Below are 57,671 nucleotides of genomic sequence, written 5' to 3' on the forward strand. Positions count from 1 at the left end.
GGTGCAAGTGAATGGACATGGTCTCAAGCTGAGACTGGCGGACAAGCCGATCTTTTAGCTCTGCGACAACGCCTCGAGCTCACATCTTTGGCCATTCAAACTGGTGCTCCACTGAGCACAGCTGAGGTGTCAAAACTTCTTGGCGCTAGACCCGGCTCAAAGGAAGTCAGACGAGGAGGGCTGATCGCAAGGCGAGTCAGCAGAAACGTTTGGAAGCTCAGCAGTTCCGACAAAACTCCAGAGCGCAATGTTGATGGATTCAGCGGCGATGGATTCCGTCGCCGCCTTTGAATCCCTTGAAAATTAATCATCAAACTGATCAATCTCCAGAAGAGATTATCTTTAATCATTCATCTTCTGACTCGTCTTCATCGTCTGACTCTCCTTTAGCCGACTGTTCAACATCGATGCAGATCGTGGTTGCCATCAATTGTTCTCTGGCCGCAATCACAGGAGCCACTTTGCCCTTTTGCTGATCAGCAGCTTCAGCAAGAGTCAGATCCTTCTACTCACGTATCTCCTCGACAGCGTCGCAGAAGATCTTCACCTGGTCACGATACTCACTGAATTCAGCCTGGGCAATCGTGGGTTCAGAAGTCAGCGCATTGACCACCGCTACAGCCTGATCAACTTGATTTCGAGCAGAGCACACCAGCTCAGCATAATCAGCCACTTGGATTTCATCATTGGTTGCTTTCTGGCTAGATGACTCACAAGAAGCAAAAGTGTTAGATCAAGCCAGAACAGCCGGTAAAAAGCGAACTGCAGCCATCAATCCAAAAAATCGATTCTCGTAAATTTAGTCATGTTTCGTCTGCAATTAAAAAGATCTAAGTGCAGACACATTGCATTGTGATAGAAAAACCTACAATTGAAGGTCAGCTCCTACCTAACCAGGACGGAGCTCCGCCAAACCATTCGCCAAGGTCGTCATCCTCCGAGCAGTAGTGATCATCTGGTTCGGACGAGCCAAGTTGAAGAGCATCGAGCAACTGATCAATACCATCTTGAGGTTGCAATTTCTGTTGTTCTCTTCTCGCTCTATGCAACCAGGTTGCAACAGTCTGGTTTCGGTCAGCAAACTTATGAATATAAATCCGTTCACTTAAGCTAACGGGCTGATCGCTTGCGACTCGAGCAAGAATCTCTTGCAAACGCAGGCGAGTATCTCTTGACAACATCCAGATAACACCGCTAATACTGTTCTAATGGCAGGAAGGGGAGAAGTCATTGAAAAAACCACTTTATTTTAGAAGCTTATATTTAGATTCATATGCGATATTTTAATTATTTCTTTCCTTGCCAGTTGGAGTCATTGCATTCAGCTATGACTTGGTTGCCAAAAAGAGAATAGTGCTCTCAAATCAATCAGGCTAACTTCAAAGAAAAAACTTATCTCTCTAGTGTGAGGCTAAAACTTAAACCTTTAAGGCGGCATCAATTGCGGCTACTAATAAGCAGCACAAAACCCATATCGTTATTATTTATCTTTTCAAAAGATTGTCAGAGTGGTGAGGCCTCTGCAGCATAAGCGACACCACCATAATAATTAAGTATAGGGTTTATCGATACACGCAATTTCTCAAGAACTTCTATCTCGCAAAAGACAATCACATGAGCATTTGTACCAAGACCACTAAAATCCATGCCCTCTGTCACATACGTATCAGGACCTCTACCTGTTACAGGCCTAATGACTGAATAGCCAGGTGCCCCAGCTTTATCAAGAGCTTCAATCACTAACTCAAGCTCTCTCTCACTTACGATCAAATCCAGGCGCTTCATGATTTTAAATTGATGCAGGGATTAATTTGTAAACCAAACCCATATATAGCGGAATTCCAATCGTATGATTAAAAGGGAAAGTTAATCCCAAGGCGCTAGAAATGTAATATCTTGGATTAGCCTCTGGAACTGTCATTCTCATTGCCGTAGGTACGGCAATATAAGAGGCACTAGAGCACAAAATAATAAACAAGAGTGCATTACCATACCCTAAACCAAGGGCCCTAGCAACAAGGCCTCCAATTAACGCATTGAACATTGGCATCAGTATCGCAAAGAAGACAAGAAAAGCGCCTGCTTTTTTGAGGTCTTTAAAACGCTGCGCCGCAACCATCCCCATTTCCAGCAAGAAGAAGCACAAGACTCCATAGAAAAACTTGTAAACAAATGGTTCCATCTTCTCTACACCAGCAGGGCTATAGATAGAAGCAATGAAACCAATTACAAGGCTACCTGCAATCAAATACACATAGCCATTCAGCATCGATTCATGCAGAACCTTGCGCCAGTTCATTCCATCAGAACCAGGACGTGCCTGACGGGAACCAAGCCGAACTAAGATCAAACCAACGATGATTGCCGGTGATTCCATTAACGCCAGTGGGGCCACCATAAATCCGTCATAAGAAATATTTTGAGCTTGAAGAAAACTCTCAGCAGCGATAAAGGTCACTGCGCTAATTGAGCCGTATGTCGCTGATATTGCTGCTGCATTAAAGACATCAAACCTCAATCGCAAAATACAGAAGCAAATCAGCGGGATGACCGCCGCCATTAACACAGAAACAGTAATGGTTGGGATAACTTGGCCACCGAGACCATCTTTCGCCAAAGCCATGCCACCCCTAAAGCCAACGGCCATCAACAAATAAAGCGAAAATAATTTCGGCAGCGGCGCAGGAATCTCAAGGTCAGCATTCAAGAAAACCGCAATCGCACCCAAGAAAAAAAATAAAACCTTTGGTGATAAAACATTTGCCAGTATTAGCCCTGCATCAAGTGCTGTTGCGGTTGCTGTGATCATATAAAAGGTTGCAGGGAGATAAGGGCTGTTTTAGATAATGACTGGGAAAGAGGAACTTAAAAGAAGCGTAGACAATTTTTCAAACCATTCAAAAGCTGTAGATTTTACAAGATAGATTATATCATTGTTTTTATCAAAGATCCCAACCCAATGAAGGTGGTCTCCTGAAGCTGAGATCTCTAATAAGTTGTCACTTGCTCTTATAAGTCAGCCAGGGCAGCTTCAAGAGCTTGAGTTCGATTAGCCATCAAACCTTGCACATCAAACTTCTCAAGTCTGTTGCGGACCCTCTCGTTTGCAGCCACAACATAAGCTTTCCTTGAATGGTTTTTTGCCTCTTGAACCATCTGTTCAATGGCCAAAGTTGCAGTAATGCCAAGCCGAGGAACTTCAGTAATGTCAAGGATCAAGACCTTGTAATTACGTACCAGAGCCATTCGTTCTGTGATCCCCGAAGCAGCCCCAAAGCTCAATGGCCCGCGCAGGCGAAATAACATCACCTGCCCGCCACAACGATCAAGCAATGCTTGTTCTGAAGGGGGCAAAGATGGCTCTTCAGTATTAGCAGCAGCACCAGTTGATTTGTTGTCAAAATCACCATCCATCAAACGATTATCAGCATCCATTCCTTCCAATTGCGCTTGTGTCAACGAATCAATGGTTAATAGGTTTGCAACAAACACACCAACCAAAACTGCTGAGATTAAATCCCAGAAAACTGTCATCAGCAAGACGCCATACATGACAACAGCTGTCTTAATCGAGAGGCGATGAGCTCTAAGCAAGAAGCCCCAATCAATGATATCGAGACCTACCTTGACCAATATTCCTGCAAGCAAAGCAGTTGGAATTAAAGCCGCGAACTGACCTGCTCCATACAAAACAATCAACAGCACAATGGAATGCACCATTCCAGAGAGTGGCGTGCTGCCTCCAGATTTGACATTGATCACCGTCCGCATCGTTGCACCGGCGCCAGGCAATCCGTTAAACAGCCCAGCAAGAGAGTTGCCAATTCCTTGGCCAATCAGCTCTCGGTCAGAGTTATGACGAGTCTGGGTAATGTTGTCTGCAACAAGGGATGTCAACAGCGAGTCGATTGCTCCCAACACTGCAAGCACTAAGCCTGATTTGATAATCAAAGGAAGAAATGCTGGGTCCCAGCTGGGCAAAGAAAAGCTCAGGCCACCTTCAGGGATCGTGCCGATACGCGGCAGCTCATCGATGCCTCGGGCTGAAAGGTTCGCGTCATTGAAAAGCACAACCGAGAGAGGCGTAACAATCAACAAAGCCAACAACGGTGAAGGCACCCACTCGGTGAGTCGCCGAGGTGCCAAAAAGACAATGGCCAAGGTCATCACCGCCACTGCTACGGCGCCCCAGTTGGGTTGAAAGTTTGCCGATAACTGCGTAAGGCAAGCAATCACACCGCCCTTGGTTGAGATGCCAAAGAGAGGTCCAATCTGAAGAATGAGGATGATCACCCCAATCCCAGACATGAAGCCAGACACCACTGAATAGGGCACAAGCGTGATGTAACGACCCAGTCGTAAGACCCCAAACAGAATTTGGAAGAGACCTCCAACAACAACTGCGGCCATCACCAGGGGCAAAAGCTCGCCTGGGCCATCAACCGTTGGCAACGCTGTGGAGATACCAACAGCAGCAAGGGCGGCGACCACTCCTGCCACGGTGACGCTCATCGGTCCAGTCGGGCCGCTGACCTGAGATGGAGTACCGCCAAACAGCGCTGCGAAGAAGCCAACAATCACCGCTCCGTAGAGGCCGTAGATCGCGCCTCCATCGCCAAGGGCAGCATTGCCAAATGCGAGGGCTAAAGGCAGCGCCACCACCGCAGCGGTCAATCCGCCTAATAGATCTCCGCGAACATTGCGCAGATGAAATCCATGGATCAATGCCAAAACGTAGTGCTCCTTCCCACTTGAGTTGAACTAAACAATATCTGGCTGTGGGCCCCTCCTCTATGGCAAGAGAAGCAATTTGTCCGGCCTCTATAACAAAAAGCTTTTCTCGATCCCGAAGAGTTTATTAACTCCCGCAGATTTGTTCATTCATCAAGCAAATTGTTATAGCGATTTTGGAGCAGCCCATGGGCAGCACGACGCTGCTAAAGGAAAGCGGACCTCGGGAGGTTTTCTGTGGCTTGACGTCAATTGTTTGGCTGCATCGACGCATGCCCGATGCCTTCTTCCTCGTGGTGGGCTCACGCACCTGTGCACATCTGATCCAAAGCGCCGCAGGCGTGATGATCTTTGCCGAGCCGCGTTTTGGCACCGCAATCTTGGGGGAGAAAGACCTCGCTGGACTTGCAGACGCCCATGAAGAGCTCGATCGGGTGATAAACGACTTGTTGGCGAGACGTCCTGAAATTCGCACCCTCTTTCTGGTGGGTTCCTGCCCCAGCGAAGTGATCAAGTTAGATCTAGCAAGAGTTGCCGAGCGACTCAATGGACAGCTTCAAGGCGGCGTTCGCGTGCTGAATTACTCAGGCAGCGGCATTGAAACCACCTTTACCCAAGGTGAGGACGGTGCGCTCAAAGCCATGGTGCCGTTGATGCCTAATAGCAACGAAGCCCAGCTTCTGCTTGTTGGCACCATGGCCAACGCAGTTGAAGATCGTCTCAAACATCTCTTCGAGCGCCTCGGCATCCCCTCAGTGTCCAGCTTGCCGCCAAGGCAGTCGACTGATCTGCCATCCGTAGGGCCTGGCACCCGTGTTTTGCTAACCCAGCCCTACTTAACTGACACGGCTAGGGAACTCAAAGACAGAGGCGCCGAGATCCTTCAAGCGCCTTTCCCTCTGGGAGCTGAGGGAAGCCGACTCTGGATGGAAGCGGCAGCCCACGCTTTTGATATCAATGGCAGTCACGTTGCAACCATCCTTGAACCTTTGATGGTGCGCGCCCAAAAGGCTTTATCGCCCTACAAAGAGCAACTGGCTGGAAAGCGAATTTTCCTGATGCCTGAATCCCAGTTGGAAATTCCACTAGCACGTTTCCTTCACAGAGAATGTGGAATGGAACTTGTAGAAGTTGGAGTTCCTTATCTCAATCGAGAGATGATGCAGTCTGAATTGGAACTGCTGCCGCACAACACGCAAGTCATGGAGGGCCAACATGTGGAGAAGCAGCTCGACAGGGTTAGGGAGCAGCGTCCTGATCTAGTTGTCTGCGGTATGGGTTTGGCAAATCCCCTTGAAGCGGAAGAGATTGCAACGAAATGGTCAATCGAATTGATCTTTAGCCCCATCCACGGCATTGATCAAGCCGCAGACCTCGCCGAACTGTTTGCAAGGCCACTGCATCGGCGCAACCTTCTCAACAACCAACTCCTCGTAAGCGTCTAAAAAAGCCAATGGAACTCACTCTCTGGACCTATGAAGGGCCTCCTCACGTAGGAGCCATGCGCATCGCCTCCTCGATGGAAGGAGTTCATTATGTGTTGCATGCCCCGCAAGGAGACACATACGCTGATCTGCTGTTCACGATGATCGAGCGGCGCGGGCGCAGACCGCCCGTGACCTACACCACCTTTCAAGCCAGGGATCTAGGAGGAGATACGGCGGAATTGGTCAAAGGTCATCTGCGTGAAGCCGTGGAGCGTTTTAACCCCGAAGCACTCTTGGTGGGTGAAAGTTGCACCGCTGAACTCATTCAAGACCAACCCGGCTCACTTGCTTCAGGCATGGGTTTCAACATGCCTGTTGTGGGTATAGAACTGCCGGCCTACAGCAAGAAAGAAAATTGGGGAGCCTCAGAAACGTTCTATCAACTCGTGCGAGGCATCCTCAGCAAGCAGCCTTCTGAGCAATCTGGCGTCAGTCATAGCCCTGCTGCATGGAAAAACGAAGGACGCCGGCCCAGAGTGAATCTCTTGGGGCCAACCCTGCTCGGCTTCCGCTGTAGAGACGACATTCTCGAATTGGAAAAACTGCTCAATCAACACGGCATTGATGTACATGTTGTGGCTCCACTTGAAGCAAGGCCAGCTGATCTAATGCGGCTGCCCAATGCTGATCTGAATGTCTGTCTTTACCCTGAAATCGCAGAAGCAACTTGTCTCTGGCTTGAGCGCAATTACGGCATGCCGTTCTCCAAAACAGTGCCGATCGGAGTGGGTGCTACCAAAGACTTTTTAGAGGAACTCCATCAATTGTTAGAGATGCCTGCACCTAATCCAGGCGAAGGTACAGAGCAATCGAGACTGCCTTGGTATTCACAGTCTGTGGATTCCAACTACCTCACCGGCAAGCGCGTGTTCATTTTTGGCGATGGCACCCATGCCCTTGCCGCAGCAAGGATTGCTGATCAAGAGCTCGGTTTCAAAGTGGTGGGTCTTGGCACCTACAGCCGCGAAATGGCCAGACCGGTACGAGCTGCAGCCAAAGAACTAGGACTTGAAGCACTCATCAGCGATGACTACCTTGCCGTGGAAGCTGCCATGGCAGAGGCAGCTCCCGAACTTGTGCTTGGCACACAGATGGAGCGGCACAGTGCAAAACGACTGGGTATTCCCTGTGCAGTCATCAGCACACCGATGCACGTGCAAGACGTGCCTGCCAGATACAGCCCACAAATGGGATGGGAAGGTGCAAACGTCATTTTCGATAGCTGGGTGCATCCATTGATGATGGGCCTTGAGGAGCATCTAATCGGTATGTTCCGCCATGACTTTGAATTTGTGGATGGTCATCAAAGCCACCTAGGACACCTAGGCGGACATCAGAGCCAAACGGAACAACAACAAAGCCAAGCAGCAACCAATCCATCAACGCGATCAAATGCAGATTCCTCATCTGAGGAATCACCTCTCTGGACCCCAGAGGGAGAAGCAGAGCTCGCAAAGATCCCCTTCTTTGTACGCGGAAAGGTTCGTCGCAATACGGAAAAGTATGCGCGCCAGGCTGGTTGTAGACGTATCGACAGCGAAACCGTTTACGACGCAAAAGTCCACTTTCGGGCTTGACTATCAGAAAAAAATAGAGAAGCTTCTAGTCATTACAAGGAGAAAAGAGGATGAGTGTTTACACTCATCTTTCTCTAATGGTCAATCCCTTTGTCTCGAAAAGCAAGCAAACCTTGAAAAAAGTTGTATCGAATTTGTTAGGAACCAGCAGAGATAGATCCCTTGGCCTTGAATAACAATAAGAACTTGAGCAAGATCACTCAATGACCACGACCCTGACACGACCAGCCGATGGTGAAGGCAGTGTGCAAGTTCAACAGGATGCTTCTGTTCGCATTCAGGAAGGGGCCCTGGTAATCGCGGTTTATGGGAAAGGCGGAATTGGTAAATCCACCACCTCCTCCAACCTTTCAGCCGCATTCTCCAAACTCGGCAAGCGAGTACTGCAAATTGGTTGTGATCCCAAGCACGACAGTACTTTCACGCTTACGCATCGCATGGTGCCTACGGTGATCGACATCCTTGAAGAGGTTGATTTCCATAGCGAAGAGTTACGACCAGATGACTTCATGTTTGAAGGCTTCAATGGAGTCAAGTGTGTCGAGAGTGGTGGGCCTCCAGCCGGCACCGGTTGCGGTGGTTACGTGACTGGACAGACCGTAAAGCTGCTTAAAGAGCATCACCTGCTGGAAGACACCGATGTGGTGATCTTCGATGTCCTTGGAGACGTGGTCTGTGGCGGCTTCGCTGCACCCTTGCAACATGCCAACTACTGCCTCATCGTCACCGCCAACGACTTTGATTCGATTTTTGCGATGAATCGCATTGTCGCTGCAATTAACGCTAAAGCTAAGAACTACAAAGTTCGCCTTGGCGGAGTTATTGCGAATCGTTCTGCCGAATTAGATCAAATAGAAAAATTCAATCAACAGACAGGGCTGAAAACTATGGCTCATTTTAAAAACGTTGATGCAATACGTAGATCAAGACTTAAGAAATGCACAATTTTCGAGATGGACTCATCAGACGAGGGGGTAATGGAATGTCAAAATGAATATCTTGCACTCGCACAAAAAATGATCGATAAGGTTGAGCCTCTTGAAGCGGAACCTCTCAAAGATCGTGAAATTTTTGACCTACTTGGCTTTGACTAACCTCTAAAAGGAGCAAAGCCCTTGATCATTTAAGTCAAGCCAACCAATTTCATCGACAATTCCCAGACCCGTTTTGCGGTGATTGGATCTGTTGCCCTTTCCGATAGTTCCTGTCGGAAACTTTCGCGGTTCTTCTTCTGACGATTGCCCCAACTCCAATGCACACCTGATACACCAAACTCTGGATTAGTTACAACCTGTGCAACCCGTTGGCCAGCCTTGGCCTGGGTGACATATCCACCAGTAATCAGCCTCTGGAATATAGGAAACAAAAACCGGAAGATTTTTGGTGTGTAGCGAAATAACGGTGTATCAGCCACACAACCAGGATAAAGAGAGGTAAATAAAATCCCTGATTGTTCATGTAGACGCCGGTGAAGCTCCTGCGTGGTGATCATGTTGCAGAGCTTGCTGTCTTTATAGGCCTTGCCAGGCTTGAAGCTTTTGCCACTCGCCATACTGATAGGCGCATGAAATCCTTGTTCAAAACCTGAAAGATTACCCAGATCAGCCGGTGCAGGAATCGGAATCTTGCCGCCAAGCTCCTTATAATTAGCTGTAACTGTGCCAAGAATGACCACTCGGGCAGCAGACAAATACGAGCCACGCGCTGATTGAAATACTTGTGCTTTGCTGAGGTTCTCAAGCAAAAGTTGAATCAGCAAGAAATGGCCGAAATGATTGGTTGCCATCGAAAGCTCATAGCCCTGAGCTGAGCGTTTCGGCTTGCGCAGCCTGGGCTGATAGACCGCGGCATTACAAACAAGTGCATCCAGCGGTTGTTCGAGCGAGCCGAGCAGGGTCTCGACTCCATCGCGAACGCTCTGGAGATCACTCAAATCCATCCTTAGATGAGTAAGTTGAGCGGCTGGGATACCCACCCTCTCGGCAGCGGCAACAGCTCGCAATGGATGTCGATTTGCAGTGATCACCTGCCAGCCTCGATAGACAAGTGCCTTGCAGGCATACAACCCGACGCCAGAGGTCGTGCCCGTGATTAAGACGGTGCCTGGAGAAGCTTGAGAAGAAGCCATCGACGCAGCCTTGAGAGCAGCAGGTTGGTATAGATATAAAACTAAGCGCTGAGCTTCACTCTCGACGCAAGCAAAACAAAACTCAGCGCCAGATGACCCTCAAGCGATTCGGGGCGATCCACTGATCATGCTCGTCCATCAGACGAATGCCTCCTCCAAGGGTGAACAAGCGATCAAAACGTTGCTGAAGGGTATTCAGCTGAGCAGATTCAAGGTTCAACACAGCGACAAGTTCACCATGACGATCAAGACGTTCCTGATAAGCGATTGAGAGCTTGACCAGAGTCACAACACAAAGGGAAACCAGTCCCAGCTTCATGGTCAATGCCAAAAGGCTGAAATTAATCTCTCTGCGCTGCTGTTGCAGCTGCAAAGTAGACGCGATAGTGACTGCATCAATCACCTCTTGATGCATCTGCTTACGGCGTCGCCGAGCTGTGCTTTTCTGTTTTGACCTGGGTCTAGCCAGGGAGGAGCCCAAGTTTATTCAACGGTTGACCGCTTGTAGCGCAGCAAACCTAAACTGCCAAGGGGCTAGACCCAATTAGATCAAGGCCTCAATCAAGCCTCATGAAGGGTTACGCCAAGGCGAAGAGCTAGCACACCGCAATGAAAAACAACCACGAGGCACAAACCGGCCAAGTCGACATTTGCAATATCAGTGATGCCCATGATGAAAGGGGAACGCTAGAAGCATCCATATTCTCCTCGCAAAACGGCACCTAAGACCAGTCTTCGCAAAGGCCTGTCACACCTATCAATGGCAACTCCTCCGTCGAATGGCATTGATCGATCAATCTCCCCACCATCCAATGACCAAAAAGACGCCTCTCAAAGCCCCTTGAGAGCAAGCTCTCGCAGCGACTTTCTCGGAGGAAAAGGGTTCCTGAGATCAACTCATCAATAACGCCTTGCAGCAAAAAACATGGGCTCTTGAAACTCGAGGCTTAGCACTGAAACTTGCACGAGGAATAGTTAATGCCCCATCGCAAGGGTCAGGGCCTGACGGCCAGTGCCAAAGGCAAGCAACAGCACAAGTGTTCGCAACATCCATGCCAGACGATTGCCAGAAACCCGTTGAAGTCGAGACGCTGACCAATGAGCGGCCAGAGCCGCCACGCCACCGAGCAACAGCCCAATCCCTACAGAGCCCCGACCCTCGCTAAGAAACTGTAAAGATGCCGCAGTCGCTGAACATGTCACAGCCAGGGTGCTTAAACGGATCGCCAAGTGAATAGGAACAGCCAAACCATTCACCATCAAAGGCACCATCAACAAACCACCCCCCAAACCAAGCAAGCCTGCGGAAAATCCTGCTACACCGCCAACGACTGCAAGACCCGGCAGAAAAAGAGTGGATTTGAGCTGCTGAACTGCTTGCTGAGGCTCTGAACGAATCGTGGCAGCCACCAAGAGATAGAGCCCCACCTGAAGGGTCAGCAAAAGCCAGCCAGAAACATCTAAACCAATCTTGCTGAACAGCAGTGAAGACAAAAATGCGGCCACTGCGATGCTCAATCCAGTCCGAAGCTGAAATCCTCCAGCGAAGAGGTGGGTCAGCGAGCCACTCAACGCAGTAGGAACAATGGCAAAAGTACTGGTTGCTAAAGCCTGATGAGGGCTAAGCCCCATCCACAGCAGGAGGGGCGCAAAGATCAGACCGCCGCCAATGCCCAGCAGACCAGCCAGACCACCAGCCAACAGCCCCAAAGGCACAAACACCAGCCAATCCCACAACACCATCACTGCTCTATGCCGACAGCCGCATCCTGCCTACCCATCTCGCCAGGTCGCGGCCGCTTGATCTCCCCTTTGCAATTGTCCGGCCCAGAACAGATGGCCCTCGATGAGGTGCTGCTCGAGGCTTACCAAGCAGATGCGAAACCACTACCAACACTGCGCTTCTATCAATGGAACGGTCCATGGCTTTCCCTTGGTCGCAACCAACGCCACTGGCCCGAGCACTGGAATGCCCTGGCCAAACGAGGAGATCTAAAGCTGGTTCGGCGACCCAGTGGCGGTAGTGCAGTCCTTCATGCAGGAGGGCTCACTTATGCACTGATCTGGCCCTCTCCTCCCCGCCAGAGACAACAAGCCTATAAACAAGCTTGTCAATGGCTCATACGGGGCTTTAAAGAGCTCGAATTACCTTTGCAATTTGGCGATCACCCAGCCAGGGGGGCCAACGAGAGTAACTGCTTCGCCACAGCCACAACCGCTGATCTTGTGGATTCTCAGGGTCACAAACGCATCGGCAGTGCACAATTCTGGCGTCAGGGTCATCTCCTTCAACATGGCGAAATCATCCTGAATCCCCCTCAAAGACTCTGGCGAGAGGTCTTCGATTGCGAACCACCTAGCGACGCACCAGCATCAATCCCCAGGCAAGAGCTGAGCGATCTCCTGCAAATAACGTTTTGCTCGTGTTGGCCAGAGGTGAACTGGCAAGAGAGCCCTATCACTAACGATGAATGGAGCTCAGTTGCCAACAAAGCACCGAACTATGAAGTACTGCTGGATGCCTCAGGCTGCTCAACCAATCCGCCAGAAACCATCGACTCCACAACTTTAGGCAGTGCCATTCCCAGGGGATAGGTGTTCTGACGGCGAGCAGCTTCGAGAAACTGAGCAGGAAGCCTTACCCCAAGACGCTTAAGCACAGCTTCGGAGAGGTCAATTCGATCTAATGTTCCACAAGGAAGACCAGCAACATTAAAAACAAGAAGCCTGCCCTCCTCAGCCTGTTCTAGTGCCATCACCGCCTGCCATAACGGGGCTTTCTCGCCAATGAAAGGCAACTCAGATATCGGCTTCATGTGATCCGCCAGGCATTGCCTATCCCATTGCTGCACAGGCAATTCTTTTAAGGGTTGGTCCGTCATGTAACCAACCCATCGACCAGAGCGACAAACCAAAACCCACTCCTGAGGAGACTGCTCCTCGCTGCCAGACAAACGCAACTGACTAAGCCTGCGCAGCGACTGGTCATCTTCAAGCACACGGAAGTTGCGCCCAGCCGCCAGGCCTACGTTGAGCTCACGCAAGACCTTCTGCAAGGCAAGTAGCTGGGTTTGAGAGCGAGATGCACCGAGACCAAACCAACCGAGCATCAACAGCCAAAGTCCACCAATCCCACCACCTTTAAAGAAGAGCAACCACCCCCCCAACACCATTGCCGAGAGAGATAGGGCACGGCCAGTTGCGGTGGCGACCTGGACACCCTTCCTCTGACTGCCAGTCCACTGCCAGACCAAAGCCTTAAGGATCAAGCCTCCATCAAGAGGCAACCCAGGCAGCAAATTAAAAAGGGCTAGCAACAAATTGAGCCCACCCAACTGACCAACGAGATTGGCAAGCAGCGGATTGACGTGATCAGCTGCATACACCCCTCCAGTCAGCAAGGCAACAGCCAAGACCAAGCTCACCAATGGTCCCGCTGCAGCAACCCTTAAAGAGGCCATCGGTGTCGAGCACTCCCTCTCAACGCTGGCAACACCTCCCAGGAAAAAAAGCGTGATGCTGCGAACCTTGACCCCCTCACGCAGTGCAACCAAAGAGTGGCCTAGCTCATGCAGGAGAACAGACAAAAACAACAGCAGGGCCGTTATCAACCCCAGACCCCAGCTAATCCAAGCTGGAAGCAAAGATTCAGCTGCAGCGGACACCTGGTTTTGTGAAATCCAAGTAAAAAGCAACAGGATCACAAACCAGCTGGGATGAACCCTTAAAGGGATTCCCCGAATCTTCATCAGCTCCCAGCCTTCGCCCACCCTTTCATCTCCATCGAGCCGGATCAGCGGCCAGTAGCAAACCAATCTTAGAAAAGTCTCGAGCCAATGGTCTTGCCTATGGGATCTCCCACATCCACCGCAGTGAAGATCTGTGGTCTTACCAACATTGACCAAGCCAAATCGATTGCAGCGCTAGGTGTCGAAGCAATTGGCGTAATCGGCGTAGCAAACTCACCCCGCTTTGTTGCAGAACAGCAACGACGAGACCTTTTCGCTCAACTCAACAGCTTCAAGCCAGAACTCCAACGAGTCTGGGTGGTCGCTGATCCAGATGACACCGACCTATCCGAAGCCCTGCAAGGAGAAGGTGCACCTTCGGCAATCCAGCTTCACGGCCAAGAAACGCCAGAACACTGCGCAAACCTGCGCATCCAACACCCGAACACGCAGTGGTGGAAAGCCCTGCGCATCCGTAGCCATGAGGATCTCTCCCTTGCCCATACCTATGCAGGCCAGGTCGACGCACTCCTTCTCGATACATGGAGGCCTGGACAACTTGGTGGCACAGGCCATCGACTTCCCCTGAACTGGCTACATCAAGCCTCTTTTGAACTGCCCTGGTGGTTAGCGGGTGGTGTCTCCGCAGAGTGGATTCCAGAACTTTTGAGCCAGGTGAATCCATGGGGCTTGGACGCCTCAAGCCGTCTCGAGATTTCGCCAGGGATCAAGGATCTAAAACTGGTTGAGGCCCTGGTTGAAGCGGTAAGTCAGCAGCAAAAATAGATTCAATGATGCAATCAAAGCTCTTAAACAATTTGAGCTGCAGCAGATTTTTTTATGGGTTGAGATTGAATTTCAATAATAAAGAGCGAATAGAGAATAAGAATTTCAATCAAATCAATAAAATATGCCTGGCTAAAACTTTGTTCGATAAGACGAGCAAGACCCCATCTGAAGATTGCTGCTAATTATTTTTTTGCTTGATCGTTAAGCTGTTCCTGTCTTTGTTGAATTCCAAAAAAGACATTCGCGCCTAACACCAAGACAGTTGCAACTACAATCACTCCAATCGCTAATGGGCTCAGATTAAGAGCCATTGCAAGCAAAGGTGAAGGCATTGACCTCTAAATTGTAAATACAAGAATTAGCTTGGCAGAGCTTCATCGACTTGGCTAGTAACAAGCGAAGTCGATACACACATGTTAATCAGACATGACCATCATCAAGCCTTATACCTCTAAAAGACCTTGAAAGAACTTTTAAGTTACTAGCGTGGACTCCTGCTGGCGAACAAGCTCGAAAAATTCCTGCTTAAGGCTAGGATCATGACGAAAAACGCCTCTAACAACAGAATTGACCATGCTGGTACTTGGCTCTTTAACTCCTCGCCATTTCATACAATAATGTTGTGCTTTTACTATTATCCCTAAACCCTTAGGCTCACATAAACGCTCTATTTCATCAGCAAGAATCATCACAGCCTCTTCCTGAATATGAGGTCTTGAAAATACCCAATCGGCAACTCTTGCGAACTTTGAGAGCCCAATTACACGGCTGCCAGGCTTAATGCCAATCCAACAGTTGCCAAGAATAGGAACCAAATGATGAGAGCAGGCCGAGCGAACAGTTATGGGGCCAACAGTATAAATTTCATCTAAATCTTTTGTATTTGGAAAGCTAGTAACATCTGGCTGCTTATAGAATCGGCCTTTAAATACTTCATTTAAATACATGCGAGCAACCCGCTCGGCAGTCTCTTGTGTGTTGTGGTCATTATCAATATCAATCACTAAGCTTTGGAGCAGTTCTCGAACCCGATCGGCAACTTCTACTTCAAGTTCCTTCAACTCTCCAGGTTGAATATGTTCTGCAATATTGTCGTTAGCGAGGAAGGAAACATCTTCTGCAACTAGGCGGGAACGTATACGTTCAGAGATCTTGTTTTCATTTTTTGGCTGACCATTCCCAGGCAAGCCATTGCGATGCTGACCTAGGTCTTTAGATGATGCTGGGATGATGGAAGTCATTAAAGGCTTGTTCAAAAGGCGCCAGTGGCTGGCATCAGAGTTAGATCTTCAATCACCTGTGATGGTGGCTGCTGAGCCAAGTGTAGAAGGGCGGCGGCTGCCTGCTCAACAGAAAGCATGGCATCACGGTCGAAGCTGCTTTGCACGGTTTCAGTATCCCAAAGAGGGGTATTGACCGCTCCAAGAGTGAGGGTGCAAGCACGTATCCCATGATTGCGCTCCTCCGCCGCCAAGCAACTAGTAAAAGTAGCCAATGCTGCTTTGGTAGTGCAGTACGAACCCCACTGTGGGAAAGCATTGCGAGAGGCATGACTGCTCACATTGATCACCAATCCACCGCTGGTACGCATCGCAGGCACCACAACAGAACACAACTGGAAGACGCTAGTGAGATTCATCTGAAGCAACCATTGCCAACGCTTCAAAGGCATGGATAGAAGATCCCCTGTCCAAGCCGCCCCAGCATTGTTGATCAACACCGATGGGCAATGGCCCCGTCCAAGCAAATCCTCGATACCAGGAGCAATGGCTCCTGGATCAGCCAAATCGATTGATTTAAAAAGAACATTCTGGCCTGTACTTTTTAGCTCTTGGGAAAGTGCCTGAAGTGCATCTTGGCTGCGGGCTACCAACATCAAATCCCAACCGGAATTTGCAAACAACCGCGCAGCTGCTTCCCCAATACCGCGAGATGCTCCAGTAATCAGGGCAGTAGGCAAGGAGCGAATGCAACCCCAATAACCCTAGGCAGGCAAGCCGGTTTCCGACGAGCTTGGATCGAGAACACGACCCATCGCCCGGAATTTTCGATACCGCGCTTCGCGAAGCTGATTAACCTTTAAACCAAGAAGCTCATCGAGGTGCCGCTCGATAGCCTCTCTGAGCACCTCTCCCGCCTGAAGAGGGGCCCAGTTGTTGCCTCCAGCTGGTTCTGGAAGCACTTCATCCACCACTCCTAAGTTAAGGAGGTCTGGACCAGTGATCTTCAAAGCAGCAGCTGCCTCAGGAGCTTTGGCGGCATCTCTCCAAAGAATCGAAGCACAGGCTTCCGGACTGGCCACGGTGTAGACGCTGTGCTCAAACATGAGCAAACGATCAGCTACGCCAATTCCAAGAGCGCCACCCGAGCCTCCTTCACCAATCACCGTGGCAATCACAGGCACGCGCAAACGGAACATTTCACGCAAGTTGACTGCAATGGCTTCACCTTGCCCCTGCTCCTCGGCAAGCAGGCCTGCATATGCACCCGGCGTATCGATGAAAGTGAGGATGGGTAAACGAAAACGATCGGCATGATCCATCAGACGAAGAGCCTTGCGGTAACCACCAGGCGTAGCCATCCCAAAGTTTCTAGCCACATTTTCTTTTGTATCCCTGCCCTTTTGATGTCCGATCAGCAGCACAGAGCGCTTACCAATACGGCCCACACCACCAACCAACGCCTGGTCGTCGCTACCACGACGGTCACCATGCAACTCAACCCAGTCGTCGCAAAACATTTGGATAAAATCCAAAGTGCTCGGCCGGTGAGGATGTCGCGCGACTTGTATTTTTTCGGCCGGTGTAAGAGCTTGAAAAATTTCCTCCCGTCTACGAGCCGCCAAAGTTTCTAACTGGAGCAACTGCTGACTGACATCGACTTCGGAATCGCGTGCAAGCTCTCGGATCTGCTCAATCTGCTGCTCTAGTTCTACCAATGGCTTTTCGAACTCAAACAGATAACGACGAGCCATAACAAGAGAAGATCCGGAAACAAGGTTCAGGCTGCAGCAGCCTGAAGTTGGTGATTGAGATTGAGGCTTGAAAAACCATGACGCAAAGACGCCATGCCGATAAAATCCATTTTCTCAAGGGTGATCTGGTTACGCCCCCAACTGAAGTTTGTGTGGCAATTCTCAAACTCCAACAGCATTGCTTCTGCAAAACAGGCAAACATTTGCCTCGCAGGCTTATCCATCTCTGCAATCCAGCCAACATCCCAGCTGATGTCATTGCAGAACTCAACGATTCCTCCTTTGAGAACATGCACCCCACTACCAGCAAACTTTGCATCTAGGTTCTTCGGATAGCCCCCATCAATCATCAAGCAAGGCTTGCGCAAACTCTCCATATCGATTTCCAGGGTTCTAGGCATGCTGGCAACCCAAACCACAACATCAGCTTCAGGCAAGGCCTCTTCAAGACTCAATATTCTGCCGCCAGCCAATTCAGTTTGAAGATCTATAAGAGGTTGTTGCTGTCTAGCCACCAAAAGAAGTTCGGCGACACCAGTTCGAGAGGAGAGCCAACGGCAAACAGCACTACCTATATCGCCAGTGGCACCAACTACCGCTACACGCGCCTTGCTTAAATCAATGCCCAAAAGTGGGGCATTGTTCTCAAGCTGACGGCAAATAACCCAAGCCGTATGAGTGTTGCCGGTTGTGAATCGCTCCCATTCAAGCGTGGTGTTTCGTACATGTTGATGCTTAAGAAGATTGAAGTTCTCAAAAATAATTGAGGTAAATCCGCCTAGGGCACTGATATGAATGCCTCTCTTCTGGGCCATTTCCATGGCATTGAGAACTTTGCGACGGGCAGTTTTGAACCGACTCAACATTTCTGGCACAAAACATGAATCGATATAAGCGCCTTCTATTTTCTTTCCTGTAAGGCTTTCTACCTCAATCTGTTCCAAAAACTGCGGAGGAGCACTGCACCAAACATCCAGGTCTCCATCTAGATGGTCATAGCCAATCTGAAGTGCCGTCTTCCTGGCATCTTCAAAACTGGTGGAATGACCGATCAGACCAAACATGTAGTGCTGACATACGAAAAAACTGAGCCCACCCTATAAGCCCTGAAGAAGTCCAAGTCAACCATAATCCCATGAATGGTGGCCTTTAGGGTCCATTGTTTGACCTTCGACCAAGCTGCTCACAAATGGATATAAGGGGAAAGGAAGGCCCATAAGCAGCAGTTCAGCTCACAAGGGCGGCCGCTGCCATACGGGTAATTTCACGAGTGTTAAAGCCAATCTCAGTGAGAGATTCCTGGTAGGCGATTAAGAAATCCTCAATCAGATCTTCCTTATCCATCTGCAGCACGGCAGCATCCCCTGCTACCTGATCAAGCATCCGGCGAATCAGAGGCAGGTTCTCGCGATTGGCCTCAAGCAACTCCTCACGGCAACTCTCCAAATTGGCCTTGAGCCAAGCCTCGCCATAATTGAGGTGTGTGTACTCGTCCTTCACGACACCTTCAGTAATCTTGCGAGCAAAGGGGTCAGAAACAGGGATATAGGTGTGATAAGCCGAAATAGCAAAGGCTTCAATCAAGAGCGCCTGGATCAGCAAGCAGGTAGGTGTTTTCCCTTGCTCTAAAGCTGTCTGGAAGTTGTCACGCAAAGGAGCAAAAAACTCCCTTGCGAAGTCCATGTCAGCCTCAACGCCAAGGTTCTTGCCGCAAGCTGTAAAGCCCTTCTTGTGCCTCATCTCCATCTTGGCAAGCCGATTGAGCTCTTCGACATGATCGGGAAGCAGCGTGCCAATCGCGATGTAATTGTCATGGGCTTCCTGTTCGCCCTCAATGACTATTGCGTTGATTCGACTGTAGGCATCCTTATATGCATCTGAAGTGAAGTCTGGCAGGGCTTCTGAAGATCCAACAGTGCTGTCAAGAACAGCAGCCTCAGGCATCTGTAGCGTAGGCATGGATCTTTTTAGGAGTCGTCAGTCGAGAGACTTTAACCTTCTCTTTGAGAAAATCGACACAAGCTTCCCTTTAACATCACAAGCATTCTGGTTTTCTCACCGGAGGCCATTGGCTTCCCATCAGGCTGATCAGCAAATTAACCCAGTGATCGGCTAAAGCCTGTTCCAATGATTTCCCTAGCGCAGCATTAGCCTCTCGGCTATCACCGATCACCCCGGACTCACTGAAATCGTCCGTAAGCCAAGCACATGGAGCATGCCCCTCAAGGCTCCAACCCATCGGCGGAGTGGTGGATAGGCCAGGGGTGTAGTGGTCACCATCGATAGGGCGATCAATCCCTACCAACTCAGGCGCCATGGACAGCATCAGGCTGGTTTCAGCCAGACCAGCATGCAGGCCTACCTCACGCTCACTTTCAGGGAGCAAATCCTTTAATGCCCCGACACCGCTCCAGAGAAAACAGGGCAATACAGCCATCGCAGGGCATTGAGCACGAAGCTGCCGAGCCGCCACATGCAATAAGCCAATCTGGCCTCCATGTGCATTGAAAAGCAGCAAACGACGAACTCCCATGGCCTCCAATTGCTGACCAACTTCGATGACCAGCTGAAACATCAGGTTCGCTGAAAGGGAAAGAGTTCCTGGGAATGCCTCATGTTCCGGAGAAAATCCCAATGACTGGGCTGGCAGCATCCAGATGGGCAGGTCAGCAGGCAAGCGTTCGAGGACCTCTACCAAGATCCGCTCTGCGAAAAAAGCGTCCGTTATCAGAGGCAAATGCGGACCATGCTGTTCACAGGCCCCGAATGGCCAAACCAAGGTGGATCCCTCCAGACCAACCGCCTCTGCAGCCTCTGGCCAGCTGAGATGGTCAAAACGCCTGCAAGAAATAGACATCAGCCCCAATCTGCGAACAGAACCCCACCCTGCCTGTCAGAATGCTTGATCGACGACCCCAAGGCCCCCATGGCCGGATCAGGCAGTCCGCAGCCCAATAGACCAAAGCCCCCTAAACCCGCAGCGGAAGCCCCTCGCAAGCCCCTGCAGGTCATGCACATCAGCAGGCGTGGGGAACAAGAAAAGCTAGTGCGTGAAGCCGCCGAAACAACTTCACCTAGCAGCGAAACAACTGCAGCATCAGGCCAGCTCAGCAACGCCCCCAATCGATCCGTCTCAGCTGATGCAGCCTCAGATGAGAGTCGTTTTGATCTCGGCGAGCTGCAAAACATGACGATGGCCGATCTACTTGGTCCGGCCGATCAGTCACACCGAAGCGCTTCGGCCCCAAAGGGCATTGATCATCGCAACGAAGAAGGGCAATCCAAGCCAGCACGCAGTGTCGACGATTTCGACTTCGATGAAGACGCCTTCTTGGCTGCTCTAGATGAAAACGAACCAATTGGAACCACAGGGGAAGTGGCTACAGGCAAGGTCATCGCTTTGGAAAGTGATGGTGTTTACGTCGACATCGGCGGGAAAGCACCAGGCTTTATGCCCAAAAATGAATGCGGCCTTGGCGTGATTACCAACCTCAAAGAGCGCTTCCCAAAGGGTTTAGAGGTCGAAGTACTCGTCACTCGAGAGCAAAATGCCGATGGGATGGTCACCATCAGCTGTCGAGCTCTAGAGCTGCGTAAGAGCTGGAGCACGGTGCAGCAGATGGAGAAGGAAAGCAAGGTCGCCCAGGTCAAGGTCAATGGATTCAACCGTGGTGGAGTGACCTGCGACCTTGAAGGCCTGAGAGGATTTATCCCCCGCTCTCAGCTCCAAAATGGAGAGAATCACGAAGCGCTTGTCGGAAAAACCCTTGGTGTGGCATTCCTGGAAGTCAATCCAGAAACCCGCAAGCTGGTGCTTTCAGAGAAGCGGGCCGCTACCGCCGCCCGCTTCTCTGAACTTGAAGTAGGACAGCTCGTGGAAGGTCAAGTCGTAGCAGTGAAGCCCTACGGTTTCTTCATAGACCTAGGCGGTGTGAGTGGCCTCCTTCACCAATCCATGATCACCGGTGGCAGTCTTAGATCCCTGCGGGAGGTATTCAACCAAGGCGATCGAGTCAAAGCCTTGATCACCGAAATGGACCCTGGTCGCGGACGCATTGCCCTGAACACAGCCCTACTGGAAGGACAACCGGGCGAACTCCTAATCGAAAAAGATAAGGTTATGGCTGAAGCGACTGATCGAGCCAACAAAGCTCGTAACGTCCTTAGGCAGCAGGAACAGTCAGCAGGATGATTGCTGCCAATACGCCCAACATCACAGACCAACACCCTAAGACTGACTGGGAGCTCGACTTCTACTCGCGACCAATCCTTGAATCTGACGGCAAAAAACGCTGGGAGTTGTTAATTAGCAGCTCCCAGGACCCGTCAGGAACTGCACCATTCCGCTGGGTAAAACGCTGCCCTGCAGGAGAAGTCAATTCACTGTGGCTGACCGATGCCCTGAGAGAGGCCCTGAAAGACTCTCAGGAACAAGGCTGGGAGGCCCCTCTCAGGCTTCGCTGTTGGCGTATATCGATGCGCACCATGGTGCAACGGGCTGCCGCAGAGCTTGGCATCGAAGTAATTCCAAGCCGCAGAACCTATGCCCTACTCGACTGGCTCGCCGAGCGAGAACGGGATGTCTACCCCCTTGAGGAGGGCTACATGGCTGGTCCTCTGGCTCCTCCCCCAACTCCGATACCAACACCCCCAGTGCCTCTACCTGAGGCTGTAAGGGGAGACGCCTGGAGCTGGGCCTCCCTACCCTTAGGTTTGCTACGCGAAGCCCAAGAGTGGCCAATCGGCTTCGGCGGCCTACTACCAGTTGGAGCAAACGACAACGACAACATCCCAGTGCCAGGTGTACGGATGTTCAGTCAAACCCGTGCTTTGGCTCTAGCAGGCTGGCTTGGAGGCCTGGAACCAGTTTGCTTGGCCGTCGATGGCACGCAGCTGATGCTTGAAGCAGGTCAAGACGATCGCTGGCTGGTGACGGATTTGGATGACAAAACAGCCACGGCAGTTCAACAGAGCCTCCTAGAAGCAAGAGAGCAAGCCGGTGGACTGCAATTCATCTCTGTGCAGACCTCCCCAGAGGAAAAACGATTTGCTGGTTTCTGGATGCTGCGTGACCTGCCGCAACCATGACATCGCTGGGGCCGGCAGCGGAAACTGACAACCAAGACCCGCTTGCTACTCCAGATACCCTTTTCAACCAACTCAAAGGATGGACCTGGGTCGGTTGCTATGGGGGCTACTACCTGCAGGCCGACCTTCTACAAAAGGCTGGTTTCGAACATGGATTCTTCACGCGACGCTGGCAAGATCGAGGCCCCGATCAACTAGCTGGTTACCTAAGCGCAGGCATTAGCGTTCATAGACCCCAACAAGTTCATGGCGGCAATGTGCTCCAAGCCTCACAAGCCAACCGCCCACCCTGGCCGGAGGCTGATGGCCTCGTCAGCGACAGGGGTGGACAAAGTCTCTGGGTCTGCACTGCCGACTGCACTCCAATACTGATTGCCGACCAGTCCACGGGGCATGCAGCCGCATGTCATGTGGGCTGGCGAGGCGTAGCCGCCAAAATCCTGCAGGAAGCTCTAGCAAAGTTGGAATCTCGAGGAGCAAAAATCGAGACTCTGCTTGTTGCTCTAGGACCAGCTGTCAGCGGTTCCAACTATCAGATTCAAGTTGATGTTGCAGAAGCTGTGGCCAAAAGCCTCGAAGCAGATCCAAGCAACCCACCAATCCAGCTGAAGAAACGGCTCTCCGCACTAAAAGAACGAGGCATTCTCGATGCAGACAAACAGCCACAGCGATTGCGTCTCGACATTCGCTTGGCTGCTGCTGAACAACTAAAACGAGCTGGGTTAAGCAGCGAGCAGATCAGCAGTTGCCCGCTATGCACAGTGGCAGAGCCCAGCCTCTTTTACTCATGGCGCAGGGACCACATCAAAGCTGTGCAGTGGAGTGGAATCGTTGCTCAAGCTGAAGACTGAGCAACCACAAGCTGTTTCGCCAGGGCTTCTGCAGCCCTAATCCCATCAATGCCAGCCGAAAGGATGCCTCCGGCATAACCAGCCCCTTCTCCAGCAGGAATCAGCCCAGTGGTGTTAAGCGACTCAAAGGAGTTATCCCTGGGAATACGCACAGGCGATGAGGTACGGGTCTCAACCCCAGTGAGTACAGCATCAGGATGCTCATAGCCTGGTAAACGCCTAGCGAAGGCCGGCAAGGCCTCTCTTAAAGCCTCAATCAACGGAGCCGGCAACATCTGATTGAGGTCAACCAACCTGATCCCTGGCAGATAAGAGGGAATCACCTCACCGAGGCAAGTTGTAGGCCTGCCCGCCAGGAAATCCTCCTGGCGCTGAGCAGGGGCGCAATATCCACCCCCTCCAAGCTGAAAAGCCCTTCGTTCCAAGTCCCGCTGCAAGGCCACTCCTGCCAAAGGATCTCCTGGCCAACGCTCATAACTGCACAAATCCTGATGCTCCAAATTCACAACCAAGGCACTGTTGGCATTGCGTTCATTGCGCGTGTGTTGACTCATGCCATTGGTAACCACGCAATCTGCTTGCGATGTAGCACCCACCACAACTCCCCCCGGACACATGCAGAAGCTATAGACAGAGCGGCCATTACGAGCGTGATGCACCAACTTGTATTCCGCATGGCCGAGTTGTGGATGACCCACCATTGGACCCCAGCGCGCGCGATCGATCAGAGGCTGAGGGTGTTCGATGCGGAGTCCTACAGAAAAGGGCTTGGCCTCAAGCTTCACGCCAACCCTTTCCAACATGGCGAAGCTGGCCCTTGCTGAATGACCCAGGGCAAATAACACATGCCGACTGCTAATTGTGCTGCCATCGGCAAGCTTCAGCCCTACCACCTGCAAAGGCTTGCCAGTGCGTGAATGATCTAAATCTCGCCGCAGCAGCAATTCATCAACTCGAGTCTCAAATCGAATCTCACCACCAAGCTCCTCAATTCTGGCGCGCATTCCACGCACCACCGTGGCCAATTTGTAGGTGCCAATGTGAGGTCGGTGCACCGTAAGGATCTCTGGATTGGCTCCACTGGCCACCAATTCTTCAAGCACCTTGCGCCCATAGTGCTCAGGGTCACTCACCTGGCTATAAAGCTTTCCGTCTGAGAAAGTCCCCGCCCCACCTTCACCGAATTGGGCATTGGAATCAGGATTGAAAGGCCGCTGTCCCCTCCAGAAAGCAAAGGTTTCTAGCGTGCGCTTTTTGATCGACTGACCACGCTCCAACAGCAAAGGCTTGAAACCCATCTGTGCCAGAAGCAGAGCTGCAAAGTAACCACAAGGGCCTGCACCCACCACAACCGGCCGCTGCGTTTCTATTTGAGGGAAATCTGTTGGCGCCTGCGCAACTGGGTAATAGCGGGTGTCTGGAGCCTTACGAATCTTTTGATTGCCTGCGTGGCGTTTCAACAGAGCAGCTTCCCCTCGAACCTTCACATCCGCGCTGTAGATGAACTGGATCCGCTCATGACGTCGAGCGTCAATACTTCGTTTCACCAGCCTGTGATTGATGAGCTGGGAAGGCGGAATACGCAACCGCTTAAGGATGACTGCTTCGATCGCCTCTGGCGAATGATCAAGGGGAAGCTTCAACTCACTCAACCGCAACACGTCATCACCTCACACGTAAAGAGCATCAGCTCCATCCAATCCTGATTCAACCCCAGCAGATTCGAGTTCTGCCTCAGTCAGGCCCCAAAGCAGAAACTCGTGTAAAAACTGTTGTCCCAGAAGGTGTCTGTCCTGCTCGCAAAGCAAAACTGCTAGCGGCGCCCTCCAAACGCACTTGTTTGCCTTTGAGCCGCAAGCGCAAAGCTTTGCAAAGAGGCTGGGGTTCACTTTCTGCATCAACCCATCCAAGAGGATCAGCGCTTCCCTCTGCAGAAGCTAGAGAAGCAGACATCGTTGACAGCGCAATTATTCGAGCAGTATCAAAGCCAGCAGCGGCCAACAAATCGGGCGCCTGCCCCCAATGCTGCTCAAACGATTCAGAAAATTTCTGCCAACCAGGCCCCCGTGAGGATTGCTTCAACAAAAGCTGCTCCCAGGCTTCTGGACCGATATCACTCGCCAAATCCGATGATGCAAGCCATACCCAGGCTGGATGTTGTGGTCCCCGCCCAAGCGATCCATCCATCTGCGCCTTTTTCAAAGCCTGCGCAAGAGGACCTGATGGGCGAGACGCCAAGACAAGAGCATCAGGTCCTAGCCAGACCAGGTCCTGCTGCAAACGCTTAAGTCGTTCGCCATCGTCAGGATTCACGCTCTGCACCAACTCGGGCTCGTAGCTCTCCACCCTCCCCCCAAGGATTTCAAAGGCTTCAATAAAAGATTTCGCTGCAGCAACACCAAGCTCAGATGGATCTCGCACCACCATGACGCGGCGCCAACCCTGCTCCATCACTCGCTGAGCCATGGCCTGATGATCATCGCGAACAGGTGCCACCAAGAACCACAGGCGTGAACGTGCATCCAGCTCACCAAGACTTCGTAACGAAGCGCCCCGCTGATAAGGCAACACCACACTGAGATTGCGCTTAGACGCCAGAGCAGAAAAAGCACGAAGATCCGCAGCAGGAGGCGCCACGACCAACTTCAACCGCGGGTTACCTGATAAAGCCACAGCAGGATCATCATCCAGATTGAGAAGACGCAACTTCACAGACGCCAGCGAAAGACCGCAACCTCTTACCTTCTCCTCTCCCAACTGGAAGCCCTTGAGGAAGATCTCATTGGCACCTTCTACAGCAGAGCCCTTTGGCAACAGAACCACCACAGATGGAGACAGCAGCCCACTTGCCGAAACCGCCTGACAGCCAAGGAGGCTGGCAAAAATCATCAACCAGCTCCGCCAGGGAGCCTTAAAGAACCTTTGCCTCCAAGACCCACTTGCAATGGAATCTGCAGCCAAAGACGAACCACTTGAAGGGGCCGCTTGGGAGGGGGCCATGATCCTGAAGACCCAACGTCATCAGAGTAGGGCTGATGGATCAGACACCTCTGGCTTTATCACAAGATCTTTCTAGAGAAACAATTTGATCCTGCAGAGCCACTCCTATCTCAAGCCTGAGGCAAATCGCACGTTAAACGACCTAAACCAGCAGCCGCTAGCCCTGCACTGAGATCTACATCGCTGCCGATGGAGGTCACCCGCGCCAAAAGCACCCCTTCGCTAGAACCTTCTGGACGCAGATTGACCCGCCGGCGCCTGGGTAGCTCTGACTTCAACCAAGCCATCGCTTCCGCCTCATCAGATGGATCCACCTGCAAACAAGCAAGACGAACCGTATAGGTTCGGTTGTGGTCACCAACCAGGAGCAACGAGGAGCTACTCACACGCAGCACTTCCGCCGCCATGACAGGCAATGGTGTGATGAACAAAACAAGCAGAATGCTTAGAAGAACAAACTGCAGTCGTTGCATCACAGAGAAACCCCAGAAAGTTCAGGGTGGTTAGATAAACCCACCATTTGAGCGTTGCTCTTGCCAGGAGGAACCATCGGATAGCAATTTTCATCACGTCGCACATGCACGTCGATGAGCATCGGACCTGGAGTCGCAAGGGCCTGCTTCAAACTTGACCTGAGATCCTTTCGCTCAGTGATCAACACCCCGCCAACCCTGAAGGCCTTCGCCAATGCCACGAAATCAGGCATGCCCGGAAGCATGTCAGTGGCTGAATAACGATCTTCGTAGAAGCTTTGCTGCCACTGACGAACCATCCCTTGCCAGTGGTTGTTCACAATCACAATCTTGGCTGGGATGTTGTACTCAATCAATGTTCCCAACTCCTGAATATTCATCAGGATGCTGGAATCACCAGCGATACAAACAACCTGTTCATCTGGCAAAGCAATTTGAACACCAATAGCAGCTGGCATCCCGAAACCCATCGTTCCCAATCCCGCGCTACTAATCCACTGACGAGGCCCATTCCGTAAATATTGAGCCGCCCACATCTGATGCTGGCCCACATCAGTTGTTATATAGGCCTCAGGAGCCAAGTCCCTTATCGCCAAGAGCACCTCCTGAGGATAAATTGGCCCCTCCTCAGGCGGAGTCATCAAGGGGTAAAGGTTCTTCCAACTCTCAATACGAGTTAGCCACGCTGAAGTCCTCAACTCAACAGACTTTTGCTTACTCAAGTCCAATAACTTCACCAAGCTGACACCAACATCACCCAATACCGCAACATCAGGACGTCGGTTCTTAGCCACTTCTGCTGGATCAATTTCAAAATGAATCACTCTTGCGCGGGGTGCAAAAGTATCAAGCTTGCCTGTAACACGGTCATCGAAACGTGCACCGACAGCGATCAACAAATCACATTCAGTAACTGCAAAGTTGGCATAGGCAGTGCCATGCATTCCCAACATCCCCAAAGCCAAAGGATGTCGCTCATCAAACGCCCCCTTACCCATCAATGTGGTGGTGACAGGTATCTGGTGACGTTCTGCAAAACCCTTAAGACTCTCGTGAGCTCCGGCAGAAATAACTCCTCCGCCAACGTAAAGGAGAGGCCTCTGAGCATCATCAATTAAATCGAGAGCCGCCTCAATTGAGGAAAGTTCTGGAGCCGGGAATCGGTGAAATCCTGCAGGCACGACGGATCCAGGTTCAACTGGCTGATAGTCGAATTCCTCCTGGCCCACATCCTTAGGGATATCAATCAACACCGGACCAGGTCTCCCAGAAGCTGCAATAAAAAATGCTTGAGCAACAACAGAAGCCAAATCACCCGGATCGCGAACAACCCAGGAGTGTTTCACGATAGGCAGAGTGATCCCGAAAATATCAGTTTCCTGAAAAGCATCTGTACCAATGCATGGTCGAGGGACCTGTCCTGTAATTACCACCATTGGAACTGAATCCATCTGAGCCGTGGCGATACCAGTAACCAGATTGGTTGCGCCTGGCCCAGAGGTTCCAAAGCAAACTCCAACACGGCCTGTAGCCCTTGCATAGCCATCAGCCGCATGGGCGCCCCCCTGCTCATGGCGAACAAGGATGTGCTTCAACCATCCCTGCTGCTCAGCCTTATAAACGGCGTCGTAAATCGGAAGGATTGCACCACCTGGATAACCAAAGATGATCTCCACACCGTTGCGGCGAAGAGCATCCATCAGGGCATCGGCGCCCGTCATACGCTTTTGCACTTGTTGTGATGAACCACCGAGAGCCGTGGTTGAAGAAGTCAAGGTCACGGCAGTGGCAAAGCATGGTCTGCTCCTAAAGATTAAGGGCCTGCCGTACAGATTGCCTATTGGTTCTTCACCATCACCAGCAAAATCAATCCGTCAGCGAGCCTGCTGCCTGAGGGCGAATGCCCCAATACAAATGGACTCCGTTGAGAACAGTCATCCCACATACGAACCAACAAGAAGAGTGAGACGACCCTTAACGAGCCAACACTCAGAGCAGACCGATGCCGTGCAAAGGGCCATGGCCAGTGATCAGCTCCAACAAAAAAGCCGCAAACCCAAGCATGGCTATGCGTCCATTCCATGCTTCAGAACTGGTATTCAAGCCCCATTGCCATCTCTCCTGTGGATAGAACTTCACTCGACCAGGCAGCTTCGCAGCCTCATCGAGATTGATCTCTGGCCCCTCAAGACTGGATCCAACCAGATCAGCCAGGCCCTCAATGAATGTGGGGTAAGTATCAAGAGCAGGCACCCGCCTGAAATGAACAATCCCTGCTTCGGTCGCCAGCTCGCGGTATTCGATATCAAGCTCGGCGAGAGTTTCGATGTGTTCACTCACAAAGCTGATCGGCACAACCACTAAATCCCGTGTACCAGCATCACCAAGCTGCTTAATAACTTGATCGGTATAGGGCTGAATCCATTCCTCTGGACCCACTCGGCTTTGATAGGCAAGGGAATGAGGATTGCCATAGCCAAGAAGGTTTTCTAGCTCAGCCATGATCAAAGTTGTACAAGCCTCGATCTCCTTCTGGTATGGATCACCTGCTTGTTCGACATAGCTCTTGGGCACTCCATGAGCACTAAAAAACACTTGAGCTTCTTCAGGCACATCACTCAGCCGAACCTGCTCAGCGATCAACTCCGCCATGGCACGAACATAACCAGGGTGGTCGTACCAGCTGCGGATACAACGTATTGGCAGCTTGCGGAAAGATTCATCAGTCTGTCGCAAGCGCTGCAACTCTCGAAAACTCGAGCCACTGGTACTAATCGAAAAATGAGGGTAGAGGGGAAGCACCACCACCTGATCAATCCCATCAGCTTTGATATCTGCGACAGCGGATTCTGTGAAGGGATGCCAATAACGCATCGCCACATAGCTCGTGGCATCGATACCGCGTTGCCGAAGCAAGCTCTGCAACTCCCGAGCCTGTTGTTCAGTGATCCGCCGCAGAGGTGAACCGCCCCCGATTGAGCGGTAGGCCTGCTCGGATTTACTGCTGCGCAGCGTGCTGATCAACCAGGCCAGAGGCTTCTGAAGAGCGGGGTTAGGCAGCCGAATGATCTCCGGATCGGCAAAAATATTAAAGAGAAAAGGCCCTACATCCTGGATACGTTCAGGCCCCCCTAGGTTCATCAAGAGGACACCGACCCGGGCCATATAGAAGAGAGTTCTTTAGAGGGACTTGAGGGTAGCTGCCATCAACGCCAAGGTGTCACCATCCCTACAAGGCCATGGAGCTGAGCAACGAGCTAATCAACATCAACCGTGCCCTGGCTGACAGCGGCATCAACCTGAGAATTGAACAGCGAGGCCAGTGGCTCAATTTACGCGGCGCACTGCCCTGCCGGAATGGAACTGGATTGATCAAAACTCAACGAATCAGTTTGCAGCTTTTGGCAGAACAAAAAGGATTGAAAGAGGCTGAGCGAATTGTGCAACTTGTGCACTACCAACTGCAACGCAAACAATTCGACTGGTCCCAGTGGACGACCAAATCAACACGGACACAACCTGAACAGATAGCGACAGGGCTCAGAGAAGCTTTGATCAGCTTTGAAGAAGCATTCTTTACTGATCCATATCGCCGACGGTCACCTGCCGGTAGCCGCAGCACATGGACGTCCGCTTACCTTCCTTACTTACGACGACTCAAAGCCCTAGCTGTTAACAAGCAGAGCTGTTTTGATTCAGACCTTTTAAAAGACACTCTGGCCAGTTATGCAGATGGCAGCCGAAGCCGACAGCAATGCGCCACGGCCCTAGCTGCATTGGCACGCCACCTGGAAATGGCACTGCCGGAAGATTGGCGAGCAGAAGCGGATGGCTATGGACTGCATCAGGCGCGCTTTCGTCAACTACCCAGCGACAAGCAGATCATCGAGGCGGTGGAGCACATCCCCAACCCAGGATGGCGACTTGCCTATGGACTGATGGCCACTTACGGCCTGCGCAATCACGAGGTGTTCTTCTGCGACCTTGCTGCTTTAGCGAAGGGGGAAGATCAGGTGCTGCGGGTCCTACCAAACACAAAAACCGGCGAGCATCAGGTTTGGCCGTTTCATCCAGACTGGGTCGAGCATTTTGAACTTGAACAACTAGCAAACAATGCCCAGGCCCTGCCGCCGGTGAATGTCGATCTGCGTCACACCACACTCCAACAGGTGGGGAGAAGAGTGTCGGAACAATTCCGGCGCTATCAACTGCCCCTAACCCCCTACAACCTGCGGCATGCCTGGGCGGTACGCACAATCCACATCGGCCTTCCAGACACAGTTGCAGCAAGAATGATGGGCCATTCAGTGGCTATTCATACCCGCACCTATCACCACTGGATCACCCGACGTGACCAACAACAAGCGGTAGATGCAGCCCTAGCTCGACAGCTCAGCCCATGACCTCACCACTAAGAACCTTTGCCTACGAGCATCGCTGGTTTTATAACCTAGTGACAACCATTTCGGCCCTCAGCGTAGGGGGTGTAAAGCGGTTGAGGTCCTTAGGGCTGACTGCTCTTCAAGACAAGATTTCTAAAGGAGCACCCGTTTTGGATCTTTGCTGTGGGTCTGGCGAAACAGCAGCACCATGGATCGAGGCTGGTTTCGCTGTAACAGGTTTAGATCTTTCACCAAAGGCACTGGCACTAGCAGCTGAACGAACCCCCCAACTGCAATGCATCGAGGGCATGGCAGAAAAGCCACCGCTGAACACCAACCAATTTGCGGCCATCCAAATCAGCCTGGCCTTGCACGAATTCAGCTCAGAAGAACGACAACAAGTGCTCAAAGCCTGCAAGCGCCTATTGCAACCGGGGGGGTGGCTAGTGCTGATAGACCTCCATCCAGCAGGCCCCTACCTCAAGCTGCCCCAACAGTTGTTTTGTGCCCTGTTCGAAACTGAAACCGCTCTCACAATGCTGCAAGCAGACTTGCCCAAGCAACTTCGGGAGATGGGTTACAGCACTATTGAGCAAGAACTATTAGCTGGCCGAGCACTACAACGAATCACAGCCCGCCTTCCATAAGCAGCCCAACTCAAAGCATGCTCAAGACCTTGCCAACACTTTGATGACCAACCCGCCAGCTCCGCATTCGCCCTCTTCAACCGAACTCGATCACAGCGCAGAAGTTCTCGGCATAGGCGGGCATTTAGCCCCCGAAACCGACGAACAGAGCTACCGCAAACGCATGCAGCGCCGACAAGACATTCAGCGCCAACGTGTAGGAGAACGAGACAAAGAGAAGGGCCTAATCCTTGTGTTCACAGGACATGGCAAAGGCAAAACCACCGCAGCGCTAGGGCTAGCCTTACGCACCCTTGGCCATGGCGAGCATGTTGCAGTCGTGCAATTCATTAAAGGGAGTTGGCAGCCAGGCGAAGCAAAAGCGTTAAAAGTTTTTGGTGACGCATTGAGCTGGCATGCGTTTGGAGAGGGCTTCACCTGGACAACCCAAGATCGGGAAAGAGATCAGCAATTGGTATCAAAAGCATGGCAACAGGCTCTGATTTACCTCCACAGCAACACCCACAAACTTGTAGTGCTTGATGAGGTCAATGTGGCGATGAAACTGGGATACCTCAAGGTAGAAGAAGTACTAGGGGGGATCACGGAAAGGCCACCCCTAACCCACGTAGCACTCACTGGCCGAGGCGCACCAAAAGAGCTCATTGAACGGGCAGATCTGGTCACAGAAATGACCTTGGTGCACCATCCCTTCAAGGAGCAAGGCGTCAAAGCACAAGCAGGCATTGAGTTTTGAAGCAAGCAATCATCTCACCTCTAAATGCACATCAAATAGCTGATCTGTAGCAACAAAAACCGACAGACCGTTCACCAGCAAAGCTCTGTGCACAATGAGCTCGCTCCAACAAGAAGGATCCTGAATCTCTCAGATCAATTGTGATGAATCTGTTCTCTGTATTGAGAATAGGGTTTGTAGAGATATTGTATTGTGTGGATGAATGGGTAGTTTTACTCAGTGAATTCATCGTTACAAAACGACCAGAACAGATCACGATTCACGCACGACCTGTTCTCAACAGCAGGTTGCAACTAAGAAAATGTGGTCTAAAGTTCGGTAATAGTTTAACGTGAAGTATTCCACGCCAGTTATAGCAGTCATTCTCAGGGAATATTGTATAGAAGGTGGAGAATATATTGTATAGACATCTTCAGGCATCTCATTCCCACAGTTTATACAACTTCTCAAGGGGGCCTATGGGGGTTAAATCGCTCCTTCTACATACGTTATATCGCTTCAGACAATTGTGTCATAAAACCTAAGCCCGATCTGAAATTATTTTTTCTGGTAATTTCTTCGGCAAGGTGTGACCAACATCACAACTAGCAATGATTCGGATCAATGACGTAGTAGAGAAATTTGGAGATGATGTGTTCATCCGAGGGATAAGTCCCTCACAACCAATCCAAGCCAATGACAAACAACGAACTTACGGTTGGAGAGCTACAGGCCATCAAAGGTGGTGGTGTATTTGCGAAGTTGGACGGCTTCAGAGCTGAGCGAATGGCTTTAAGGAGTGAGGCTCAAACAGGCGATAATAGTTTTGAATACCTTGGTGATATTGTCTTGGCTAATACTGTACGGGAACACGTGCGAAAGAACGCCGAGCCTTTTTAGTTCGATTTTAACAGGACAATCCCCAATAAACAATAGAAATACTAAATAAACTCAAGCTGGTTCATTTACTATTGCATTCATAGCAATTCCTCTGAGGTTAGCTATACTTAGCGAAGAGTATTTACACCTAATGACTGACCCAAAAGAAAACGAAGAACTCAACGAGGAGCTATCAACTGACGAGCTGAAAAGTGTTAGTGGTGGTGCCAAAATACACGGTAAGCAAAGGGACTTGCCTGGAGGTAGTAGTAGTTTCGTCTATAATGAGCCGAACCCTGGGGCTCCTCCTTTTGTTGCGCCTGATCCAAAAGGATCTGGTTCAGGGATGAACATAAAGGATTGGAAGAGAGCAAATAAGAGAAGCGCAATAGGTTCTGACCTTAGCGATCAGGTGATGGATCGCAACTTGGGTGCTACTTAGGGTTCAAAATAGAAAAAATATCCTAGCCAATCCTCACGTTATTTAACCAGTCCAACATCTCCTGCTTCTGCTTTTTAAGTTCAGATGGTGATGGCTTAACAGGTTTAGTTGGATTAGCTTTTGCATACGGAGCCTCCAGACGGTTGGCTCTTTTTTTATGTGTCTGCTTTACAGTCTGTTTAGGGATCTCTTTGATTGGTTTGTTAATCGTAAGTGGTTGCTGTGCTTTAAGTTCCTTTTGTTGTAGCTTTTCTATTTCAGGGATAAGTAGCTGTTGGACTTTGAGTTGCCTTCCCTTACTTGAGGTTACTTGTTTACGTGCCATTGGTAAATATATTGTGGGTAATGAGCCGAAGATGAATTGCACATCAAAAAGTAGATCAGTCCACCCTTCTGAACTATTTGCATCTATGCCGGCTCTATAAGCTAATTACGCTAAGTATTTAACTTAAGAACTTGTCGACGTATTATTGGAAACTGTATGGCACCAAGATAGGTGTTTGTTTTTAATACGTCTTTCTGATTAGCTTTTATTGTCATCTATCAGGTTGGACAGTGCTTAGAGAATCCATTCACTTAATACAACCTTAGCTAAATCCTCACGGTTGTTAGTCCTATGTTCATTCATAGATTTATAGGCTGTCTGTGACATTTCACCTTCAGTCCAGAATCTAATCTTAGTTGTATGTGGAACGTTGTCTCGTGTTAACTCAGTTTGCTTTTGCATTAATGTTTAGGTTGGATTGTGTTAAACGTAAGTTGGTCTTGGTGGTGATGGGATAGCAATGTGAGCAAGTGTCATTAGTGGATCTCTAACTACCTCCAGCTTAGCTTTGTGTTCTTGGTCTCCATAGATCTCATCAAGATTCATAGCTTGTACAATTGTTATCAGTTGATCTACAAGCTGTTCTTGTGTTGGTGGTAGTGATTCCTCAGCAGTGTTAGATGGTTCAGTTACTACTTCGACATCTACTGCAGAAGCTTGTGAAGTCTGCTCTTCTATCTGTGGTTTAGTTCTTAGACTAGACAGAGGTTTGAATTCATCTGTAAAGAAACCAGCTTGGTAACCACGTAGTGCAGATGCTGAAGGAATTTCACCATGCTTTGTGAAATATTCATCAACTTTAGATCTTAAGAGTGCTGTGTTGTCTCTACCTAGTATTGCTAAATGGGTCACAGAAGCTTGATCTAGGTATTGTGGTCTACTGTTAAACCAATCACCTTCATCGTACTCCTGATGGTAGAAGTTATACGCAGATACATTGTCTGAGATGACATCCTTAGACCATCCTTCAGACTTCATAGCGTTAGCTAATGTTCGATGCTCCGCTGATCGTTGTGGGAATTGCTTCTGATATTCCTTTATCTTTCCTATGATCATCATCCTTTCAAACTGAGCTTTACCCTTAGCTACAGCGTAAGCTTCTACGTTTGGCTTAATCTGATCTAGGAATGATTTGAATTCACTAGTTAATTCTTTGTCGTATATTTGTATAAGTGTCATTTGAAAAAATATTTCAGTCGAGTTTCGTATCGATACGAATCTCATTTATTCCATAGCCACATACTGGTAGCTCGTCCTGGTACATGGTGGTGATCTGTCTTTCCCCTGTATACAGTGGTGATGTGTCTTTACCCCTGTATACGTCAGTGATCGGTCTTCTCCTGTATACGTCAGTCATCTGTCTTTCACCTGTATACGTCAGTGATGTGACTTTGCCCTGTATACGTAAGTGATCGCTCTTTATCCCTGTATACGTGACTGATGTGTCTTTCTCCTCTATACAGTGGTGATGTTGATTTCTCCTGTATAGGGTGGTGATGTGTCTTTCTCCTGTATAGGGTGGTGGTCAAGCTTATCCATGTATAGGCGCGTTACCGCTCTATTCCCCTGTATAGGGGTGTCATGTGTCTTTCCCCTGTATACGGGAGTCATGTTGATTTCCCCTGTATAGGTGTGTCATTGGTTCTCCCTCTATACGGTGGTGATCGTTTCTCCCTGTATACATCAGTGGTTAGATCTCCTGTATAAATGTGTCATGTAGTTCTCCTGTATACGTAAGTGATGTCAACTCTGCCCTGAGAGGCCCTGAGAGCTGCGAAAGGGCACACTTATAATGAATCCCACCTGGATTGGTATTAAATGCGCTACAAGCGCTCCTGGATGCCTCTGGTGAGCATATACTGTTGCTATTCAGTAGTCTTTTCCTTCCAATCTGTTATTGGTGGGTTATATTAATCGACTGATTTAAGTCTGATACGTTCCTTATTGGCCATGTCGGGGTTAGCATCCGCCCATGCTTTTATTGAGGCATTTGAATCTAAGTATTTGGAATAGCTACAGTCGTAATCATGTAGAGCCCTATTACACTCTGGCGCCTTAGGAATAGACTTCTTATAAGTATACGTAGTTGGAATATTCTTCCTGTATTTTGATATTATCGTATCTCTAATCTTATCAGCAACCGCTGACTGATATCCTTCAGGCGTGAAACCAGGCTCTCCTGTTAAATAACAAAAATGACTTGCGAGATCATAACCAAACAATCCTTGCCTTAGGTGATACCAATTATAAACTATATGATTTCCATATTTACCATCAGCTATTTCATGTCTAGCCTTCATTGAATCACAACTAATTCTAATTTTCCCTTGCCATGTTTGCCTAACGTTAACAGTATCTTCTCCAGGCTGGCCAGCTCTAGAAACGTAAAAGCGCAACCGCTTCCCTTTCATCTCTATGTCTTCAGTATCTATACCCCACGCATTATTCCATTGCATCCACTTTTGCTTGGAAGACGGAACACCAGCTATGCTAATTGGTATATACGATAAACCAATAACTAAGGGCGTAAGAATGATTCCGAATACCTTTAACTGTCTATTCATATACCAAATAATAAGGCATTCAGATTATACTTCTATTCTCTATGTTTATCCAATAACTTAATCATAATGCAACTTTAAACGATTTGCTGGACTTGTCTTGCACTTTCTACACTTAGCGATTTAAGGATGATTGAATATGCTTATATGTATCTTATATGGAATATAAAGAGCAGGGCTTACATCTAGAGAATGCCTGCTCATTGATTGTTAGTTTGTTAATGCTCCAGTAAGTAGCAGAGTGATAAGACCTCCAAGTATTCCTGCTGGTAGTAGTTCCTCTCGTGCTTGCTTGAGTTGATTCTGGGAAGATAGATATGCTTCGTAGATCTCGTTCTTAAGGTGTTTCTTGGTGATGACGGGAGCCTCTTGATCAAGGTCTGCAAAAAGAGACGAGACATTGGGTAGGTTCATCGTAGGTGGTTGGTGTATCAACGTCCCGAATCAGCAAGAGACAACGTGATAGATAAATGAATGATCCATATCAATAGGTATTTCACACTCATTAAGTATTACGTTATCACTTGCTTCAGCTAGGTATCTTCCTCTACTCAGCAGATCAGCCCTGTTAGAACCGGATCTTGTAGCAAATTCTGTGTCCCAAGCCGTCGGGACGACAGCAGTATAGCAGACAAAAGGGTAGTTTTAATCATTTTGCTAGGTATCGATGGTTGTTTAAAGCCAATAGTGAGGTGGTTGAAGAAATAAAAAGACCCTGCATAAGTAGGAGCTTTGCCTCTGTAACCTCATTTTTTGTAAGAATCTCAGCAAATCTCTAAGGTACACATCTAGGTGGTTGACAATAACTAAATTAAAACCCCAATCACGCGATCTTGTGAAGCTGGTCACACCTGCTAGGAAGATTCAAAAAATAAATGCGAGAAGCTATATACCATATGGAGAATGACGTATTGCCCCAATTGCGACTGTTCCATGCAAAGCTATTGGTTAGAAGCGTGATTTGTTAGGGAGAACTACTTGTGTTTTGAGACCACCAGGGCAATTTGGTCTCACATTTCGCATTCCATAGCTTCCAGTTTTTGCACACACAGTCTTGCACCCATCCCGTCCCAGCCCATATCGCAGTTGTTGTACAGTCGTGCACCCTCACATCCCGATTGGCTGGTGTTGCAGATAACGCTTGAATTGCAGGCATTACTGCGGGTTCTTTCTTGCTTGGTGCTCCATAGCCATTGCTTCCAAAGCGATATTTAATGTCTGCTGTAAAGCGTGTATCAAAAGCCTCGTCATATGAGAGGTTTGCACCAAGTGTTAAACCATTGCTGATGTTGTAGGCAAGCCTTCCTTTAACACCAGACCCATCAGCATCATCGAGATCACCTTGCTGGTAGTAATAACCAACAGAAGCATTGAGATCAGGTGTGATGCTGTAGCCAACATCCAAGCCGTAGGTATCAAGAGCACCACCTTTGTAATGGCTGTTCAGCTTGTGTTCGACATCACCAATAGGAACCAGTGCATAGGCATTGAAGTTCCATGTATCAGAGACTGCTTCTAACCCTGCAGCAACCTGAGAGAAGAAGACATCACGCTTGTCAAAAACATTGACGCTGGTATCAGCATCACCTGTATTTATCGGCCGGCTGTCATAGCCAGCATTGATGCCATACATCCAAGAGCGATCACCATTGAGCCAGCGATACCCCAAACGGGTTGATGTACTGATGGTGGTGCCAGCGACATCGGTATTAACGATGCTGCTTTCACCATCACGATCACCAAAATTGGCATTGGCTAGAGCATCGATAAACCAAACGCTGTTCTCACCAACAGCAATCGGCAGAAAGGCACCAATACCAGCTTGGTTCGGTGTGCCTGCTCCTTGCAGCGCACCTTGAAAGCCCCAGTTGAACTGAACAGCGTCTTTGAGGTTGATCTCCATCACCCCGAGATCTGCGGCACTGCCTTCTTTCTCTTGAGCAACAACAGGCTGAATGGGAGAACTAGCTAGAGCAAGAGCAGCAGCACTTGCTACGGATAAAGAAAGACGAAGCGAACGCTGCATTGGAGTCGAGTGAGGACTGCGGAGTTTATCTATAAAATTAATAATAGCCTGAATTTCAAGAAAGCAGTAAATACACTTTATTCCTAAATCTTGTAAGTCATGTGAATTCTTAAATAGCATTAAGTTGCTTGGATGCGAATATTGCTCAATAACAATCCACATTTGAGAAATAATTTGACGATTTGCATTCTCTATACAGACTCTCTTGCTCTAGCCAGTTCCTCTTCAAGCGCTTCAGTCTTGGCCTTCCATGTCGCCTTCACTTTGGCAAGTTCGCCTTGAAGCTCTGCATTTGAATTTTCAAGTCTAGATATTTTGGACATTGAACTATTTAATTTAGTCTCTAGCCCTTCAACAATTCCCTGGTAGTGCTTGACCGCCTCCTCTTTAGTGGCGCCTTCGCTCAGTGTTTTGATAGCCTTCTTTGATTCCTTAAGAGCTTTCTTCGGCCTTGACTCCCTAAGTATCTTTTTAACCTCTGCTTCGCTGATCCCTGCGCCTTCTACTTCAACAATCTTTTGAGTGAGCTTCTGCTGTATGCCTTTGTCATTCACGCGAGCAATTGTGCCAAGTGTTCTAGCGGAAATATTGGTCAAGAACCTGTCAGGCACTTGATGCTCTGACAACCACTTATTGGCAGCAACCAGGTCTTGGGCAACACTCTTCGAGAAGTGGAGGTCGCCAGAGTCCAGTAAGGCGGTCCAGTTACCCTTGCTCTTAGCGTTGACCTGGATATCGCAAAGGACTTGGGCGCACGCCCTTACTGAGTTCCCGGCAGTATCCCAGGCTTCATTCGCGATAACGACCCTTGCCTTCAGCAAGCCTCGCTCGTCTTGACTTAGACCCTTTACGGCGTTCTCGTTGAGCACAACTCCTGATACGTCAACGTCGCTTAGCCTTTGAATAGCGGAGGTGGTCAACTTGCTGGCCCATGTCTATTGAAAAGGATACCTTCTTGTTGCGAGCCCGCAAGAACTAATACACTTGAACCAGCACCACTCCTTTGGCGTGAGTGTGCCTACTTGCTTGGATGCCTGTCGTAATTAAGTAGTGACTTCAATGTTTGGATCTCCTTCAATGGGTATATCAGAACGGCTCGTTCACCTTTGATTATGCTTTTACATTTACTGTTCTTCATCAGTAAATGTTTGGCTTCTGTTAATGGTAGTTCTATTTTTGCCTGTAGCTCGTTGATACGTATTTGAATCATCTATTTTCCAGTGTTCAGGTAGTTTGATCTTTCGTTGTAGTTTATTGGTGTTAATTTGCGAATCTTTAGTGGTTACTTCTTCAATATCATCCTCAATGTAACTGCCACTATCTGCTTTCCTGCGACCTTTAACACCGAATTGAAAGTCTGTGACCTGCTTAACCTTTGAACCCATATCTAGCTTTGCATAATACTTCTCACAAATAGCCACAGTGTGACCAGCCAACTTAGCAGTTGTGTATATATCTTTGCCTTGAAGTATCAAATTACATATGTAGGTGCTCCTGAGACTGTAAACCGTGTATGGACGGTCACTAAAGACATATGGCTTCAACTTATCACCACATATATCCATCAACTTTCTCCAGTAAGCACTGAATCGTGAGTAACTCATAGGCCTCATATGATTTCCGGGACTCCCAAATATGTACGACTTCTCAGAAATCTCCAGCCAAGGATAATGCTCTTCAATGTGTTGTTGTTGCTCACGCTTCCAATGCCTTAGCTGACTATCAACCCCATTAGTTGGAACAGTTCGTTGCTTACCAGTCTTTGTTTTCTTTACGTTTATTACCGCCACCCACTTATCTTTTGTTGTCTTCTCTGTTTTTGACCAGCGTCCGACGTTCTCCCTTGTAATATCACACCACCTTAACTGAGTTAACTCTACATTACTACGTAGACCACTATTCTTAGCTATCAACACCCATCTGTAAAACATTTTACCCATATAATCTGATCGAATATTTTTCATTGCTCCTTCACGCTTTCTTAGCTCAGATAACCCTTTAAGAATTACGTTCCAATTACCCTTTTCAATCAGTGGTGGATTGGCATCCAATTCAGATTCATTCATCTTAATTACAGGCATCAGCCTGTCCATATCAACTTCACTTCTAATCAGTTGATTACGGTGGCAGTAGTTCCTGATGAAGTCCTTAAATAAAATCAGTTCAACTCTTCGTGTTGATTTAGAGGCCTCTCTCCATACTGGGTAATTATTGAAGGAAGTGTTAGATATTTGAATAGTTTGTGTTACGCCTTCGGATTTTAAGTAAGGTATTAAGTGATTGCGTAGAGCATTCTGTTTATTCTCATAGGTTTTCATACTCAGCAAGCCTGACTCAACCTTCTTCAAAGTCTCAGTTAAATAGTCTTCAACACAATTGCTAACTTCTCTGGACTTCTGTCGTTGCTTCTTTATCAAGCTGTTCCACCTGCTGAAGTCACTTTCAGGGTTAATATCTTTACCACTCCTGACTAATTCAACTCCAGTTTCAATTGCTTTAATCTCTTCCCGCAGCTCAGAATAAGCTTCAATACAATTATCTACTGCTGAATCTAGAGTATAAGCATTCTTAATCAGTTTGTATCTGTATGTATTGGTTCCCTTAACCATCTCTCTGTAGTAGAACTTCTCTTCATCAGTTACATACGAGAAGACCACACCCTTACCACCCAAGACCTTTACTTTTTCTTTAATCTTCGGCATCGGTCCACTTCTGAACTCTCCGCTCAGTTTAAGCCATTATTGTATAGACATTGTATACACTTCCATGACAGAGTGTAAAGTTTCAGTTATACCAATGGATTTTACTTAAATAATTCGCTCCAACAAGAAGGATCCTGTCTGATGCCTTCAAGCGCTCAACAGCTCAGACGGGCCATCACATTGCTGCGACAAAGCACGTTCTCTCGCATCGATCAGGAATGATGACTTCATCCAAGCGAATCTGAGAATCGACAACCCTTCAGACCATCCAGCTCAAGGACGATTCGGAGAAGGCTTGCTACTCTCTTCGGGATCTGGACGATGAATGGCCTACGCGCGAGTCCTTCTAAAACTCAGCGGCGAAGCGCTGATGGGCGATCAGAGTTATGGCATCGATCCAGCAATTGTTCAATCCATCGCAGAGGATGTAGCCAAAGTGGTGGCCAAGGGCACCCAATTGGCGATCGTGGTGGGCGGTGGCAACATTTTTCGAGGCCTAAAGGGTTCTGCCGCGGGCATGGATCGGGCCACAGCCGACTACGTCGGCATGTTGGCCACAGTGATGAATGCCATCACATTGCAGGACGGCTTAGAGCGAGCGGGGGTACCAACCCGAGTACAAACTGCAATCGAAATGCAAGAGGTGGCGGAGCCTTACATCCGTCGGCGAGCCATTCGTCATCTAGAGAAAGGCCGAGTGGTTGTGTTTGGTGGAGGCTGCGGTAATCCATTCTTCACAACTGACACCACGGCCTCACTTCGGGCTGCGGAAATCAACGCTGATGTGGTGTTCAAAGCCACGAAGGTGGATGGGGTTTATGACCGTGATCCCAAACGCTTCCCTGATGCAAAACGATACGAATCACTCACCTTCCAGCAAGTGCTAAGCGGCGAGCTGGCTGTGATGGACAGCACTGCCATTGCCCTATGCAAAGACAACAATATCCCGATCGTTGTATTTGACCTCTTTGAACCTGGCAACATCGGAAAAGCAGTGGCTGGCGAAGCAATCGGCTCCCGTATCAGCAATGCAACCTAAACAGGCCATCCCAACTCATCCCTTCACCCAGCCTTCGCCTCTCTGAAGCCATGTCGAACCAGGAACTCAAAGACAACATGCACAAATCAGTGGAGGCCACACAGCGCAACTTCGCCACCATCCGTACTGGACGCGCCAACCCGTCACTACTTGATCGAATCAACGTTGAGTATTACGGCACCGAAACACCCCTGAAATCTCTAGCAACAATATCCACCCCTGATTCACAGACGATTGCCATACAGCCCTTTGACAATGGATCAATGGGCCTGATTGAAAAAGCCATTGCCACTAGTGATTTGGGCTTGACACCAAACAATGACGGCAAAATCATTCGCATCAATGTGCCGCCGCTAACTGAAGAGCGCCGCAAAGAGTTCTGCAAACTGGCAGCAAAATATGCAGAAGAAGGCAAAGTAGCCCTGCGCAACATCCGTCGCGATGCAATTGATAAAGTGAAAAAGCTAGAAAAAGATGCTGAGCTCTCTAAAGATCAGAGCCATGATGAACAGGATGGGATACAAAAACTCACCGACACATTCATCACTGAAATCGAAAAATACCTCGCCGAAAAAGAAGCCGACATTCTCAAGGTTTGAGCACTCGCGATGTGCTGGTCATCGGAGCAGGCGCCGCTGGATCTGCGGCAGCTTTCCATCTGGCTGCAGCCGGCCAAAGCGTCACAGTGCTCGAACAGAATGCACACCAAACGATCAAACCCTGTGGCGGAGGCATGGCAGCTGCGGTGCAGGAGTGGTTTCCATTTGATTTGCAATCGGTCGTTGATGAAGTCATTGAAAGGGTTGAGTTCAGCTGGCAGCTCAGTGATCCCGTCGTGGCCGACCTGCAAGATTCCGCCCCGTTTTGGATTGTGCGGCGAGAAAAGCTTGATGCCCTCCTAACAAACCAGGCGATTGATGCAGGCGCCGAACTGCTCCGGCCCTTTACGGTCAAAAGCTTGCAAAGACAAAAAGAACGATGGCAAGTCACAGCCGATGACGGCAGACAACTTGAAGCAAGAGCGGTCGTACTGGCGAATGGCTCCCAGTCCGCTTGGCCTGCAGCCTTGGGATTGGGACCAAAAAACCTGCATCACGCGAGCACCATGTCTGTGCGCCTGGAGGGTCGAGGCAACCTCAAAACTGGTTCAGCCCGATTTGAATTTGGGCTGGTTCATCATGGTTTTGCCTGGGCTTTCCCCTTGGCAGGAGGCGTGAATGTAGGCGTAGGTACGTTCATCGGCCGCAATGCCGCCGATAGTGATGCCGTCTTGGAACAACTGCTACCGAACCTGGGATTTGACCCGCAAGCAGGCAAACGACAAGAAGCATCTTTACGGGTATGGAACGGCCATCAAGCACTGCATGGCGATGGTGTCATCGCCGTGGGAGATGCGGCATCACTATGCGATCCGTTCCTGGCAGAAGGTCTGCGCCCAGCGTTGATGAGTGGATGTGAAGCAGCCCGCTGCCTGAATCATTGGTTGAACGGTGATACCAACAACCTGGCTGATTACAGCCAAACCATGCGACAACGGTGGGGAGACTCCATGGCCTGGGGCAAGAGGATTGCTCAGGTGTTTTATCGATTCCCCAAGGTGGGATATCAGCTTGGGATCAAAAGGCCAACAGCTCCACAACGGATTGCTCAGATCCTTTCTGGAGAGATGGGATATGGCGACATTGCCCAGCGTGTGATTAAACGGTTGCTCTTGCAACGTTAATTGCCTAAAATAATAAAGATTAGCCGAACGAAGTTCGATAACTGGCATTCAAGCATTTCTAATGCAAAATAAATTTCAGAGTGAGCAGTGAAGTGCTCTCAAGTGATTACGAATAACGCAAAATTATAGACCAAAAGCAACGTCAATCACTTCTTCAACAAACCAATTGTTACCAAGGGAGAATCTCCCCATTGGCATGCCAAAAAGTACCTGAGTTTTCCAAATTGAGATTGTCAATACGGGCCAACAAGCCATCAACCGATTCTTCTGGAGTAATGCCTTGATCAGTGAATCCTGTCATGCGGGTTCGCACAAGCCCTGGATGAAGAAGCGCCACGGCAATGCCTTGAGATTTAAGGTCGATAGCTAATGACTTTCCTGCCATACACAAAGCCACCTTCGACATCCTGTAGCCATAAGAACCGCCGGAACTGTTGTCATCGATCGAGCCCATTCGGCTAGTCATCAAAATGACTTTTGCGCCAGGAAGTAGATGATCCATAAGAGCATGTGTGACACGTAATGGCCCAATGGCGTTGACCTCGAACTGACGACGAAGGCTCTCGGGATCAAAATCTTTCAAAGTCGTGCTTTCCAAAATGCCGGCATTGTGGATCAGCACATCGATCGGCAAGCTGCGAAGCCGTTGCTTCAAGCGCGCAATCGATCCATCTGAAGTGATCTCGACTCCGGCCTCAATACGCACGCCTAAGCCTTCCAATTGCTGCGAAGGCTTACGGCATGCAGCCACAACCACGTCACCACGAGCATGAAGCTGACGACAATATTCATAGCCAATGCCGCGATTCGTTCCTGTGATCAGATAGGTCGCCAAGAGCAGAGAAAGCAGAAGCCTATTTAGAAAATAACTTTATAGCGAGAGATCATCTTTGCACGCATGCCAGTTGAATTGGCAGGATTGCCAACCCTGATCTCTCTCATGCTCTGATCAAACGATACCGACCTTGGGATTCAGAGCATTAGTCCTTTCTAGATGGCAGAAAAAACTCTCCAGCTTCAACTCAGGCAAAGTAGAGTATTTTTCAACATTATAAGGAATGATGATAAATACTCATCACCTTATTAACTTATTAAGCAAGACTTCAAGCTGTTGTTAGTGACAAAGCAGCACCCAGCCCAGAACGAACATCTTCCTGAAGAAGTCGGCCATCATGGTCATGATCTAAGGCATCAAATACCGCATCACTACCGAGCCATTCTTCTCTAGTAATACAACCATCACCATCGAGATCATTGAGCATGAAAATCTCCTGAACAATATGGCAGAAGGCCGCTCCTCCCTCCAAAACAGCTAATCGATGCGCCAACTGAGCCTCAAGAGTTTCAATCGCCTTGCTAAAGCCGCGAATCCCTTCATCCAACTTCTCAAAAGCCATGCGATCAGCCCTCATCATTGACTCAAAACTCTCCTTATCGACATGGATCTGAGACTCTGCAGCAACAGGATTGACTGCATCCAACTTACGCATCAGCGGAGCCTCTGTACCACCCAGCTGATCCAAAAGCTTCGGTGAGATGGTCAACAAATCACATCCAGCCAATTCAATGATTTCGTCAAGATTGCGGAAACTCGCACCCATGATCTCAGTCTTATAATTATAGGTTTTGAAATAATTAAAGATCTTGGTCACCGAGATCACACCAGGATCTTCTGGGCCTGCATAAGAATCCCGACCAGTAGAAGCTTTGTACCAATCAAGGATTCGCCCAACAAAAGGAGAGATCAAAGTGACTCCTGCTTCTGCACAAGCGACAGCCTGAGGAAAGCCAAATAGCAGAGTTAAGTTGCAATGAATTCCATCCTTCTCCAAAACCTCAGCCGCTTTTATACCCTCCCAAGTAGAAGCTATCTTGATCAAAACGCGATCATTAGTAATGCCAGCGTCATTATATAGGCCAATTAGTTTGTGAGCCTTAGCGATTGTGGCTTCAGTATTGAAACTGAGGCGAGCATCCACTTCAGTGGAAACACGGCCAGGAACAATCTTGAGAATTTCCTTTCCAAAGATTACACAAATCTCATCGAGAGCCTCATGGACCACCTCCTCCACAGCTGCAGAGTTGCCCAATAACTGACGGGAGGAGTGAAGAGCCTCATCGATCAAACTCTGATAAGCAGGAATCTGAGCCGCCGCAAGGATCAATGAAGGGTTGGTCGTGGTATCCCTGGGGGTGAACTTTCTAATCGCGTCCAAATCACCGGTATCCGCCACGACCACGGTCATGGTGGAAAGCTGCTCAAGGAGTGTGGCCATGAAGCAGAACGTCTCGCAAGATCTTTAAGCTAGCGGCGTTTTTTTTACTGACAGCCCAGGTTCAGAACTCACCATCGAAGCTTTGCCAAGACTTAGCCTTTGGCCGGCTGAGAATGGGTCTGCTCAGTGCTAGGTGGGATTTTTTCTAGCACCAGCAAAGCATCAATGATCTGCTTCGCCACAGGCACCGCCACCGTGGACCCATAAGCATTGCCCCCCTGGGGTTCATCCACCACGACCACAACCACATAGCGAGGATTGTCAACCGGCAGATGGGCAACAAAGCTGCAAATCTTTGCTCCTGACAAATAGACCCCATTCAGTGCTTTCTGAGCAGTGCCGGTCTTGCCACCGATGCGATAACCAGGCGTTTTCGCCCCTTTCCCACTTCCTTTCTCTACAACCGATTCCATCCAGTCCCGCACAATCCTGGTGACATCTGGGCGCAGTAGTTGATGTCCAGTTGTTGCGGCGGCGCGTGGAGCCAACGCTTCTCCCGACCGCAATCCCCTGGTGATGTGGGGACTCACCAGGCGGCCACCATTGGCAATCAAGGCATGCAACTGAGCCAGCTTCAGTGGCGTGAGCGACAATCCCTGTCCAAATGCGGCCGTGGCCGGCTCAATTGGCTGAGCCACGAACTGCTCCTTCGTCTTTAACTGACCTGCAATAGCCCCCGGCAGATCGGTATCGGGCTTGACATCAAGTCCTAGCCGTCGCAACCAATCCCAGTACAGCGTGGGTTTGAGCTGACGCATGATCTTCACCATGCCGACGTTGCTAGAAACTTGCAGCACCGTGGCGTAGTCGATCACCCCATGGCTCTTGCGATCATGATTGGAGATTGGCCATCCACCGATCTTCAGTGATCCGTTGTCGTTCACCATTCCCCCCGGCTGAATCACACCTTCCTGAAGAGCAAGGGCAAGGTTGATCGGCTTGAAGGTAGAACCAGGTTCATAAAGATCCTGAACGGACCACTCGCGAAAGCGAGAGGGCGAATATTTCCAATACTGGTTCGGGTCATATGTGGGTGTGGACGCCAGCGCCAGCAACTCTCCATTGGTGACATCAATCACGATGGCCACTCCCTTCTTGGCCTTCCACTCTTTGACCTGGGCCACAAGTGCCTGCCCCGCCAGCTCCTGCAAACGAGCATCCAAAGTGAGCTGCAGGCTTAGATGATCGCCATAAAACACTCCCGGAGCCAGGTCGTCAGGAAGGGGGGTGCCATCCGCTCCTCGGCGCAGGCTACGAACCTGTTCATGACGCAACAAATCCTCGTGACGACTTTGCTCCAATCCCGCCTGTGGGACGCGATCCAAATTAAGAAAGCCCACCACGTTGGCAAACAGAGAGCCCTGCGGATAGAGCCGCTGTGGATAAGCCTCAAGATCTAAACCACTGATACCAAGGTTGCGGATTTCATTGACGATGTCCTGATCCAATCCTTCAGCAAGCTTCACACCAGAAGGACGGTCACCAAATCGCTGCACCAATTCGGCAACAGGAATCGCCAACACCCCGGAGAGCTTGCGAGCAACATCCAGTGGCTTACGAATCAAACCGGGATCATCCCCGGGGAAATTAAAATAACGAGGATGAGCCCAAAGCCGAAAGCGTTCCTCATCGAGAGCTACCAACCTTCCATTGCGGTCCACAATTGAACGCCGTGTCCCTATCGGTTGGGTTCGCTGGGTCTGCAAAGCCCTTGCACGGGATTCAAGTTCCGGTGATTGCAGAACCTGCAGCCAAGCCATCCGGCCCACAAGTCCAATCAGCCCAAAGCAGAGGATGGAAAACACCCATTTCATCCGATGAGCAGGAACTGATTCCAATGCAATCACGCCCTGGGCACGCCTCCTGGAACTTCGTGAGCGGCGAGCCTTGGAGGCAGGCATCAGTAGCCGTGATTAATGGGTTGGACCATCAATTGGCTAAGCAGTTCCGACTCTCCAGAAACAACAACACCAGACGGATCAGCAGAGCGTTCGAGGTAAAGAAGGTTGGCAACCTTTGTGGGAACCATCGACTGAGGCAACCTGGTTTCAACCAACAAGTGACGCTCAATCATCGCGGTTGACTCCGTAAGACGATGAGCCAATGAGCGAGTGATCTCCAGCCTGTTGAAAGCAATGGTCCAACGATGCTGCCAATGCAGCGTGAGAGCGGACATCAATGCCGCAGCAACCAAAACACCGATCAATGCACCATCAGTAGCGCGATGCAGTCCTGCCAGAACTGGCGACTGACGAGCCACCTTCCTTGAAGACAAGGATCCCTGGATCAGCTCAAGTGTGCGGACAGATCGTGCCCGCGAAACATCACGGTTAGCCGTTACCGAACGATGTTGTAGTGCGGCAACCACCTAATAAGCCACTGCAATAAATCAGTGAACCACCCTCAATAGGCCTCCGCAAGGCTAAGTCGCTGACAATCACATTCTGATTGAAGAGTTTAGTTATCCGCCAAGCAGCAAAAGATTGATGAAAGTAACCCCATTCCAGAGAGCATGCATCAACACGCAAGGCAAAAGACGACCTGAACTAAGCCTTAATAGACCGAGTCCCAAGCCCAACACAAACAGCGGAGGTAATTCACCAACACTCAGGTGAGCCACACCAAACACCAACGCGCTGGTTACCACACCCCATACCGGACCAAAAGATTTCGCCAATACAGGCAGAAGCGCACCACGAAAAACCAACTCCTCAAAGAGAGGCGCCAGAATCACAGCGGTGGTGGCTAGCAACATCAAGGCCAATGGATCCTTGCTGCGCAGTACCAGTTCCAATAAGGGGTTACTTCCTCCTTGATCCCCCAACAGCAATCCCATCAGCCATCCAGTCAGTAGAACCAAAGGCATCACCATCAACCAGCCTCGACCTGCCTTCAGCAACGCTGAACCCCAAGGCTGCAGACGCCACTGCAACCATCCATCAACGGGCCGATCAGTTGCCTGCAGACTGCGCAGCTGCTGACGCAGAATCAACAATGGCGGTAGTGCCAAAGCGCCGTAGCCAATCACCACTGTCAACGCTTTGCTCAAGGGGCTGTCCATCCCCCTAGTTATCAAGGCACTCAGCGGAGCCACGAAAGCGGGAGCCATCACCTCACCCAAGACCACAAATCCACAGGCAATCAGGAGCACCATGTCCGTTAAGGAAAGTGGTAAGGCCTGAAGCGGTGGCCAGGGAGCAACGGACTTGCGCAACAACATCCACAGATGACGCAACAAAAGCGCAGTACCGGCAAGTAGAGCCGCCGCAGGTAACACCACGCTCAAGACCAGCCGCAAAGCCATGCTCGATGCGACACGGGGATTCACGCAGTCATCGCGATCCCCGCCAAGAGCAAAGCAACCAACCTGCTGAAGCAAAGGGTCCCCGCTTAATGAGCCAAGCGCCTCACGATCAGCAAGTGACAAGCCCCCTTCTTGCGTACTAGCCAGTAGCGCCTGCTCTAGAGGAATCAGTAACGGTGACTGCACTGAAGCAGCCAGGAGCTCACGACGTTCTGCCCTTGAAGATTGGAGTCCGGCGAGCAACAGCCTCTGGCGGTCATTCATCTGACTGAGAGGGATCTCACCGAGAGCTTCTTGCAAAGCCAATGTTGGATCCTCACCCACCAGCAGAGGCCTAATGGCTGCAGGGACGGCCTGATCAGCAAGCAAAGCCATCTCCTGTTGCTGCATGGAGATGGTTGGGGTCACTGACGGCCTGCTGAAGCTGTCTTGCAACCCCACAAACCAAATCAAAACCGCGAACATCAGTGATACAAAAGCCAGTCCGACTTTCCAAAGCGGCTCACGGGTGTATCGCCTGATCAGGCTGAACAGGGGATCAAAGCTCAACGACCAGGCATCAATTGAAGCTGATTCTCGCTGGCCGCAGCACAGCGCGCTGACAGCTGTTCAACACTCCCTCAAGGGCATCGCCGAAGACCATCCCATCCGGCGCTGGCAGGGGGCCCCATACGATGGCCGCGTCAAAACATCTTTGCCGGTGCCCCTGCGTCTTCTCCTCGTCCGTCATGGTCTGAGCAGCTTCAACCGCGAGCGACGGATTCAGGGTCGCAGCGATCTTTCCACGCTCACCTCGAAAGGCCAAGAACAGGCTCGTCAAACTGGACAAGCCCTGAAAGAAATCCAAATCAATGCTGTTTATAGCTCCCCCCTGAAGCGGGCCGCATCCACAACAACAAACCTACTAGCAAGCAAAGGCAGTGATCTCAGGCCTTGCTTCGATGATGGGCTACTGGAAATCGACCTGGCTCCATGGAGTGGTCTCTGCAGCGATGAGGTAAAGATCACGTTCCCAGATGCCTATCGCACCTGGAAGCAACAACCACAGGAATTGGTTCTCAAGCGAGAAGACGGCAATCCCTATAAACCCATTAGCGAGCTGATGGAACAGGCTCGTGAATTCCTACGGAAACTCATTGAACGTCACCCACTGGAGGGTGACGAAACAGTTCTGGTTGTTTCGCACAATTGCATCCTGCGCTGCTTAATCCTTGTTCTCCTTGGTGAGCCAGACCAAGGCTTGCGACGACTGCGCCTCGATAACGCCTCACTCTCGGTGTTCAACCTGATACCCCTCTCAGAGAAATCCCATCAAGCACAAATCGAATGTCTAAACAGCACCGTTCACTTGCATCAGCAACTACCCAGCAAAGGGAAGGGTCCGAGACTGATCCTTGTGCGCCATGGTGAAACCGACTGGAACCAACAAGGCCGGTTCCAAGGCCAAATCGACATCCCGCTGAATACAAATGGCTTCGCGCAAGCCGCCGCCGCCGGAGCCTTCCTAAGCGATGTGTTGATCGATCAGGCCTACAGCAGTTCGATGACCCGACCAAGACAAACGGCGGAAGCCATCCTCAAGCACCATCCAGATGTCCAACTCGAAGTCACCCAGGGGCTGGTGGAAATCGGCCATGGCCTTTGGGAAGGGAAGCTGGAATCAGACATTGAAGACGGCTGGCCTGAACTGCTAGATGCCTGGAAACAAGCTCCGCAGACGGTGCAGATGCCCGAGGGCGAAACCATCCAGGATGTATGGAAGCGTTCCGTGGCCTGCTGGAACAAGATCGCCAACAGCCTGGCTCCAGAAGCAACAGCGCTCGTGGTGGCTCATGACGCTGTCAACAAAACGATTCTCTGCCATCTACTCGGAATGACCCCGGCTGATATCTGGGCAGTCAAACAAGGGAATGGAGGTGTCACGGTGGTCGACATCGCTACAGATCCCGGCCAACCTGCAGTGGTGACCTCTCTCAACCTCACCTCTCACCTTGGTGGTGTGCTCGATCGCACAGCTGCTGGGGCGCTCTAACGTGATGCCCGAGGCACAACTTCTAGACCCCATAAGGATCCTGCACGGGTCGGATCAACCTGTCGTTGAAGATGCTGTGCTGATCAGAGACAGCCATCTGATCGCCTTTGGAGCGAAGGCACGTAAACAGGCTCAACAGCTCGGGCTGCCCCCCAAATCAGCTAGCCAACAACTGCTCGCCCCCTGTCTTGTAGACCCCCATTCCATCCTTGAAGATCCAATCAGTGGTTATTGCGAAACCCTTGCAAGCCTGAGACATGCTGCTGCTGCTGCCGGTTATGGCCAACTAGCTCTGCTACCCCGCAGTTCCTCCTGGCGTGATCGCCCCGAAAGATTGCAGGGATTTTTAAATCCAAATAGCGATGTGGACATTCACTTATGGGGCAGCTTTAGCAGAGATGGTGCCGGCAGCGAACTATCCCCCCATGCGGATTTACTGCAACACGGTGCCGTAGGACTGGCAAACGACGATTTAATCCTGCCAATCGCTCTCCTACAACGGGGGCTGGTGCTAGGCGAAATGGGATCAGCCCCAGTGTTAATCGCCCCCAGAGATGAAAAAATTCAAGGTGGCGGGATGGTGCGCGAAGGCGTTGAAACACTACGAGCGGGCTGGGCACCTGACCCCTTCGCCAGCGAAACCCTCCCCCTGGGACAACTTCTCGAACTTCATCGGCAGCACCCTGAACGTTCCCTAAGACTGATGAACCTGGCCACTGCCCCTGGAGTCGCCATCTTGGGGTCCTGTCCCTCCCGGCCTCTGGCCAGCGTGTGCTGGTGGCATCTGGTGACTGACCAAAGCAAACTTGATCCCACAGAGCTTGGATGGAGGGTCATCCCATCTCTTGGTAGTCCTCGGGATCGAGCAGCCTTGATCAAGGCCCTTGCCAATGGCACCCTCACGGCCGTGGCTGTCCATGCCATACCCCTTGATGAGGAAGATACCCAACTGCCTCCAAATCAGCTTGAGCCTGGCCTAGCAGGCCATCAACTCGTGCTGCCTGCGCTTTGGCAAGAGCTTGTGGTCAAAGCTGGTTGGTCTGTAGAGCAGCTTTGGCATGCTCTGAGTTTTGGACCGTCAAAAATGCTCAACCTGCCGGAGGAACGCTTGACCATTGGCAGCCGGCGCTGGCTCATGTTCGACCCTGATCAGCTCTGGACTCAAGATCGGCATAGTGATCATGCACCCAAAGCAGCTAATCAACCCTGGCAGGGCTGCCAACTGCAAGGCAGTGTCGTGGCATGTGGACTCAGGGAATGAGTGAGCCGAAACGATCAAAAGGCCAAAAACGCCATAAAGCACGCCCAAGGATTTCTTTCTCAGGCAGAAATCCCCAAATTCTTCCATCAGTGCTATTGCTTCGGTTATCTCCCAGCACCAAGACATGATCGATGGGAACTGTCGCGATCAGGGAATTGCAAGGTCCCATTCCCCTCTCGTTCACAGGGCAATACTGGGTTACATAGGGCTCCTTCAGCCTCTGTCCATTCACGCTCACTTCTCCCTTGGGATTGATCGAAACCTGGTCTCCACCCACGGCGACAACACGCTTAATCCAAGCATCACAGCTGGGATTGGTTAGTCCCATCCAGTTCACAAAAGGAAGGTTCACCACAAAGCAAGGAAGGGACCTCTGACCACTCTTCAAATTCAACGCAGCATTAAAGGAATAGGGCGTGTTAAACACCACGATCTCCCCACGACGTGGAGATCGACTGCGAAGGCTGACTTTCTCAACCAGCAACCGATCCTGGACTTGCAGCCCTGGGATCATCGATTCAGAGGGAATGTATCTCGCCTCAGCGACGTAATGACGAATGCCGAAATACAGGCCCAAAGTGAAGAAGACTGGTCCCCAGAAATCCCAAAATGGATGAGGTTTAGAGGTTGATGCTCCCCGGGGAGCAGACGCCTTATCGTTTGTGGGATGGTCCTGCTGCTGCGCGTCAGACAACTCAGCCCTGTTATGAATTCGATGCTTAACGATAAGGCCAGCCTGTCCGGCCCCTTAGCGTGATCAAAGCAACCTCAGCCCATGGTGCGTCCCCGCTGGCAAGGGTTGAGACCCTCCCCCTCGCGTAAGTTCTGGCAGCGCTGGGATCAGGTTTTGGCGCTAATCGCTGCCACCAACTTGAGTTGGATCCTCTTCGACGTTACCTACATTCCGCTACGCAATTTCTGGTTACACCGCAATCTCTATCTCCTGCCCTCGACATCGTTGATGGTGCCGTTGCCATGGTTGCCGAACGTGACGCCTTTCTATGACATTGTCAAAGGCATCAAACCGCATAGAGATACCCAGCTTTATATCAAACATTTCAGCCAACTCGATCAAACTGCAGCAAGGCAAGGAATCAATAGCCCTGCTTCACAACAACTACGCCTTAATCAAGTCGAACTCACGACTCAACTGATCGATGAGAATCCGTTCGTCAGCTCTGGCAACGTCGGCACCCTTGAAAAACTAAAAAGCCTACTGCGTGCAAGGGCTGGGATGGATTCCTCCAAGCAGGCAGCCGCCCATCTCTTGGGAAACAAATACCTCAACAACCTCGATTGGCAGCAAGAAAGACTGTTCTGGACCGAGAAGATTCTTCCCCTGATCGCCACCAACTATTGGCGATCGATCAACGAAAACGGGCAGCCTGTTGACGATGCCTGGCGCCTCGACACTCCCTTCCAACTTCTCTTTCTCCTCGACATCCTGCTAAGGGCTATGCGCCTGAAGCGTCGCTTCCCCGGCATTAGCTGGCGAGAGGCCCTGCTGCGACGCTGGATCGACCTGCCTCTACTCCTCCCATTCTGGAGACTCTTGCGGTTAGTGCCCGTTACCGAGCGCCTATCCAGCGCTGGGCTCATTCAGCTGGAACCTTTGCGCGCTGTCATCAGCAGGGGCGTCGTAGCCCTATTAGCCCTGGAGCTGTTTGAAGTTCTCACCTTACGCATCGTGGATGCGATGCAAGAAATCATTCGCTCACCACATCTGCCGCAACGAATCCGCAGTCTTTGTAGTCATCAATCAGTGGAAAAGAACGAAGAACGTGAACTAGCCGAATTGCTTCGGCTCTGGCTACCGCTAATCCTCAGTGAGGTAGGGCCAAGCATGCGCCCCCAACTTTTGGCACTCTTTAGTCACGCCTTGCAGCGCAGTATGGATGGCGTGATCGTGCCCGCTCCTCTCAAAGGGCTTGCCGTCATTGAAAAGGCCGAATCGGAACTAAGCCGGCAACTCGCAGCCGGAATGATCGATACATTTCTGCAGCTCTCTCGCAATGCCGGCGACCAACTTGGCCGCAAGGATATGGTGCTAGAGCAACTAGGAGTCGATACGATTGATCGCTTCTGGGAAGAGCTCGCTCGCACCCTCGAGCAGGGACCCGTTCTCGAACGCAGTCAAGAACTAATGGTGGCCTTCCTTGAAGAGTTCAAGCGCTCCAGCTTCCGCCAGCTCAGAGAACAAGGTGGGGTTAATGAATTGATCAGTGAGCTCGATGGTCTTAACTTCAGCGAGGCGAAAATGACAAGCCAAAAGCAAGAATCTAGCAATAAAATAACACTATAAGATGTCATGCAAGCTACCATTAGAAAACATTTAAAGGCAACGAGGGCCTGGAATACGCAAGCAATAGAATACAAAATAGCGAAAAGATAAACAACGACAAAGATTACAATTACCTCCGCATTTAATACTGCATCGCAACCCCTTAACGACTTTAATCTCTTGACCATCTAGGCTTGATCCGGATCCACTTAATTGAACTTCTTTGAAAAAACTTGCTGCTTTATCTAGAAAATATCCAACACAAACCATCTCCTTCCACCAGTATGAATAGACAACAAAGCCTATCCTTTACAGGCTGCCATCAACTTGCAGACAAAGTAGATAAATACTTAGACAAGACCATTATATTCGCGCACAGGGATGACCCATGGCCCGTCATACACCTGCTATTGCCATGGCAGTCAATACCCCTAAGGACAAACCATATACGAATAAGCCTTCAAGTTCTTGATTACTAGCTTTTACATATTGCGAATAGCAATAGTCACATTTCCATCATTCGCAATCTCTTTGGTTCATTGTCCTTTAGCAGCTCTACTAAAAATTTATCGCATCAAAATAACATTTATTTTCGCCGCAACATACTCCTATTTCTACGGATTTACTCTTCAAGGCAGCAACACCTCAGCCCAGACCTCCGGTTTGAAGCCCACCAATACACTGCCATTTTCAGCAATCAGGAAAGGACGTTTAATCAACTTACCATCGGATGCAAGTGCATCGAGCGCCTCGTCATCGCTCATGGCCTTGACTACAGCCGCGCCAAGGGCGCGATAACTTACACCACTTGTGTTGAAGAGAAGTTTGCGGCTTGCTAACTGCTTAATAGCGCCACGAAGCATCTCGCGACTAGGAGGTGTCTCAACGATGTCGAAAAGATCATGCACAATTTGATGCTGCTGCAGCCAAGCCAACGCCTTCCGACAAGTAGCGCAGCGCGAATAGCTATAAATCCTTATTGAGTTGAGCATGATTTAACTGACCAGCAAAGAATGAACTCGTTCATTCAAGCGATTAGGGTTCATAGTTACTTTTTCAGCTTAGCCTGCGCAGCTTTGGTGCAGGTCTCCAACAGAGGCTCAACAGCTTCTGAATCTCTCCAGCCACCGATATCAACAACTCGCCCCTCAAGATTTTTGTAAGTGCGGAAGAATTCAGCCACATCCTCCAGTTGACTGGCTGAAATCTGCCGAATGCTGCTGATCGACCGTTGACGGGGATCAGCAACGGGAACACACAACAACTTGCCGTCATAAGCCCCGAAATCATGCATATCAAGCACCCCGATTGGTCGTGCCCTAATCAGACAGCCAGCAAATGTGGGCTCCTCCATGATCACCATTGCATCAAGAGGTGCACCATCTTCAGCAAGGGTGTTGGGGATGAAGCCGTAATCAAACGGGTAGCGAACCGAGGAATGAAGAACCCTATCGAGGGCCATCACACCAGCCTCATCGAAATATTCGTACTTGTTCCGGCTTCCCGCCGGAATCTCCACCAACAGGTTGACCAACCCGGGTGAAGGAGATGGGAGTAGAGAGCTTAGATCCATCTTTCTCCAAGGCTGTGGGAACCATGCTTTCCCTCCCCGCAGACCGATCTGTCAAAACTGCCGCGAGGGGTACTCCAACGGTTGCGATGGCAATAGTCAAACCCAGCAACGCAATCGAAGGCGCACTCAAACTGAAAGGATCTTCAGGATCTGGTCCAATGAGACCAGAATCATGATGTGATCTGGACGGCTCCTCACCCTTAGACGAGGGGCTTGAAACTGAGGCTGGGTCAGGATCCATGCAGGGGTGGTTTAGAACGACCCGGTGTAGGGGATAGCATCAGCCACCTTCATCGGGGCGATTTCAGGGTCTGGGCAAGCCATTGCCGGAAACCGCTACAAAATATTCTGTCACCGAAAGAGACGTTATGCAGCAGGACGATCCTGCCGCTCTCTATGGGCGGCCAAATCTGACGGTGCATCATTCAATCCATCAAGCTGTGACCTAATTGCACGCAGCTCCTCAAGGATTGATCCAAGAACCTGTTGCGTTGCTGTTGAGGGGGAATTAAGAACCTCAACAGTGACCTCTTTGATCCTTAAAACATCCTTTGCGAAACGGGCGACTTCATTTGGATGAAAAAGAAGGGGATCTTTCTGATCGCTTCGATACTCAGGATTGAGCTTGCGAGGATTAAACGAAGGATTGAGGTTGCGTGGATCTGTATTGGTGTAGC

55 protein-coding genes (2 of these 55 cut by a window edge) are annotated in these 57,671 nt (G+C 50.1%); 20 read left to right on the forward strand and 35 right to left on the reverse strand.

All coding sequences use genetic code 11. The features are described 5' to 3' along the window. A protein-coding gene (locus SIB68_RS05355) for a hypothetical protein (RefSeq protein WP_011130580.1) crosses the window boundary here: on the forward strand, positions 1-291 show its 3' portion. 111 nt of this gene lie to the left of the window's left edge; the window shows 291 of its 402 coding nt (coding positions 112-402); its start codon lies beyond the left edge, outside the window; its stop codon occupies positions 289-291. Positions 292-505: 214 nt separating this feature from the next. On the opposite strand, the gene SIB68_RS05360 is transcribed toward SIB68_RS05355, so the two are convergent. The 4 genes from SIB68_RS05360 to SIB68_RS05375 all read right to left on the reverse strand — a co-directional run bounded on the left by SIB68_RS05360 (position 506) and on the right by SIB68_RS05375 (position 4,731). Continuing rightward, positions 506-673: a hypothetical protein gene (locus SIB68_RS05360; RefSeq protein WP_236068921.1), complete on the reverse strand. Its 168-nt coding sequence runs from the start codon at positions 671-673 to the stop codon at positions 506-508. Positions 674-1,503: 830 nt separating this feature from the next. Next, positions 1,504-1,785 (reverse strand): P-II family nitrogen regulator, encoded by a 282-nt coding sequence (locus SIB68_RS05365; protein ID WP_063400205.1) that lies wholly within the window; start codon positions 1,783-1,785, stop codon positions 1,504-1,506. 4 nt (positions 1,786-1,789) lie between these two features. Further along, positions 1,790-2,809 carry a sodium-dependent bicarbonate transport family permease gene (locus tag SIB68_RS05370; protein ID WP_063400204.1) on the reverse strand — a complete coding sequence of 340 codons (1,020 nt, stop codon included), beginning with the start codon at positions 2,807-2,809 and terminating at the stop codon, positions 1,790-1,792. 200 nt (positions 2,810-3,009) lie between these two features. Then, positions 3,010-4,731 (reverse strand): SulP family inorganic anion transporter, encoded by a 1,722-nt coding sequence (locus SIB68_RS05375; RefSeq protein WP_063400203.1) that lies wholly within the window; start codon positions 4,729-4,731, stop codon positions 3,010-3,012. Positions 4,732-4,919: 188 nt separating this feature from the next. On the opposite strand from SIB68_RS05375, the gene SIB68_RS05380 reads away from it, so the two are divergent. The 3 genes from SIB68_RS05380 (at position 4,920) to bchL (ending at position 8,889) form a co-directional block, all read left to right on the forward strand. Continuing rightward, positions 4,920-6,176 carry a ferredoxin:protochlorophyllide reductase (ATP-dependent) subunit N gene (locus SIB68_RS05380; protein ID WP_063400202.1) on the forward strand — a complete coding sequence of 419 codons (1,257 nt, stop codon included), beginning with the start codon at positions 4,920-4,922 and terminating at the stop codon, positions 6,174-6,176. An 8-nt stretch (positions 6,177-6,184) separates the two neighbouring features. Beyond that, positions 6,185-7,795, forward strand: a complete 1,611-nt coding sequence (locus tag SIB68_RS05385) for a ferredoxin:protochlorophyllide reductase (ATP-dependent) subunit B (protein ID WP_063400201.1) — start codon at positions 6,185-6,187, stop codon at positions 7,793-7,795. A gap of 203 nt (positions 7,796-7,998) precedes the next feature. Further along, positions 7,999-8,889 (forward strand): ferredoxin:protochlorophyllide reductase (ATP-dependent) iron-sulfur ATP-binding protein, encoded by an 891-nt coding sequence (gene bchL / locus SIB68_RS05390; protein ID WP_063397370.1) that lies wholly within the window; start codon positions 7,999-8,001, stop codon positions 8,887-8,889. 29 nt (positions 8,890-8,918) lie between these two features. Here bchL and SIB68_RS05395 read toward each other — a convergent pair whose 3' ends face one another. The 4 genes from SIB68_RS05395 to SIB68_RS05410 all read right to left on the reverse strand — a co-directional run bounded on the left by SIB68_RS05395 (position 8,919) and on the right by SIB68_RS05410 (position 11,666). Beyond that, positions 8,919-9,923 carry a protochlorophyllide reductase gene (locus SIB68_RS05395; RefSeq protein ID WP_063400200.1) on the reverse strand — a complete coding sequence of 335 codons (1,005 nt, stop codon included), beginning with the start codon at positions 9,921-9,923 and terminating at the stop codon, positions 8,919-8,921. An 82-nt stretch (positions 9,924-10,005) separates the two neighbouring features. Further along, positions 10,006-10,404, reverse strand: coding sequence for a hypothetical protein (locus SIB68_RS05400; protein ID WP_413681973.1), 399 nt, complete (start codon positions 10,402-10,404; stop codon positions 10,006-10,008). Between the two features lie 80 nt (positions 10,405-10,484). Then, entirely contained in the window at positions 10,485-10,595 is a 111-nt protein-coding gene (psaM, locus tag SIB68_RS05405; RefSeq protein ID WP_011130590.1) for a photosystem I reaction center subunit XII, read from the reverse strand. A 303-nt stretch (positions 10,596-10,898) separates the two neighbouring features. Further along, a complete protein-coding gene (locus SIB68_RS05410; protein ID WP_063400197.1) occupies positions 10,899-11,666 on the reverse strand; it encodes a sulfite exporter TauE/SafE family protein in 768 nt (255 codons plus the stop codon). Between the two features lie 9 nt (positions 11,667-11,675). On the opposite strand from SIB68_RS05410, the gene SIB68_RS05415 reads away from it, so the two are divergent. Continuing rightward, positions 11,676-12,518, forward strand: a complete 843-nt coding sequence (locus tag SIB68_RS05415) for a lipoate--protein ligase family protein (protein ID WP_063400196.1) — start codon at positions 11,676-11,678, stop codon at positions 12,516-12,518. Here the strand turns inward: SIB68_RS05415 and SIB68_RS05420 are convergent. Then, on the reverse strand, positions 12,425-13,693 hold the full coding sequence (locus tag SIB68_RS05420; RefSeq protein ID WP_063400320.1) for a site-2 protease family protein: 1,269 nt from the start codon (positions 13,691-13,693) through the stop codon (positions 12,425-12,427). The genes SIB68_RS05415 and SIB68_RS05420 overlap by 94 nt on opposite strands. A 66-nt stretch (positions 13,694-13,759) precedes the next feature. On the opposite strand from SIB68_RS05420, the gene SIB68_RS05425 reads away from it, so the two are divergent. Further along, positions 13,760-14,437: a phosphoribosylanthranilate isomerase gene (locus tag SIB68_RS05425; protein ID WP_063400195.1), complete on the forward strand. Its 678-nt coding sequence runs from the start codon at positions 13,760-13,762 to the stop codon at positions 14,435-14,437. A 476-nt stretch (positions 14,438-14,913) separates the two neighbouring features. Here SIB68_RS05425 and folE read toward each other — a convergent pair whose 3' ends face one another. From folE to SIB68_RS05455, 6 genes are all read right to left on the reverse strand, one after another. Then, positions 14,914-15,681 (reverse strand): GTP cyclohydrolase I, encoded by a 768-nt coding sequence (gene folE, locus SIB68_RS05430; protein ID WP_063400319.1) that lies wholly within the window; start codon positions 15,679-15,681, stop codon positions 14,914-14,916. An 11-nt stretch (positions 15,682-15,692) separates the two neighbouring features. Further along, complete coding sequence (locus SIB68_RS05435) at positions 15,693-16,400, reverse strand: SDR family oxidoreductase (RefSeq protein WP_063400193.1); 708 nt, start codon at positions 16,398-16,400, stop codon at positions 15,693-15,695. Between the two features lie 24 nt (positions 16,401-16,424). Further along, on the reverse strand, positions 16,425-17,414 hold the full coding sequence (locus SIB68_RS05440) for an acetyl-CoA carboxylase carboxyltransferase subunit alpha (RefSeq protein ID WP_011130598.1): 990 nt from the start codon (positions 17,412-17,414) through the stop codon (positions 16,425-16,427). A 26-nt stretch (positions 17,415-17,440) separates the two neighbouring features. Continuing rightward, a complete protein-coding gene (locus SIB68_RS05445) occupies positions 17,441-18,478 on the reverse strand; it encodes a long-chain acyl-[acyl-carrier-protein] reductase (RefSeq protein ID WP_063400192.1) in 1,038 nt (345 codons plus the stop codon). Between the two features lie 163 nt (positions 18,479-18,641). After that, positions 18,642-19,373 carry an aldehyde oxygenase (deformylating) gene (locus tag SIB68_RS05450; protein ID WP_063400191.1) on the reverse strand — a complete coding sequence of 244 codons (732 nt, stop codon included), beginning with the start codon at positions 19,371-19,373 and terminating at the stop codon, positions 18,642-18,644. 76 nt (positions 19,374-19,449) lie between these two features. After that, positions 19,450-20,271, reverse strand: a complete 822-nt coding sequence (locus SIB68_RS05455) for a creatininase family protein (protein ID WP_063400190.1) — start codon at positions 20,269-20,271, stop codon at positions 19,450-19,452. Between the two features lie 69 nt (positions 20,272-20,340). On the opposite strand from SIB68_RS05455, the gene SIB68_RS05460 reads away from it, so the two are divergent. Genes SIB68_RS05460 through pgeF form a run of 3 tightly spaced genes read left to right on the forward strand, consistent with a single transcriptional unit; the run spans position 20,341 to position 23,353 of the window. Beyond that, complete coding sequence (locus SIB68_RS05460) at positions 20,341-21,606, forward strand: S1 RNA-binding domain-containing protein (RefSeq protein WP_063400189.1); 1,266 nt, start codon at positions 20,341-20,343, stop codon at positions 21,604-21,606. Next, positions 21,603-22,502 (forward strand): Tab2/Atab2 family RNA-binding protein, encoded by a 900-nt coding sequence (locus SIB68_RS05465; RefSeq protein WP_011130603.1) that lies wholly within the window; start codon positions 21,603-21,605, stop codon positions 22,500-22,502. Before SIB68_RS05460 ends, SIB68_RS05465 begins: the two co-directional genes overlap by 4 nt. Further along, positions 22,499-23,353, forward strand: a complete 855-nt coding sequence (pgeF, locus tag SIB68_RS05470) for a peptidoglycan editing factor PgeF (RefSeq protein WP_063400188.1) — start codon at positions 22,499-22,501, stop codon at positions 23,351-23,353. The genes SIB68_RS05465 and pgeF overlap by 4 nt, the downstream gene beginning before the upstream one ends. Here pgeF and SIB68_RS05475 read toward each other — a convergent pair. From SIB68_RS05475 to hemH, 5 genes are all read right to left on the reverse strand, one after another. Continuing rightward, a complete protein-coding gene (locus SIB68_RS05475) occupies positions 23,338-25,014 on the reverse strand; it encodes an NAD(P)/FAD-dependent oxidoreductase (protein ID WP_063400187.1) in 1,677 nt (558 codons plus the stop codon). The two genes, pgeF and SIB68_RS05475, sit on opposite strands and share 16 nt — an antisense overlap. Positions 25,015-25,087: 73 nt before the next feature. After that, complete coding sequence (locus SIB68_RS05480) at positions 25,088-26,353, reverse strand: amino acid ABC transporter substrate-binding protein (RefSeq protein ID WP_074160281.1); 1,266 nt, start codon at positions 26,351-26,353, stop codon at positions 25,088-25,090. A gap of 110 nt (positions 26,354-26,463) precedes the next feature. Continuing rightward, positions 26,464-26,826 (reverse strand): hypothetical protein, encoded by a 363-nt coding sequence (locus SIB68_RS05485; protein WP_063400186.1) that lies wholly within the window; start codon positions 26,824-26,826, stop codon positions 26,464-26,466. Beyond that, complete coding sequence (ilvB, locus tag SIB68_RS05490; RefSeq protein WP_074160280.1) at positions 26,826-28,607, reverse strand: biosynthetic-type acetolactate synthase large subunit; 1,782 nt, start codon at positions 28,605-28,607, stop codon at positions 26,826-26,828. Before ilvB ends, SIB68_RS05485 begins: the two co-directional genes overlap by 1 nt. A gap of 208 nt (positions 28,608-28,815) precedes the next feature. After that, a complete protein-coding gene (gene hemH / locus SIB68_RS05495; RefSeq protein ID WP_063400184.1) occupies positions 28,816-29,991 on the reverse strand; it encodes a ferrochelatase in 1,176 nt (391 codons plus the stop codon). A 74-nt stretch (positions 29,992-30,065) separates the two neighbouring features. On the opposite strand from hemH, the gene SIB68_RS05500 reads away from it, so the two are divergent. From SIB68_RS05500 to SIB68_RS05520, 5 genes are all read left to right on the forward strand, one after another. Beyond that, positions 30,066-31,229: a site-specific integrase gene (locus tag SIB68_RS05500; protein WP_063400183.1), complete on the forward strand. Its 1,164-nt coding sequence runs from the start codon at positions 30,066-30,068 to the stop codon at positions 31,227-31,229. Then, positions 31,226-31,855 carry a class I SAM-dependent methyltransferase gene (locus SIB68_RS05505; protein ID WP_063400182.1) on the forward strand — a complete coding sequence of 210 codons (630 nt, stop codon included), beginning with the start codon at positions 31,226-31,228 and terminating at the stop codon, positions 31,853-31,855. The genes SIB68_RS05500 and SIB68_RS05505 overlap by 4 nt, the downstream gene beginning before the upstream one ends. Positions 31,856-31,898: 43 nt before the next feature. Next, positions 31,899-32,591, forward strand: a complete 693-nt coding sequence (cobO, locus tag SIB68_RS05510; RefSeq protein WP_063400181.1) for a cob(I)yrinic acid a,c-diamide adenosyltransferase — start codon at positions 31,899-31,901, stop codon at positions 32,589-32,591. 675 nt (positions 32,592-33,266) lie between these two features. Continuing rightward, a complete protein-coding gene (locus SIB68_RS05515; RefSeq protein WP_063400180.1) occupies positions 33,267-33,470 on the forward strand; it encodes a CCRG-2 family RiPP in 204 nt (67 codons plus the stop codon). A gap of 130 nt (positions 33,471-33,600) precedes the next feature. Continuing rightward, entirely contained in the window at positions 33,601-33,891 is a 291-nt protein-coding gene (locus SIB68_RS05520; RefSeq protein WP_063400179.1) for a bacteriocin, read from the forward strand. Between the two features lie 22 nt (positions 33,892-33,913). Here the strand turns inward: SIB68_RS05520 and SIB68_RS05525 are convergent, their stop codons facing one another. The 6 genes from SIB68_RS05525 to SIB68_RS05550 all read right to left on the reverse strand — a co-directional run bounded on the left by SIB68_RS05525 (position 33,914) and on the right by SIB68_RS05550 (position 41,505). Continuing rightward, positions 33,914-34,216: a hypothetical protein gene (locus SIB68_RS05525; RefSeq protein WP_063400178.1), complete on the reverse strand. Its 303-nt coding sequence runs from the start codon at positions 34,214-34,216 to the stop codon at positions 33,914-33,916. A gap of 423 nt (positions 34,217-34,639) precedes the next feature. Beyond that, positions 34,640-35,440: a hypothetical protein gene (locus tag SIB68_RS05530; RefSeq protein WP_155724931.1), complete on the reverse strand. Its 801-nt coding sequence runs from the start codon at positions 35,438-35,440 to the stop codon at positions 34,640-34,642. Positions 35,441-36,126: 686 nt separating this feature from the next. Continuing rightward, positions 36,127-36,780: a hypothetical protein gene (locus SIB68_RS05535; protein ID WP_063400176.1), complete on the reverse strand. Its 654-nt coding sequence runs from the start codon at positions 36,778-36,780 to the stop codon at positions 36,127-36,129. Positions 36,781-37,741: 961 nt separating this feature from the next. Beyond that, positions 37,742-38,803, reverse strand: coding sequence for an inverse autotransporter beta domain-containing protein (locus tag SIB68_RS05540; RefSeq protein WP_236068919.1), 1,062 nt, complete (start codon positions 38,801-38,803; stop codon positions 37,742-37,744). A gap of 191 nt (positions 38,804-38,994) precedes the next feature. Continuing rightward, complete coding sequence (locus tag SIB68_RS05545) at positions 38,995-39,723, reverse strand: hypothetical protein (protein WP_063400174.1); 729 nt, start codon at positions 39,721-39,723, stop codon at positions 38,995-38,997. A 204-nt stretch (positions 39,724-39,927) separates the two neighbouring features. Further along, entirely contained in the window at positions 39,928-41,505 is a 1,578-nt protein-coding gene (locus tag SIB68_RS05550; RefSeq protein WP_063400173.1) for a tyrosine-type recombinase/integrase, read from the reverse strand. Between the two features lie 325 nt (positions 41,506-41,830). On the opposite strand from SIB68_RS05550, the gene pyrH reads away from it, so the two are divergent. Genes pyrH through SIB68_RS05565 form a run of 3 tightly spaced genes read left to right on the forward strand, consistent with a single transcriptional unit; the run spans position 41,831 to position 44,267 of the window. Beyond that, positions 41,831-42,544 (forward strand): UMP kinase, encoded by a 714-nt coding sequence (gene pyrH, locus SIB68_RS05555; protein ID WP_063400172.1) that lies wholly within the window; start codon positions 41,831-41,833, stop codon positions 42,542-42,544. A 50-nt stretch (positions 42,545-42,594) separates the two neighbouring features. Next, positions 42,595-43,143: a ribosome recycling factor gene (frr, locus tag SIB68_RS05560; RefSeq protein ID WP_063400171.1), complete on the forward strand. Its 549-nt coding sequence runs from the start codon at positions 42,595-42,597 to the stop codon at positions 43,141-43,143. Beyond that, positions 43,140-44,267 (forward strand): NAD(P)/FAD-dependent oxidoreductase, encoded by a 1,128-nt coding sequence (locus SIB68_RS05565; protein WP_063400170.1) that lies wholly within the window; start codon positions 43,140-43,142, stop codon positions 44,265-44,267. The genes frr and SIB68_RS05565 overlap by 4 nt, the downstream gene beginning before the upstream one ends. Before the next feature lie 169 nt (positions 44,268-44,436). On the opposite strand, the gene SIB68_RS05570 is transcribed toward SIB68_RS05565, so the two are convergent. The 5 genes from SIB68_RS05570 to SIB68_RS05590 form a co-directional block, all read right to left on the reverse strand. Continuing rightward, positions 44,437-45,102, reverse strand: coding sequence for an SDR family oxidoreductase (locus SIB68_RS05570; protein ID WP_011130616.1), 666 nt, complete (start codon positions 45,100-45,102; stop codon positions 44,437-44,439). A gap of 268 nt (positions 45,103-45,370) precedes the next feature. Next, entirely contained in the window at positions 45,371-46,543 is a 1,173-nt protein-coding gene (locus tag SIB68_RS05575; RefSeq protein WP_063400169.1) for a transaldolase, read from the reverse strand. 92 nt (positions 46,544-46,635) lie between these two features. Next, the gene (locus SIB68_RS05580) at positions 46,636-48,444 is read right to left on the reverse strand and encodes a peptidoglycan D,D-transpeptidase FtsI family protein (RefSeq protein ID WP_063400168.1); all 1,809 of its coding nucleotides are present in this window, start codon (positions 48,442-48,444) and stop codon (positions 46,636-46,638) included. Further along, positions 48,444-48,911, reverse strand: a complete 468-nt coding sequence (locus SIB68_RS05585; protein ID WP_074160278.1) for a hypothetical protein — start codon at positions 48,909-48,911, stop codon at positions 48,444-48,446. The genes SIB68_RS05580 and SIB68_RS05585 overlap by 1 nt, the downstream gene beginning before the upstream one ends. Positions 48,912-49,004: 93 nt before the next feature. Further along, positions 49,005-50,396: a CPBP family intramembrane glutamic endopeptidase gene (locus tag SIB68_RS05590; RefSeq protein WP_328586780.1), complete on the reverse strand. Its 1,392-nt coding sequence runs from the start codon at positions 50,394-50,396 to the stop codon at positions 49,005-49,007. Positions 50,397-50,547: 151 nt separating this feature from the next. Here SIB68_RS05590 and SIB68_RS05595 point away from each other — a divergent pair, with 151 nt between their 5' ends. Both SIB68_RS05595 and SIB68_RS05600 read left to right on the forward strand, forming a co-directional pair. Next, the gene (locus tag SIB68_RS05595) at positions 50,548-51,879 is read left to right on the forward strand and encodes a histidine phosphatase family protein (protein WP_063400315.1); all 1,332 of its coding nucleotides are present in this window, start codon (positions 50,548-50,550) and stop codon (positions 51,877-51,879) included. A gap of 4 nt (positions 51,880-51,883) precedes the next feature. Next, on the forward strand, positions 51,884-53,140 hold the full coding sequence (locus SIB68_RS05600) for a dihydroorotase (RefSeq protein WP_063400314.1): 1,257 nt from the start codon (positions 51,884-51,886) through the stop codon (positions 53,138-53,140). Here SIB68_RS05600 and lepB read toward each other — a convergent pair. Further along, complete coding sequence (lepB, locus tag SIB68_RS05605) at positions 53,130-53,834, reverse strand: signal peptidase I (RefSeq protein ID WP_063400167.1); 705 nt, start codon at positions 53,832-53,834, stop codon at positions 53,130-53,132. The genes SIB68_RS05600 and lepB overlap by 11 nt on opposite strands. A gap of 81 nt (positions 53,835-53,915) precedes the next feature. Here lepB and SIB68_RS05610 point away from each other — a divergent pair, with 81 nt between their 5' ends. Beyond that, on the forward strand, positions 53,916-55,442 hold the full coding sequence (locus tag SIB68_RS05610) for a hypothetical protein (protein WP_063400166.1): 1,527 nt from the start codon (positions 53,916-53,918) through the stop codon (positions 55,440-55,442). Between the two features lie 608 nt (positions 55,443-56,050). Here SIB68_RS05610 and SIB68_RS05615 read toward each other — a convergent pair. From SIB68_RS05615 to SIB68_RS05625, 3 genes are all read right to left on the reverse strand, one after another. Beyond that, the gene (locus SIB68_RS05615; protein WP_063400165.1) at positions 56,051-56,413 is read right to left on the reverse strand and encodes an arsenate reductase family protein; all 363 of its coding nucleotides are present in this window, start codon (positions 56,411-56,413) and stop codon (positions 56,051-56,053) included. A gap of 56 nt (positions 56,414-56,469) precedes the next feature. Next, a complete protein-coding gene (locus SIB68_RS05620) occupies positions 56,470-56,994 on the reverse strand; it encodes an inorganic diphosphatase (protein WP_063400164.1) in 525 nt (174 codons plus the stop codon). A gap of 366 nt (positions 56,995-57,360) precedes the next feature. Continuing rightward, positions 57,361-57,671 carry the 3' portion of a hypothetical protein gene (locus SIB68_RS05625; protein WP_063400163.1) on the reverse strand. 154 nt of this gene lie beyond the right edge of the window, so 311 of the gene's 465 nt are visible here — the last part of the coding sequence; its start codon lies off the right edge, out of view — the gene reads right to left on this strand; the stop codon is at positions 57,361-57,363.

Source organism: Prochlorococcus sp. MIT 1323 (assembly GCF_047304905.1).
Taxonomy (GTDB): domain Bacteria; phylum Cyanobacteriota; class Cyanobacteriia; order PCC-6307; family Cyanobiaceae; genus Prochlorococcus; species Prochlorococcus marinus_D.

Bases quoted from the DNA above. Each gene is read 5' to 3' on its own strand.
- SIB68_RS05535 (WP_063400176.1), bottom strand. From the start codon at position 36,780: ATGAATAGACAGTTAAAGGTATTCGGAATCATTCTTACGCCCTTAGTT.
- SIB68_RS05415 (WP_063400196.1), top strand. From the start codon at position 11,676: ATGCCGACAGCCGCATCCTGCCTACCCATCTCGCCAGGTCGCGGCCGC.
- SIB68_RS05480 (WP_074160281.1), bottom strand. From the start codon at position 26,353: ATGGCCCCCTCCCAAGCGGCCCCTTCAAGTGGTTCGTCTTTGGCTGCA.
- SIB68_RS05465 (WP_011130603.1), top strand. From the start codon at position 21,603: ATGATTGCTGCCAATACGCCCAACATCACAGACCAACACCCTAAGACT.
- folE (WP_063400319.1), bottom strand. From the start codon at position 15,681: ATGACTTCCATCATCCCAGCATCATCTAAAGACCTAGGTCAGCATCGC.
- SIB68_RS05620 (WP_063400164.1), bottom strand. From the start codon at position 56,994: ATGGATCTAAGCTCTCTACTCCCATCTCCTTCACCCGGGTTGGTCAAC.
- SIB68_RS05370 (WP_063400204.1), bottom strand. From the start codon at position 2,809: ATGATCACAGCAACCGCAACAGCACTTGATGCAGGGCTAATACTGGCA.
- SIB68_RS05540 (WP_236068919.1), bottom strand. From the start codon at position 38,803: ATGCAGCGTTCGCTTCGTCTTTCTTTATCCGTAGCAAGTGCTGCTGCT.
- SIB68_RS05365 (WP_063400205.1), bottom strand. From the start codon at position 1,785: ATGAAGCGCCTGGATTTGATCGTAAGTGAGAGAGAGCTTGAGTTAGTG.
- psaM (WP_011130590.1), bottom strand. From the start codon at position 10,595: ATGGGCATCACTGATATTGCAAATGTCGACTTGGCCGGTTTGTGCCTC.
- cobO (WP_063400181.1), top strand. From the start codon at position 31,899: ATGACCAACCCGCCAGCTCCGCATTCGCCCTCTTCAACCGAACTCGAT.
- pgeF (WP_063400188.1), top strand. From the start codon at position 22,499: ATGACATCGCTGGGGCCGGCAGCGGAAACTGACAACCAAGACCCGCTT.
- SIB68_RS05520 (WP_063400179.1), top strand. From the start codon at position 33,601: ATGACTGACCCAAAAGAAAACGAAGAACTCAACGAGGAGCTATCAACT.
- SIB68_RS05455 (WP_063400190.1), bottom strand. From the start codon at position 20,271: ATGTCTATTTCTTGCAGGCGTTTTGACCATCTCAGCTGGCCAGAGGCT.
- SIB68_RS05600 (WP_063400314.1), top strand. From the start codon at position 51,884: ATGCCCGAGGCACAACTTCTAGACCCCATAAGGATCCTGCACGGGTCG.
- SIB68_RS05530 (WP_155724931.1), bottom strand. From the start codon at position 35,440: ATGAGATTCGTATCGATACGAAACTCGACTGAAATATTTTTTCAAATG.
- SIB68_RS05385 (WP_063400201.1), top strand. From the start codon at position 6,185: ATGGAACTCACTCTCTGGACCTATGAAGGGCCTCCTCACGTAGGAGCC.
- SIB68_RS05460 (WP_063400189.1), top strand. From the start codon at position 20,341: ATGGCCGGATCAGGCAGTCCGCAGCCCAATAGACCAAAGCCCCCTAAA.
- SIB68_RS05515 (WP_063400180.1), top strand. From the start codon at position 33,267: ATGACAAACAACGAACTTACGGTTGGAGAGCTACAGGCCATCAAAGGT.
- SIB68_RS05580 (WP_063400168.1), bottom strand. From the start codon at position 48,444: ATGCCTGCCTCCAAGGCTCGCCGCTCACGAAGTTCCAGGAGGCGTGCC.
- SIB68_RS05525 (WP_063400178.1), bottom strand. From the start codon at position 34,216: ATGGCACGTAAACAAGTAACCTCAAGTAAGGGAAGGCAACTCAAAGTC.
- SIB68_RS05500 (WP_063400183.1), top strand. From the start codon at position 30,066: ATGGAGCTGAGCAACGAGCTAATCAACATCAACCGTGCCCTGGCTGAC.
- SIB68_RS05615 (WP_063400165.1), bottom strand. From the start codon at position 56,413: ATGCTCAACTCAATAAGGATTTATAGCTATTCGCGCTGCGCTACTTGT.
- bchL (WP_063397370.1), top strand. From the start codon at position 7,999: ATGACCACGACCCTGACACGACCAGCCGATGGTGAAGGCAGTGTGCAA.
- SIB68_RS05425 (WP_063400195.1), top strand. From the start codon at position 13,760: ATGGTCTTGCCTATGGGATCTCCCACATCCACCGCAGTGAAGATCTGT.
- SIB68_RS05440 (WP_011130598.1), bottom strand. From the start codon at position 17,414: ATGGCTCGTCGTTATCTGTTTGAGTTCGAAAAGCCATTGGTAGAACTA.
- pyrH (WP_063400172.1), top strand. From the start codon at position 41,831: ATGGCCTACGCGCGAGTCCTTCTAAAACTCAGCGGCGAAGCGCTGATG.
- hemH (WP_063400184.1), bottom strand. From the start codon at position 29,991: ATGGCCCGGGTCGGTGTCCTCTTGATGAACCTAGGGGGGCCTGAACGT.
- frr (WP_063400171.1), top strand. From the start codon at position 42,595: ATGTCGAACCAGGAACTCAAAGACAACATGCACAAATCAGTGGAGGCC.
- SIB68_RS05450 (WP_063400191.1), bottom strand. From the start codon at position 19,373: ATGCCTACGCTACAGATGCCTGAGGCTGCTGTTCTTGACAGCACTGTT.
- SIB68_RS05410 (WP_063400197.1), bottom strand. From the start codon at position 11,666: ATGGTGTTGTGGGATTGGCTGGTGTTTGTGCCTTTGGGGCTGTTGGCT.
- SIB68_RS05610 (WP_063400166.1), top strand. From the start codon at position 53,916: ATGGTGCGTCCCCGCTGGCAAGGGTTGAGACCCTCCCCCTCGCGTAAG.
- SIB68_RS05505 (WP_063400182.1), top strand. From the start codon at position 31,226: ATGACCTCACCACTAAGAACCTTTGCCTACGAGCATCGCTGGTTTTAT.
- SIB68_RS05380 (WP_063400202.1), top strand. From the start codon at position 4,920: ATGGGCAGCACGACGCTGCTAAAGGAAAGCGGACCTCGGGAGGTTTTC.
- SIB68_RS05395 (WP_063400200.1), bottom strand. From the start codon at position 9,923: ATGGCTTCTTCTCAAGCTTCTCCAGGCACCGTCTTAATCACGGGCACG.
- SIB68_RS05550 (WP_063400173.1), bottom strand. From the start codon at position 41,505: ATGCCGAAGATTAAAGAAAAAGTAAAGGTCTTGGGTGGTAAGGGTGTG.
- SIB68_RS05445 (WP_063400192.1), bottom strand. From the start codon at position 18,478: ATGTTTGGTCTGATCGGTCATTCCACCAGTTTTGAAGATGCCAGGAAG.
- SIB68_RS05485 (WP_063400186.1), bottom strand. From the start codon at position 26,826: ATGCAACGACTGCAGTTTGTTCTTCTAAGCATTCTGCTTGTTTTGTTC.
- SIB68_RS05575 (WP_063400169.1), bottom strand. From the start codon at position 46,543: ATGGCCACACTCCTTGAGCAGCTTTCCACCATGACCGTGGTCGTGGCG.